Raw genomic sequence first — 57671 nt, 5'->3', positions numbered from 1 at the left:
GGGCCTGGAGGTCGAAGGCCAGCAGGTCGTCGGGATACGCACCGCCAACGCAGTGCTGCGCGCCGACTGCGTGGTGCTCGCCGCCGGTTGTGCCAGCCCGCTCCTGCTGGCGCCCCTGGGCATCAACCTGCCAGTGCAGGCCTCGCCCTCGATCCTGCTGCGCTTCGATGCACCGCCAGGGCTGGTCAAGACCCTGGTCTCCAACGATCAGCTGGAGGTCCGCGAGGACAGCGACGGTGGCTTGCTGGCAGCCGAAGACTACCTTGACGCGGACGGCCCCAGGGGCCCACAGGCCATTGCGCAGCAGGCCCTGCAAGTGCTCCGCTCAGCGCTGCGCGGAGCCGAGGCCATCAGCCTGCGCAGCGTGGAGGTCGGCCAGCGGCCGATGCCCGTGGACCGCCTGCCGATCATCGGCCACTGTCCCGGGCAGCAGGGCCTGTACCTGGCCGTGATGCACGCTGGGGTAACCCTGGCCGCCAGCGTCGGACGCCTGGTCAGCGAGGAAGTGGTCCATGGCCAGCGCTGTGTCGAACTCGATGCCTGCCGCCCCGAACGGTTCACCTGAAGCCTGGCAGCGCCCCATCCACCCGCGCCCCGGCACGCAACACCCTGGCTCAGGCCTTTGGCGCTCAGCCGCGCCGCGCCAGCCCGCGCCACGCCGCCGTTCACTGCCTGCGACAAGCGCGCCAGTGAACCGGCGGAATCATCTGCCCCCGCCTGTTGTCCTCTGTTGATCGCAACGATTTCTTACTCGAACGGTTGGAGAACTCCATGGCGAACATCACGATTGCCCAGCAATTGGCGACCACCCTTGAGCAAGCCGGGGTCAAGCGCATCTGGGGGCTGACCGGCGACAGCCTCAACGGCCTCACCGATGCCCTGCACAACATGCAAAGCATCCAGTGGATGCACGTGCGCCACGAAGAAGTGGCGGCCTTCGCCGCCGGCGCCGAAGCGGCGCTCACCGGGCAACTGGCGGTGTGCGCCGGCAGTTGCGGGCCGGGCAACCTGCACCTGATCAATGGCCTGTTCGACTGCCACCGCAACCATGTGCCGGTGCTGGCGATTGCCGCGCAGATCCCGTCGTCGGAAATCGGCCTCAACTATTTCCAGGAAACCCACCCCCAAGAGCTGTTCAAGGAGTGCAGCCACTTTGTCGAACTGGTGAGCAACCCGGCGCAGATGCCCGAAGTGCTGCACCGGGCCATGCGCAGCGCGATCCTCAATCGTGGCGTGGCAGTGGTGGTGATCCCCGGCGACGTGGCCTTGCAACAGCTGCCCGCCGCCAGCAAACCCTGGCCGGCGCTGCAGGCGCCGCGCACCCTGCCCGCCCCCCATGACCTCGACCGGCTGGTGGAGTTGCTGAGCCAGAGCAAGGCCGTGACCCTGCTGTGCGGCAGTGGTTGCGCCGGCGCCCACGACCAGGTGGTGGCCCTGGCCGAGGCCCTCGGTGCACCGGTGGTGCATGCTCTGCGGGGCAAGGAGCACGTGGAATGGGACAACCCGTTCGACGTCGGCATGACCGGGCTGATCGGCTTCAGCTCGGGTTACCACGCCATGCTCAACTGCGACACCCTGGTGATGCTCGGTACCGACTTTCCCTATCGCCAGTTCTACCCCGGCGACGCCACCGTGGTGCAGATCGACCATGATCCCCAGGCCCTCGGGCGGCGGGTCGGCCTGGACCTGGGCATCGTTGCCGACGTCAGCGAAACCCTTGCGGCGCTGCTGCCGCGCCTGCCCTACAAGGGTGATCGCAGCTTTCTAGAGCAGTCCCTCAAGCACTACGCCAAGGCGCGCCAGGGCCTGGACGACCTGGCCCAGCCCTCCGCTGCCGACCGGCCGATCCACCCGCAATACCTGACCCGCCTGCTCAGCGAACTGGCGGACGACGATGCGATCTTCTGCGCTGACGTCGGCACCCCCACGGTCTGGGCCGCGCGCTACCTGAAGATGAATGGCCGCCGGCGCTTGCTGGGTTCCTTCAACCACGGTTCCATGGCCAACGCCATGCCCCAGGCCATGGGCGCCCAGGCAACGTACCCGGATCGCCAGGTCATCTCACTGTCCGGCGACGGCGGCTTCAGCATGTTGATGGGCGATTTCATTTCCCTGGCCCAGCTCAAGCTGCCGGTCAAGATCATCGTCTACGACAACGCCTCCCTGGGGTTCGTCGCCATGGAGATGAAATCCGCCGGCTACCTGGACACCGGCACCGACCTGCACAACCCGGACTTCGCCGCCATGGCCAACGCCATGGGCATCCTCGGCCTGCGGGTGGAAAAATCCGAGGAACTGGAAGGCGCCCTGCGCACAGCCCTGGCCCATGACGGCCCGGTGCTGGTGGACGTGCTCACCGCCAAGCAGGAACTGGCCATGCCTCCGGCGATCAAGCTGGAACAGGCCAAGGGCTTCAGCCTGTACATGCTCAAGGCAGTGATGAGTGGACGGGGCGACGAGGTGATCGAACTGGCCAAGACCAACTGGCTCAAGGGCAAGCTGTTCAGCTAGGGCCAGGCGCGGCCCGCCAGCCAGGCTGCGAGCACCCGCTCGCAGCACTGCCTAGGGCAGAGGGTAACTGCCCGGCAACAGGATGCGGTGATCCAGGTGCTGCACATCGGTGTAACCGCACAGCGCCAGGGTCAGGTCCATTTCTCTGGCGATGATCTCCAGAGCCTTGGCCACCCCGGCCTCGCCCATTGCTCCCAGGCCATACAGATGCGCGCGCCCGAGCATGACCCCTTGGGCCCCCAACGCCAGGGACTTGATCACGTCCTGCCCGCTGCGGATACCGCTGTCGAGCCAGACTTCGAGCCGATCACCGACCGCTTCGACGATCGCCGGCAGCATGCTGATGCTGGAAGGAGCGCCGTCCAGCTGACGGCCGCCATGGTTGCTGACGATCAGCGCATCGGCGCCGCTGGCCAACGCCAGGCGCGCGTCCTCGACATCCAGGATGCCCTTGAGAATCAGCGTGCCGCCCCAGCGCTCCTTGATCCATTGAATGTCGTCCCAGCTCAGGCGCGGATCGAACTGTTGGTAAGTCCACTCAGCCAGTTGCTGCATGTCATCAACACCTTTGACATGCCCCATGATGTTGCCGAAATGGTGCCGGCGCGTGCCCAGCATCCCTTTGATCCAGCGTGGCTTGCAAAGGATGTTCAACAAGCTGGAGGGGGTCAGTCGCGGTGGAATGCTGAGGCCGTTTTTCAGGTCCTTGTGGCGCTGGCCGCTCAACTGCAGATCAAGGGTCAGGACCAGGGCATCACAACCGGCGGCCTTGGCCCGGTCGATCAGGCTGGCGACGAACCCACGGTCGCGCATGACATAGAGCTGGAACCAGAACGGCGCGGCAATGGCTTCGGCGATGTCCTCCAGGGAGCAGATGCTCACCGTCGACAAGGTGTAGCGAATGCCCGCGGCGGTAGCGGCGCGAGCGGCAAGAACTTCGCCGTCGGCGCAGATCATTCCGGCCAGGCCAGTGGGCGCGATGGCCAGCGGCATGGCCATGTCGATGCCCAGTCGCCGGGTGTTGAGCGAGCGATGCTCGATGTTGCGTGCGACCCGCTGGCGCAGCTTGATCGCGCTGAAGTCGGCCTGGTTGGCCTGGTAGGTGCTTTCGGTCCAGGAGCCGCCATCGACATAGTCATAGAACATTCGCGGCACCCGCCGCCGAGCCATTGCACGCAGGTCTTCGATACAGGTGATGATGGGCATTGGCCCGCTCCCGATTGAGGTTCAGCGCGAGATTAACGGCCCGCCCGAGGCGTTACCGGGAAAAGATTTCGCACTTATCGGGCGTAACTTTCCTACAGCGAATGCTGCAAGCGTGCCTCCGCCTCAAGCACAGTTTCATGGCAGACCCGGGTCAACCAGGCGCTGAAGGCTGCTGCCGCCGGCGATGGCTGCCGAACCCGCAGTTGATAGTGAAAGGAGGGCTCGCTGCGTACCTTGCCAATCGCCACCAGTTGCCCATCGGCCAGCCACGCCTGTGCCAGTGAGGGCCGCGCCAGGACCACGCCCTGAGCCTTGGCCGCGGCCTCAAGCATCATGCCCAAGTCCAGCAGGGCCGGCCCCTGCCTTGGTTCGAGGAGCTCCAGGCCAGCCTGCATGAACCAGGGCCGCCAGGGCTCCAGGGGAGAACGCAATAAGGGTAAGCGGGCGAAATCCCGCACCGGGTCCAGGTCCGGGAAACGCGCCAGCAAGGCCGGCGCAGCCATGGGCTGCAGTTGCTCGTCGAGCAGCCGCTGGCCTGGCGCGACCTCGGCGCTGTCGCCACTGATCAGCACATCGCAAGCACTGCCATCGACACTGCCCATGGGCGCACTGAGCTGGATCTGCAGGTCGACGTCGGGGCAGGCCAGGCTGTGCTCCTGCAGCCGCGGGATGAGGACCTGGCGGGCGAAGGTCGGCGGGCAGCTGACCATCAGGTGCTGCTTGCGCTGCACGGGCCGCTGATGCCCGGGGATCGCCAGCAACTGCGCGAGGATCGGGCTGATCTGCTCCAGGTAGACCTGCCCCTGCACCGTCAGCATCAAGGTGCCACCCTGGCGTTCGAACAACGACACGCCCAGCAGTTGTTCCAGGCCCGCAATGCGCTTGCGCAAGGCGCTGCCGGTGAGCGACAGGGCATCGGCCGCGCGTTCGAAACTCTGCAACTGCGCGCCCGCCTGGAAGGCCAGCAGTGCATCCAGGGAAGGCAGGCGATAGTCAGTGAAATTGTTCATGGCTGGGCTCCTGAGCGCACTCCGACAATGGTCCAGACACAGTTCCGGTACAGGGTTGCGCCAAGGTCCGGATCTTACCCAGGCTGCTGGTGCCAGGGCGACATCTATGCATCGCCGTGAGAAAAAACCTCCCGCGGAGCGCGCCTTTTATTCCTCATCGGCGCCAGCCGTGCTCGCTAGGATGATTCTCGCGATCTTTAAAACAACAACAAGAAGGAAGACCAGCCATGCTTAAAATCGCTCTCAGTACCCTGGCCCTGGCGCTGCTCTGCCACGCGGCCCAGGCCGACAGCCTGACCGTGGTCTCCGTCGGCGGGCTGAACAAGCAGGCCCAACAGCAGGCGTTCTACACCCCCTTCGAACAACAGCACTCGATAAGCGTCCGAGCCGGCGAGTACAACGGCGAGATCGGCATGATCAAGGCCATGGTCGAGACCGGGAGCGTCGGCTGGGACGTGGTCGAAGTGGACCATGCACAAATCCAGCGCGGCTGCGACGAGGGCTTGTTCGAACGGCTACCGGCCATGCCCGAGCTGGCTCAAAACGACTTTGTCGAGGGCGCCCTGAGCGAATGTGGGGTGGGCATCTTCATCTGGTCCACCGCCCTGGTCTACAACCCCAAGGCCGTGCCCAAGGCTCCGACCGGCTGGGCCGACCTTTGGGACCTGAAGACCTTTCCCGGCAAGCGGGCCCTGCACAAAGGCGCCAAGCTGACCCTGGAGATCGCCCTGATGGCCGACGGCGTACCTCGCCATCAGGTATACAGCGTGCTGCGTGAGGCCGGTGGCGTGGACCGGGCGTTTCGCAAGCTGGACCAGATCAAGCAACAGATCCAGTGGTGGGAATCGGGGGCCCAGCCCCTGCAGTGGCTGGCAGCCGGGGATGTCAGCCTGACCTCGGTCTACACCGCCCGCGCCGTCAGTGCCCAACAGGCCGGCTATGACTTCCCGCTGGTGTGGGACGGCAACCTCTCCGACATGGACAGTTGGGGCATCGTCAAGGGCAGCCCGAATGTGCCGGCGGCGTTGAAGTTCATCGCGTTCGCCAGTTTGCCGGCGCAGCAGAAACCGTTCGCCGAAATCATGCACAACGGCCCGACCCACAAGCAGACGCTGGCACTGATCGCAGCCGAAACCCAGCGCAACTTTCCCACCGCGCCACAGAACAGGGCCGTCGCGTTGAAAGTCGACAGCGAGTTCTGGATCGAACATGGGCATGAGCTGGAGGAACGCTTCACCGCCTGGGCCGCACGCTAGGCCGGCGAGCCAGGCGGCGGTGGTCGACGGTTGAAACCCGAGGCTGCAGCGAGCTTGAACCTGGACCCTCGGTTTGGATGACCGCCAGCGCGCCGACCATTGCTCGGCCAAGGGCACGCGCTGCCGGCAATAGTTTAGTCCTGGACGATCCAAGGATCAGGACTGCCAGGTATTCAGATCATGCCCCCCATGCCATGTTGGCAGGTGGAGCAACAACGCTGGCCCCCGATCCAGCCTGAGCTCTGGTTGTGCGGCTTCGCGACAGTCGCCCCGGTGTTCCGAGCAACGCAGTCGGAACGACCCCGGCGTGCCGGAATGTCTCGAAGACATCCTTGTAGCGTAGGAGATAATAATAATGATCAGCATCCTGAAGTTCAGCGCCCTGGTAACAGGCTTGATAATCACCCCCCTTGGGCTTGCAGCCGACCTCACCATTGTTTCCTTCGGTGGCGCCAACAAGGAAGCTCAAGTGAAGGCCTTCTACCAGCCCTGGCAACGCAGCAACGTCGGCAAAATCATCGCTGGCGAATACAACGGCGAAATGGCCAAGATCAAGGCGATGGTCGACACCGGCAGCGTCTCCTGGGACGTCGTCGAAGTGGAGTCCGCCGAGTTGGCCAGAGGCTGCGACGAGGGGATGTTCGAAACACTGGACCCTGTTCAACTCGGCCTCGACAGCAAGGAGTTCGTGCCCGGTGCACTCCAGCCCTGCGGCGTTGGTTTCCTGGTCTATTCAACAGTCCTGGCCTACAACGCCAACAAGCTGGCGCAAGCGCCCACCGGCTGGAAGGATTTCTGGGACGTGAAGAGATTCCCCGGCAAACGTGGCCTGCGCAAACTGGCCAAGTCGACCCTGGAGTTCGCGCTGATTGCCGATGGTGTCGAAGCTCGTGACCTCTATTCGGTGCTCGCCACCAAGGCAGGCCAGGACCGTGCGTTCGCCAAGCTGGATGAGATCAAGCCCCATGTTCAATGGTGGGAAGCCGGCGCCCAACCGCCGCAATACCTGGCAGCCGGTGACGTGGTGATGACCTCGGTGTACAACGGCCGCCTCTCGGCTGAGCAGCGCAAAAAATACGGCCTGGACATTGTCTGGTCCGGCGGTCTCTACGAATTCGATTCTTGGGCCATCCCGCGCGGAGCCTCACAGCAGGCCAAGGCATACCAATTCATCAGCTTCTCCGTCTCACCGGGGCAGCAGAAGCTGTTCTCCGAGCATATTGATTACGGCGCGGCCAACCTCGCCGCCATGGATCTGCTCGATAAGGCGCGTATAGCCGAACTGCCCACGGCGCCGCAGAACCTCGCGCAACAGGTTCCGGTTGATGCGCTGTTCTGGGCCGACCATGGCGAGCAACTGGAACAGCGCTTCAACGCCTGGGCGGCACGCTGACGTCGCCAGCCCGGGGTCGAACTGACGCCGGGCTGCAGGTGAGCCAAGGCTACCGGTAACGACCGTCATCGCCATGCTGATCGGTTCAGGGCTTGGCCAGCCTTGCGTTCTGCCAGGCGACGCGCGTCTAAAGAGTTCGTAAAGACTGCCTGCCCATTGCTGCCCCGGCTCGGCAAATGCGCTTCAATGGTCCTTCAGACGCACCTGAAAGCCTCCCGCCATTCCCGGAGCAGCCCATGAGCAAGCTTGCCCGTTACCTGCAGGTCGAAGACATCCTCCTGGACGTCAATCTGTCGAGCAAACAGCGCCTGTTCGAACAGGTCGGCCGGCACCTGCAAGAGACCCGGCAACTGCCGGCGGACGGGGTCACCGCCAGCCTGTGGCGCCGGGAACTGGCCGCCAGTACGGCGATCGGCGAAGGCGTGGCCCTGCCCCATGCGCGGCTGGCCGAGCTCGAGCGCATCCACGCGCTGTACCTGCGACCGCAAACCGCCATGGCCTTTGGCGCCCAGGACCAGCAGCCGGTCAGCGATATCCTGGTGCTGCTGGTGCCCGCCCCCGCCGACCAGCAACACCTGGACCTGCTGGCGGACGCCGCCCGGCTGTTCGCCAACCCGCGCTTTCGCCAGGCGCTGCTGCGCTGCAGCGAGGCGATCCAGGTCAAGCAGCTGTTCGATCACTGGTAGCCTGTGCCTGCCACCTGCGCCGGCCCCACTACAGGTTGGCCATCCCACGGCAGCGAGCAGGATAGCCCCAGACCACTGATCACCGCCCAGCACAAGATTTCGTCTATTGGCGGTTAGCTGACTCATCCATTAACGTTCATTGCACCTCGCGCTGCCCAGTGCTCGAGGGGGCGCCTGTCCAACCGTTGCGCCGGTCTGCATATTCCCGTTGAACCCACTCACGGATCGCTCGACCAGAGAGAATATGAACAAACCACAGCTGCCGCCTGTAGCCACTGGCGGCCGGCGCCCTCGTCAGGATGAGGACACCGGTCGAGACCCCGCTGGGCCCCCATCTGTTCTATTGCTCGCCCGCTCGCCCCTGAACCTGATCTGTATCGCAGTCCTCGCCGGTTGTGCGGTGGGGCCGGACTTCGTGCGCCCCGATCTCGCGGACACTGCCGGCTACAGCGCCAGCCCCTTGCCGGCGGTCACCGCGGCGGCGCCGATTGCCAGCGGCGGCGCCGCGCAGCGACTGGTGAGCGGCATGGATATTCCCGGGCAATGGTGGGCACTGTTTCGCTCCCCGGAGCTCGATGCCCTGGTGCAGGAGGCACTGCGGGCCAACCCGGACATCGAGGGCGCCCAGGCCGCATTGCGCCAGGCCAATGAGCTGCTGTATGCCGAACAGGCGTCGCTGTTCCCTGCCCTCAGCGCCTCGGCCTCGAAGACCCGCGAGAAAGTGTCCAGCGCCAGCGCCCTGGGCTCCAGCGGCGCAGCGGCCGGGGGCTCCGCGGCGCAGATCTTCACGGTCAACTCGGCCTCGCTGAGTGTGTCCTACGCCCCTGACGTGTTTGGCGCTACGCGCCGGCAAATCGAGGCCAGCGGCGCCCAGGCCGACTACCAGCGCTATCAGCTGGAAGCGACCTACCTGACCCTGAGCGCCAACCTGGTCAACACGGTCATCAGCCTGGCTTCGGTGCGCGACCAGATCGCCGCCAGCGAAACCGTGATCCGCCTGCAACGCGAGCAACTCGATCTGTTGCAGGCACAACATCAACTGGGCGCCATCGGCAACAGCGACGTGCTGACCCAGCAAGCGACCCTGGCCCAGACCCGCGCCAGCCTGCCGCCCTTGCAGAAACAGCTGGCCCAGACCCGCAACCAGTTGCAGGCCTACCTGGGCCGTTTCCCCAGCCAGGAGCCCGGCGAACACTTTCAGTTGGCGTCCCTGCACCTGCCCGAGGAACTGCCCCTGAGCCTGCCTTCGGCCATCGTCGAGCAGCGGCCCGATGTGCGCTCGGCCGAGGCGCAGTTGCACCAGGCCAGCGCCGATATCGGCGTGGCCCTGGCCAATCAGTTGCCGCAGTTCAGCATCACCGGCTCCCTGGGCTCCACGGCGCTGGCTGGCACCAAGCTGTTTTCCTCCGGCACCGGGGTCTGGAGCCTGGCCGGGTCCATCGCCCAGCCACTGTTCGATGCCGGCGCCCTGGAGCATCGCAAGCGCGCCGCGGTGGCCGCCTATGACCAGGCCGCCGCGCGCTATCGCGGCACGGTGCTCGCCGCCTTCCAGGATGTGGCCAATGCCCTGCGGGCGCTGCAGGCCGACGCCGAAGCCCTGCAACAGCAAGTGGCCGCGGAACAAGCTGCGCGCCAGAGCCTGGACCTGGCCCAGGCCCAGTACCGCCTGGGCGCGGTGGGCTACTTGAACCTGTTGACCGCGCAACAGACCTACCAGAACGCGATTGTCAGCCGGGTGCGGGCCCAGGCCGCCCGCTACAGCGACACCACGGCGCTGTTCCAGGCCCTGGGAGGTGGCTGGTGGCAGCGCCAGGATGTCGACCCGCGCAGCCTCGGCAGCCCTGACCGCTTCGGCTGGCCGTCACTGAAAGAGCTGTACCCGCCAGCAGCGAGTCAACGCGCGCGCCCCCAAGCCGCAGCGCCGCCCCTTCGACCTGCACCCTTGCCCTAAGTGAGATCCGCCATGGCCGACGTCCACTCCAGCCCTTCCACCGTGCCCCCGGCTACGGCCCCCCAGGCGCCGCGCAAGCGCCGGCTGCTGCGGCCGATGCTGATCATGCTCGGCGTGGTGCTGCTGATTGTCGCGGTGATCGGCGGGGTCAAGTTCGCGCAGATCTCCAAGCTCATCGCCCAGGCCAAGGTGCCCCTGCCACCGGCGGTGGTCACCGCCCTCAAGGCCCAGTACGAGGAGTGGCAGCCCAGCGTCTCCGCCGTCGGCTCGATGAAGACCGTGCGCGGGGTGGATGTCACCACCGAAGTCGGCGGCATTGTGCGCAGCATCGGTTTCAAGCCCGGCCAGGAAGTGGCCGCCGGCGACCTGCTGGTGCAATTGAATGCCGATTCCGACATCGCCCAACTGCATTCCCTGGAAGCCACCGCGGCCCTGGCCGGCACGGTGCTCAAGCGCGACCGGGCACAACTGAAAGTGAGCGCGGTGTCCCAGGCCCAGGTCGAGGCCGACGAAGCCGACCTCAAGGCCAAGCTCGCTGCCGCCGAACAGCAACGCGCGCTGGTGGCGAAAAAGAGCATCCGCGCGCCCTTTGCCGGGCGCATCGGCATCACCTCGGTGAACCCCGGGCAGTACCTCAACCCGGGGGACAAGATCGCCAACCTGCAGACCTTCGACCCGATCTACATCGATTTCAACGTGCCCCAGACCCAGCTGCAGCAGGTGGCCCTGGGCCAGAGCGTCACGGTCAGTGCCGACGGCCTGCCCAAGCAGACGTTCACCGGCCGGGTCAGCTCCATCGACACCCAGTTCGACCCCAACACCCGCAACGTCACGGTCGAAGCCACCATCGACAACCCCCAGCGCAGCCTGGTGCCCGGCATGTTCGCCCGGGCCGTGGTGGCCTCCGGCGGCACCCAGCGCTACCTGACCCTGCCCCAGACCGCAGTCACCTATAACCCCTACGGCACCACGGTGTTCATCGCCAGCCAGCAGAACAACGACCAGGGCGACACGCTGCTCACCGCGCAGCAGACCTTTATCGAAACCGGCCCCAAGCGTGGCGACCAGGTGGCGGTGCTGTCGGGGGTCAAGGAAGGCGACCTGGTGATCACCAGTGGCCAGATGAAGCTCAAGAACGGCTCGCCGATCAAGGTCGACAACAGCCACGCCCCCCTGAACGATCCTTCGCCGACGCCGCAAGAGCGCTAGGGCCCGCCATGAACTTCACCGATACCTTCATCAAGCGGCCCGTCTGGGCCGTGGTGGTCTCGCTGTTCATCCTGATCCTCGGCCTGCGCTCGATCTTCGAACTGCCGGTGAACCAGTGGCCGCGCACGGAAAACACCGTGGTCACCATCAGCACCTATTACTACGGTGCCGACGCTGCCACCGTGGCCGGCTTCATCACCCAGCCCCTGGAAGCGGCGATTGCCCAGGCCCAGGGCATCGACTACCTGTCGTCCACCAGCATCACCGGGCTCTCCACCATCACCGCGACCCTGCGCCTGAACTACGACTCGAGCAAGGCGCTGACCGAGATCAACACCCAGGTCAACTCGGTGAAGAACCAGTTGCCGGCCCAGTCCCAGGAACCGGTGCTGACGGTCGCGGTGGGCCAGACCACCGACGCCATGTACCTGGGGTTCTACAGCGACACCCTGGCCACCAACAACATCACCGACTACCTGGTGCGGGTGGTCAAGCCCAAGCTCGATTCCCTGGAAGGGGTGCAGACCGCGGAGATCCTCGGTGGCCGCCAGTTCGCCCTGCGCGCCTGGCTCGACCCGGACAAGCTGGCGGCGCACAACGTCACCGCCCAGGACGTGGCCAGTGCCCTGGGCAACAACAACTACCTGTCCGCCGTGGGCTCCACCAAGGGGCAGATGATCACCGTCGACCTCACCGCCGGCACCGACCTGCACACGGTGGACGAATTCAAGCGCCTGGTGGTCAAGCACAATGGCGATGCCCTGGTGTACCTCGAGGACCTGGGCAACGTCACCCTGGGCGCGGAAAACTACGACAGCAGCGTGGCCTTCTCCGGCAAGCGCTCGGTGTTCATCGGCATCAAGGCCGCGCCCACCGCGAACATCCTCAACGTCGCCGACAACGTGCGCAAAGTGTTCCCCGACCTGCAGTCGCAACTGCCCGCCGGGGTGCGCGGCGAGATCGTCTACGACTCCACGGCCTTCATCAACACCTCGATCTTCGAGGTGGTGAAGACCCTGGTGGAAGCCATGATCATCGTTTCGGTGGTGATCTACCTGTTCCTCGGCTCGTTCCGCGCAGTGATCGTGCCCCTGGTGGCGATCCCGCTGTCGCTGGTGGGCACCTTCTTCGTCATGTACCTGCTGGGGTATTCGATCAACCTCCTGACCTTGCTGGCCCTGGTGCTGGCCATCGGCCTGGTGGTGGACGACGCCATCATCGTGGTGGAAAACGTCGACCGGCACATCAAGGAAGAAGGCCGGGGCGTACTGACGGCGGCATTGCTGGGGGCCCGTGAACTGGGCGGGCCGATCATCGCCATGACCGTGGTGCTGATTGCCGCCTACGTGCCCATCGGCCTGCGCAGCGGCCTGACCGGGGCGCTGTTCAAGGAGTTCTGTTTTTCCCTGGCCGGGGCGGTGACGGTGTCGGCGGTGATCGCCCTGACCCTGTCGCCGATGATGACCTCGCGGCTGTTCAACAGCGGCCAGGAGGAAGGCCGCTTCGCCAAGCGCCTGGACCGCTACTTCGACTGGCTGCGGGGCCGCTACCACCGGGTGCTGGCCGCCGGGCTGGACAGCTGGCCGGTGCTGGTGACCTTCGGCTTCCTGCTGTTCCTGTTGGTGGCCGCCAGCGGCATGACCGCCAAGAGCGAGCTGTCGCCCACCGAGGACCAGGGCCTGGTGTTCATGCAGATCAAGGGCGCGCCCACCGCCTCGCCACAGCAGATGGAATGGATTGCCGACCAGGCGTTCCAGATCGCCAACAAGGAGCCCGAGTACCTGCAGATGTTCCAGCTCACCGGCCTGCCGTCGCTGAACCAGGGCCTGGGCGGGGTGCTGCTCAAGTCCTGGGAGGACCGTGACCGCTCCCAGGCGCAGTTGATTCTCGACCTGCAACAGAAGTGGAACCAGGTGCCCGGCGCCACCATCGCCGCCTTCCCCCTGCCCTCGCTACCCGGCGCCCAGGGCCTGCCTGTGCAGTTCGTGATCAGCACCACCGAGTCGGTGGCCAACCTCAACGAAGTGGCCCAGGCGGTGCTGGCCGAAGCCACCAAGCAGCAGCTGTTCTGGTTTTCCGACCTCGACCTCAAGCTCGACAAACCCCAGGCCAGGCTGGTGGTGGACCGGGAAAAGATCGCCGCCCTGGGCATGACCCAGGCCGACGTCGGCGCGGCGCTGTCGGCGGCCCTGGGGGGCAACTACGTGAACTACTTCTCCACGGCCGGGCGCTCCTACAAGGTGATTCCCCAGGTGCTGCAGGTGGACCGGCTGAACCCCGAGCAGATCCTCGACTACTACATTCGCACCCCATCGGGAACCATGATCCCGGCACGCACCGTGGCCCATATCGAGACCTCCACCGAGCCGGAGTCGGTCAACCACTTCCAGCAGCTCAACTCGGCCACCCTGTCCGGGGTTAGCGGCGTGTCCCAGGGCGAGCTACTGGCCAGGCTCAAGGGCATTCTCGAACAGGTGGCGCCGTCCGGTTACTCCACCGACTATGCCGGCGAGTCGCGGCAGTTCATCCAGGAATCCGGCGGTTTTGTCGGCCTGCTGCTGTTCTCGATCCTGATCGTCTACCTGGCCCTGGCGTTCCAGTTCGAGAGCTACCGCGACCCGGTGGTGATTCTGTTTTCGGTGCCGCCGGCGCTGTTCGGCGCCCTGGCCTTCATCACCATGGGTTTTGCCTCGATCAACGTCTACACCCAGGTCGGGCTGGTGACGCTGCTGGGGTTGATCACCAAGCACGGGATCCTGATCGTGCAGTTCGCCAACGAACTGCAGCGCGCCGGCCACAGCAAGCGCGAAGCCATCGAAGAAGCTGCCGCGGTGCGCCTGCGGCCGATCCTGATGACCACCGCAGCCATGGTCCTGGGGGTGGTGCCGCTGGTGTGGGCCTCCGGCGCCGGCGCGGCGGGCCGCCACGACATGGGGCTGGTGATCTTTGCCGGGCTGTCCATCGGCACCCTGCTGACCCTGTTCATGGTGCCGGCCATGTACCTGTTCATCGGCACCACCCACCACGCCGAGACCGCGCAGCAGCAAGACGGCGCGCAGGCGATCGAGCCATCCAGCAGTCACTGAGCGCGGGGCCAACGACTGCTGGATGAACGCTGAGGCGAGTACCGGCAAGCCTCAGGCAGACACGCCAAGAATGATGTGGGAAGCCTTGATCACCGCCGTGGCGCTAACGCCCGGGGCCAGGCCCAGCTCGGTCACCGCGTCGCGGGTGACGATGGAATACACCCGGCTGCCGCCGCTGAGCTCAAGCACCACTTCGGCATTCACCGCACCGTCGGTAACGCTGATCACCTTGCCCTGCAGGCAGTTGCGCGCGGACAGGCGAATGCCTTGGGCATCGGTCATCAGCATCACCCAGGGCGCCTTGACCAGGGCCAGGGCCTCGGTGCCCGGCGCGATCCCCAAGGTCCGCAGGCTCTGCAGGGTCACCACCGCCACCAGTTGCTCGCCACCGTCCAGGGACAGCACCACCTCGGCGTTGACCGAGCCCTCTTCGACCTGGCTGACCCGACCTTTGAACACGTTGCGTGCACTGACTTTCATGGAGCGTTCCTTTTATTGACTTCAGGGTTAGGATTGCCCGGCATGATCCGGGCGCACGTTGTGTAGAAACAACCATAGCGCCCGCCACCCAAGGCCGGAGTTCTGTCCCTGGCCCCGAGTCAATCCTGCTCTTGCAGGTGCTCGATAAACGTCGTGCCGCTATAGCGCTGGCGAAACAGCCCCGCCTCCACCAGCATCGGTATCACCTGCTCCAGGAAAATGTGCATCGAACGGATCGAGCCCCCCGGTGCGGCGATAAAGCCATCCATGGCGCCGGCCTCGGCCCAATCGAGGATCAGTTCAAAGGCGTCCTCGGCAGTGCCGATCACTTGCCAGTGGGCCGCAGAAATCACTTCCGGACGCAGCAGCAGTTCGTCCAGGCGCAGGGTCTCGCGCTCGATCAGGCGCCGCAGCAGGTTGGTGTGGGTGCGACTGTCGGGGTTGGCGGCCGGGGCCGGCAGGTCCGCGGCGCTCACCAGCCGGTCCAGGGGCCAGTCGCTGAGGTCGAGGCCGATCATCTGCTTGATCGAGGCAAACTTGCGCGCATTGTCCGGGCGCCCGTGGGTCTGCATGAACAGCTCGCGGGCCACCTCCCGGGTCGGCGCCAGGTACAGGCTCAGGCCCGGCAACAGGCGGATGTCCTGGGGCGCGCGGCCGTGACGTTGGGCCCGCCGGGACAGGTCGCGACGCAGCTCCAGGGCAGCGTCCTTGTCCGGGGTCGGGGCGAACACCAGGTCGGCCACCGAGGCGGCGAAGTCGCGCCCGGTGTCCGAGGCGCCGGCCTGGATCAGGGGGATGCGCGCGCCGCCGTAGGCCGGCAGGTTGAGCGGGCCACGGACCTTGAAGTGCGCCCCGTCATGATCCACCGGATGCACCTTGGAACGGTCGGCGTAGCGGCCGTTGTCGCGGTCGAGCAACAGCGCCTCGGCGGGATAGCTGGCCCAGAGGTCATGCACCAGGCGGGTGAACTCCGCCGCCCGGGCATAGCGCTCATCCGCGCTGGGCATGGCCTCCAGGCCGAAGTTCTCATGGCCCTGCAAGGCAGTGACGATGTTCCAGCCGACGCGCCCCTTGCTCACCCAGTTCAGCGATTGCAACTGGCGCGCCACCACGTAGGGCGGGAAGAAGGTGGTGGACACCGTGGACACCAGGCCGATGTGCGAAGTCTCCCGGGCAACGGCGGCCAGCAGCACCGTGGGGTCGAGGCTGGCAAACCCCGAGCCGCTTTCCAGCCCTTCCATGTTCAGGCAGCTGACATCCGGGCGGAACACGAAATCCAGGTGGGCGGCCTCCGAGCGTTTGGCGATGTCCACCGCGAAGTCCGCGCTGTAGATACCTTCGATATTGCTGTCCGGCTGGCGCCAGGCATCGCCGCTGAGCCAGGTGGGGGCCAGGGACATGCCGATATGCAGGCGTTTGCGAGTACTCATCTGTTGCCAATCTCCTGTGCTGCAAGGTCAGCCGGCCAGCCCTTGAAGGGGCGCCGGCCTTGAGTCGTGGTGCAATCAGAAACTGCCCTTGACGCCGATGCCGAGGGTGCGCGGCTGGGTCATGCTGGCCTCGATCCCGCCAATGCCACGGTTCTGTTGCATGTAGGTGGGCGAGCGGTCGTCGAAGACGTTCTTCACGTAGCCGTAGAGCTGCACCTGCTCGCTGAAGCGATAGCTCATGCGCGCATCGGTCAGGGTGTAGGGCTTGACCGAATAGCTGGAAGTGTTCGCCACATCCGAGTAGTAACCGTCCAGGTAGCGCACCTGGGCATTGAGGTTGAGGCGCTCGGTGATGTCCCAGCTGGGGCCGAAGCTCAGGGTGTAGCCCGGCGAGCGGGCGAACTCGTTGTGGGCATAGCCGGCGTTGCTGGAGATCTTGTCGATGCGCGTACGCAGGGTCCCGGCACTGGCCTTCAGGCGCAGGTTGTCCAGCAGGCGATAGTCGAAATCCAGCTCCAGGCCATAGGCGTGGGCCTTCTCGGCGTTGATGGTGTAGGACTGGGCAACCCCCGGGGAGATCACCACCGGAATGTTGTACTGGGCGTCCTTGAAGTCCATGTAGAACAGGTTGGTGTTGATCAGCAGGCGGTCGTCCAGGAGGCTCGCACGGCTGAACAGTTCATAGTTCCAGATCGACTCCTCCTTGAAGTAGGCCCACTGCCGGGTCGACAGGTTGAGCGACACGCCTCCCGGGTTGTAGCCGCGGCTGACCAGGCCACCGACGGTCCACTGCGGTGTTGCCGCATAGGCCAGGGACACCTTGGGCAGCAGGGCCGAGAAGGTCTTGTCGTAGTTCAGCGCCCGCGGTGCCAGCACCGAGTTGCCGGTGCGCTCGACCCGGTCTTCCTGGTAGCGCAGGCCGGTGCTCAGGGTCCAGAGATCACTGAGCCGATAGTTCAGTTCACCAAAGATGCCGAGGTTGGTCTTGGTGTCGTCGAACGCCGAGCGGCCCATCAGGTTCAGGGTCTCGTCAGTGCGGGTGCGGGCGACGTAGACGCCGCCCATGCCGCTCAGCACATCTTGCTGACTGCCGAAGGTCAGGCGCGATTCGTTGGAGCCGTTCTTCTGGTGGATGCGCGCGTCGCCCTCGCCCGCCGCGCCGGTGACCCGCTGCACCGACGACAGCGAGTACTGCGCCTGGTTGAACAGCTTGAGGCCGTTGCCCAGGTCGTAGGAGACATCGAGGATGCTGGTGTTGGTGTCCTGCTCCCAGGACGGCATGGTGGTGGTCCGGTGGTCGAGCTTGTGGTACGGGGCCGAGGCGGCCTCCTGGCTCGGCCGGTTGCTGTCGGTGTGGGAGAAGGTGAACTGGCTTTCCAGGCCCGGGATATCGGTCGGCAGCCACAGCAGCTTGGCCCGGGCGTTGAGGTTGCGAAAATCCTGGTCGGTCCCGCTGCCCTGGAAGCGCGGGTTGTCGTAGTCGATGAAGGTATCGCGGGAGGAATAGTCCACCGCCAGGCGTCCGGCGAAATCCTCGGCCAGGGGCCCGGACACCGCCACCGAGCTGCGCCGCGTCTGATAGCTGCCGATCTCCGCCTGGTAGGCCGCCTCGGGGGTGAAGGTCGGGTTCTTGGTGTTGACGATGATCGCCCCGGCAATCGCGTTGGCGCCCTGGGAGGTGGTCTGCGGGCCACGGAAGACTTCGATGCTGTCCACATCCCAGACCGAGGTCGCGCCGAAGAACATCTCGTTGTAGTTCAGGTAGTGCCCGTCGAGGTTGATGGTGGCCCGGGGCACGGTGCCGCCCCAGAACACGTTCTGCCCGTTGTTCGGCCCCTGGGTGTCCTGGCCGCGGATGATCGGCGCGCCCACCGAGTCGGTGTAGATCACGTTGGGAATGCCGTTGATGACCTCGGACACCGACGCATCGCCGGTCTTGTTCTGGTCGATGTCCTTGTCGCTGATGATGGAAACCGACGAGGCCGTGTTCTTCATCCCGCGCTCGAGCTTCTCGCCGGTCACCACCTGGGCATCCAGGGCCAGGCTGGCCTTTTGCCCGGCCGCGGATTCCTCGGCCATCAGCGGCGGGGCCGCCAACAGGGTGGACAGGGTGAAAACGCCAATACCGTGACTGAATGTGCGATGCGTATGGGCCATCAAGGCCTCCCTCCAAATGAGAATGATCCTCTTTCACGATTAGGCTATCACGCAGCCATCATATTCCTCAATGAGGAATTCATTCTGCAAAATGGAATCGTCTACACTCTTGGCCCTGACGCATTCGAGCGTCCCTGGCGGCGGGCAGAACCGGTATCATGGCCGCCGCGAGCGCCATCGCTGCGCGGGCCGCAGCCTGCGCCATGACCGCCGCCAGACTTTGGTGAGGAGACCAAGCCGTTGAACACTTCGCAGACCCTGCTGGACGAGACCCAGGATTCACCACCGGAAAAACGCTCCGGAGTGATCCAGTCGGTGTCGATCGCCGCGCGTTTTCTCAACACCCTGGCCAACGCCGAAGGCGAGCTGGCCCTGGGCGAAGTGGCCCGGCGCACCGGCACCGGCGGCTCCACCGCGCACCGCTATCTGCAGAGCCTGGTCAAGGAAGGGCTGGCCAAGCAGGATCCGGTCAGCGGCCTGTATGACCTGGGGCCGGCCGCCCTGAGCATCGGCATCGGCGCGTTGAAGCGCATCGACGCGGTGGACATCGCCGCCCAGCACATGAAAGCCCTGGCCCAGCGGCATGCTGCCAGTGGCGGCGTGGCGATCTGGACCGACCGCGGGCCGACCCTGGTGCGCTGGTATCGCAGCGCCTATTTCTCGATCAACCCCCTGGCCCTGGGGGACATCCTGCCCATCGACAACACCGCCTGCGGCCTGGTGTTCCAGGCATTCCTGCCCAAGGCCACCATCGACGCCGCGCGCAAGCAGCAGCCTGCGCACTTTCGCGGCACCCCGCCCGGCAGCGCGGTACTGGACGAGGTTCGCCGCACGCACTGGGCCGAGCTCACCAGCCACCTGCTGTCGAATGTCACCGGCCAGGCCGCTCCGGTATTCGACGCCCAGCAGGAAATCGTCTGCGTGATGACCACGGTCACCGACCTGGGACAACTGCAGGCACCGGAAGACCGTGATGCGCTGTTTCACCAGGCCACTCTGGTCAACCAGGCCACCGGCGGTCAGCGGATCCCTCAAGCTCCACTGCCGCCCCGCCGCTGAGCCCGGCCACATCCGGGCTTCAAGCGCTCGTGGTGACGCTTGCCTCGAGCCGTCCTTTGGGCACCATCAGCGGCGTGCCGCTGACCGGGTCGGCAATGATCACCGAGGCCAGGCCGAACACTTGCGCCACCAGGGCCTCGGTGAAAATGGCCGAAGGTGCACCCTGGGCCACAATCGCCCCGCCTCGCAGGGCGATCAGGTGGCTGGCATAGCGGCAGGCCTGGTTCAGGTCGTGCAGCACCGCAACGATGGTGCGTCCCTGGCGGTTGAGTTCGGCCAGCAGTTCCAGCAGCTCGATCTGATGGACGATGTCCAGGTAGGTGGTGGGTTCGTCCAGCAGCAGGATCGGCGTGTCCTGGGCCAGCACCATGGCAATCCACACCCGCTGGCGCTGCCCCCCGGACAGCTCGTCCAGCAGCCGTTCGGCCAGGTCCCCGACCCGGGTCGCGGCCATCGCCCCCAGCACCGCCTGCTCATCCTCTTTCGACCACTGGCGCAGCAGCGACTGATGGGGATAGCGCCCGCGCGCCACCAGCTCGGCCACGGTGATGCCGTCCGGGGCCAGGGCGCTTTGCGGCAGCAGGCCCAGGCGCCGGGCCACCTCCCGGGCCGGCAATTGGCGGATGTCCTTGCCGTCCAGCACCACCTGGCCCCTGGCCGGGGTCAACAGCCGTGACAAGGCCGCCAGCAGGGTGGATTTACCACAGGCATTGGGCCCGACGATAACCGTGAACGAGCCGTCGGGAATGGCCAGGGAAAGGTCCTGGGAGATGGTCCGTGCGTCGTAGCGCAAGGTCACGGCATCCACGTGCAAACGGTGAGTCATGGAGAGGTTTTCCTTGGGGGACAAGCGCTTGCAGTATTGCAATTGCGGAATGGATTCTACAATATGGAACGCATTGCATGAGAAGCATTAGCATATGCGTTTCGCCGCCCCGGCCCTTCGCTTGCTGTCGAACGGGCCCCACCTGCCCCCATCCACCGCCCAACGGATCGATGATGAACCCACGCCTTCCCGCCCGCCTGCTCTGCGCAGCGGTCCTGGCCCTGTCCGGCCACCTTGCCTGCGCCGCGCCTGCCACTCCTGCGCGGATCGTCTCCACCAGCCCCAGTGTCACCGGGATCCTGCTGGCCATGGACGCGCCGCTGCTGGCCAGCGCCGCCACTACTCCCAGCCGTCTCACCGATGAGCGCGGGTTCTTCTCGCAATGGGCGCAAGTGGCCGAGCAGCGAGGGGTCCAGGTGCTGTACCGCAACCTGCAGTTCGACATCGAGGCGGTGATCGCCAGCGACCCCGACCTGCTGGTGGTCTCTGCCACCGGTGCCGACAGCGTGATCGCCCATCGCAGGGAACTGCAGGCCCAGGGCATCAACACCCTGGTGGTCGACTACTCGAACCAGAGCTGGCAGGACATCGCCATGCAACTGGGCAAGCACACCGGCCTGGAACACCAGGCCCAGGCCGCGATCCAGCGCTTCGACCAGTACACCGCGCGCACCGCCGCCAGCATCACCCCGGCCACCGGCCCGGTCAGCGTGGTCGGCTACAACATCGCCGGCAGCTACTCCATCGGCCGCCTGAGCAGCCCCCAGGCGCGGCTGTTGAGCAGCCTGGGCTTCACCGTTGCCGAACTGCCCCAGGCGCTGGCGGCAAAGGTCACCCGAGCCTCGGACTTCCAGTTCATTTCCCGGGAGAACCTGCCGGCAGCGATCACCGGCGACAGCGTGTTCCTGCTGAGCGCCTCTGACAGCGACGTGCAGGCGTTTCTCGCCGACCCGGTGCTGGCCAACCTGCCGGCGGTGATCAACCAGCGGGTGTACGCCCTCGGGCCCAGTTCGTTTCGCATCGACTATTACTCGGGACGGCAGATGATCGACGCCGTCGCCGCGCACTTTCGCTGAAACATGAACCTGCTCGCCCCCCTCGCCCGCCCCGCTCTGTCGCTATCGGGCCGCCAGCGTGCACGCACCTGGGGCCTGCTGGCCGGGATCGCGCTGCTGGTCTTGCTGGCCCTGCTCAGCCTGGCCACGGGTTCACGTGCCATTGCCCTGGACGTGACCTGGCAGGCCCTGGCCGCCCCTGACCTGCACAACGACCAGCACCTGATCCTGCGGGAGCTGCGCCTGCCGCGCACCCTGGTGGCCCTGCTGGCGGGGCTGGCCCTGGGCGTGGCCGGTGCGGTGATGCAGGCGGTGACCCGCAACCCCCTGGCCGAACCGGGGCTGCTGGGCATCAATGCCGGCGCCGCGCTGGCGGTGATCAGCGGGGTGGCATTGCTGCAACTGACGAGCATGGCCCAGTACCTGTGGTGCGCGTTCTTCGGCGCCGGGCTGGCCGGGATCGTGGTGTTCGTCCTGGGCCAGGCCCATGAGACCGGGACCAACCCGGTGCGCCTGGTGCTGGCCGGAGCCGGGCTGTCGGTGATGCTCGGTTCGCTGACCGGGATCATCGTGCTCAACAGCCCACCCGAGGTCTTCGACCATTTCCGTCACTGGGCCTCCGGCTCGCTGGCCGGCAGCGGTTTTGGCCTGCTGCACATTCCGGCCCTGGCCATTGGCTGCGGCCTGGCTGCTGCCCTGGCCATCGCCGCGCGCCTCAACGCCCTGGCGCTGGGCCACGACCTGGGCCGGGCACTGGGGGTCAACCTGCGGCTGACCTGGCTGCTGGCCTGCCTGGCGGTGATGCTGCTGGCCGGCGCGGCCACCGCCGTGGCCGGGCCCATCGGTTTCATCGGCCTGGTGGCCCCGCACCTGGCGCGGATGCTGGTGGGCCCGGACTACCGCTGGATCCTGCCCTACTCGGCGCTGTTGGCCGCGGGCCTGCTGCTGGGGGCCGACGTGCTCGGCCGAGTGCTGGCGGCGCCGGAGGAAATCGCCGCCGGAATCATCACCCTGCTGCTGGGTGGCCCGTGCTTCATTGTCCTGGTCAGGCGCTTTCGCCTGAGCCGCCTGTGATGCGCCGCAACGCCCTGCGCCTGGGTGCCCTGTCGTTGCGCTGGCGTCCGCGCAGCATTGCGGTCTGTGGGGTTCTGGTGCTGCTGGTACTGTTGCTCTGGGCCCTGCTGCTGGGTACCGGCAGCCTGGCCCTGGGGCCGAGCGAAGTGCTGAGCAGCCTGCTGGGCCAGGGCCAGGACCCTACCGCCCAGCGCGTGATCCAGCGCGTGCGCCTGCCCCGGGCGCTCACCGCCACCCTGGTGGGTGCGGCCCTGGGCATGGCCGGAGCGATCTTCCAGTCGATCTCCCGCAATGCCCTAGGCTCGCCGGACGTCATCGGCTTTACCACCGGTGCCGCCAGTGGCGCCATCGTGCAGATCATGCTGTTCGATTCAGGCCCCCTGGCCACCTCCCTGGCGGCGGTCGCTGCCGGCCTGTGCACCGCCTTGATGGTGCTGCTGCTGGCGCGCAAGGGGCGCACCAGCGGCGGCTATCGCCTGGTGCTGGTGGGCATTGGCGTAGGCGCCAGCCTGTCGGGCCTGAACAACATCCTGCTGGTGACCGGCAACCTCGACCAGGCGATGTTCGCCCAGCTGTGGCTGGCCGGCTCGCTGAACACCCGCACCTGGTCCCATGTGCTGCCGGCAGCCCTGGGCTTGCTGGCCATCGCACCGATCGCCCTGTACCACGCCCGGCGCATCAACCTGCTGGAAATGGGTGACGCCACCGCCACCCAGCTCGGCGTGGCCGTGGAGCGCACAAGGTTGGTCATGGTCCTGGCCGCTGTCGGCTTGACGGCCATCGCCACCGCCGCAGCGGGGCCCATCGCCTTTGTCGCCCTGGCCGGCCCACAACTGGCCCGGCGCCTGACCCGCTGCGCCGAAGTGCCGCTGGTGTCGGGCGCGCTGATGGGGGCAGTGTTGCTCCTGGCCGCAGACCTGCTGAGCCAGCGCCTGGCCTTCCACGCCAACCTGCCCATCGGCCTGATGACCGGCTTGCTGGGGGGCTTTTACTTGCTGTGGCTGCTGGTGCGCAGTCGGCGGGTGTGAAGGAGGCAAACCCTCGCGACCGAGACCTTACTGCAGCGGCACCTTCCTGAACCGCAGATGGCGCGCCACGCTGCTGGTCAGCACCGCCCGCTCCTCGGCAAAGCTGATCACCCCCAGTTCTCCGGCGCTGAAACGCTCTGCGGTCAAAGGTTGCATCGGGTAGGTGTACTGGCCGATACGCATATAGAGCTTGCCGTGCCGGGCATAGACCTTGAGTTGCCCGGGACTGGTCTGCAGGGCATAGAGGCCGACGTAGGGGCGAATATCCTCGGGCTTCCAGGCCGGGGCCAGGGCATAGGTCGAGGCCGGGTTGTTGAGCGCGATCCGCCCTCCCGAGGTCGCCGCAAGGTAGATCGGGGTGCCGTCGTTGTCCGCCGCCAGTACCTCATCGCTCTGCCGGGTCAGCGGCAGGACGTCGGGAAAGGTTTCCAGGATCCACTCCTTGCCGCTGCGCCGCAGCTGCAACTGATGGCCGCCATCGCCCAGGTAGGTGCCGGCCACCAGGGTTTTCAGCGAGGCCTTGGGCAGTGCCCGGATGCTCGGGGGTGGCGCCGGAATGTCCGCTTCCCCAGACGGCGCCGGCGAGCCCAGCAGGGTATCGAGCAATTGGTGACCGCGCTCCGAGGCCCGGCCATCGTCCAGATTGCACAGGACCACAGTGGCCACGTCGAGCTTGGGGTACCAGGCCACATCGGTGCTGAAACCAGCCCAGCTGCCGCTGTGGGACAGCTCTTGCAGGCCGCGGTAGCTGCGGTTGGCGAGGCCCGCGCCGTAGTAGCCCGGGTCACCGTCGTTGAAGGGCTCGGTCTGGCGCATGTTCTCCACCAGAACCTTGCCCCCGACCCGCCCGGTGGAGAGGTTGCGCAGCCAGCGCATCAGGTCCGCCACGTTGCTGTGCACCTGGCCGTCGCCGGTCTGTTCCCAGCGCGCCTCAACCGCCACATAGGCCTTGCTCTGCGCGTCCGGTTCATAGCCCCGGGCCAGGTTCGGCAACTGCACCGGGTATTGGTCGACGATGCTTGAGTGATCCATGCCCAGGGGCAGGAAGATGTTCGCCCGGGAGTAGTGCTTCAGCGGCAAGCCGCTGGCTCGCTCGACGATGCTCGACAGCAGGAGGTAACCGCTGTTGCTGTAGCTGAATTCGCTACCGGGCGCGAACATCAGGCTGTCCTGGCGCACCAGCAGGTCCAGTGCCTGTTGCTGGGTAAAGCGCTGGGTCAGGGGAATCCCCGCCAGCTCGGCCAGCAGCATGTAGTCCTGCAGCCCGGAAGTGTGGTGCAGCAGGTGGCGGATCTTGATGCCCTGGGCATAGGCCGGCAGCTCAGGCAGAAAACGCCGCACCGGGTCTTCCAGGCTCAGGCGCCCCTGGGCTTGCAGTTGGAGGATGGCGAAACCGGTGAACTGCTTGGACACCGACGCCAGGTTGAACCGGGTGTCGGCCTGGATCGCCGCGCCGCTGGCCAGGTTGGCGGCGCCATAGCCCGCGCTCCAGATCAGCTGGCCGCCACGCATCACCCCCGCGGCGCACCCGGGCTGGTCGGCCGGGATGTCCGCGAACACCGCGGGGAATGCCGGGAGCGCGTCGGCACGAGCCATAGAGGCCGCCCCCAGGGTCGAGATCAGCACGGCGGTCAACAGTGTACGCATGGGGTTCTCCAGTCGCGTCGGTCCTTGGCGCTCCAGCGGAGCAGGCGCCAGTATCCCCAGCAGCGGTGTTGGAATCTGTCGTGCTCTGGTGATTTTCTGTGAACAAAGGTGCAGGGATGTAACGAACATCCAAGCCGAGAGGATTGCCCGGGAGAATCCCGTTATCATCGGCCACCGTGCCACTTCACCGGCGTCCATGGACCCGGGCAAACCCTCACTGGCAGGACTCGCCATGCACCTTCTGTACCCCAGCGACCCCTTCGATCCCAAGCGCCCGGACGAGCAATACCTCGACGAATACCAGGCGATTCTGGCCGCTGGCCTGAGCGCTTCGCTGTTCTGCTTCGAGGATTTCGAGAGCGGCCGTTTCCGGCCGCGGCCGGCCATCGAAGAAGGTGCCCAGGTGCTGTACCGCGGCTGGATGCTGACGCCCGAAGGCTACGGCGAACTGGTGGCGCAGCTGCAGCGCCTGGGCGCCGACGCCTTCACCCAGGTGGCCGACTACCGGGGCTGCCACCACTTGCCGCAGTGGTATCCGCGGCTGGCCCGCTTCACCTGCGAAACCCGGGTGCTGACGGCCGATGCCGACTTCACCCAGGCCCTGGCGGACCTCCACTGGCCGGGGTACTTCATCAAGGACTACGTCAAATCACTGAACACCGGCAGCGGCAGCCTGGTGGACTCCCCGGCGGACATCGCGCCATTGATCGAGCGCATGCGCCAGTATCGCGGCCAGATCGAGGGCGGTGTCTGCGTCAGGCGTCGCGAGGAGTATCTGGATGACACCGAGCGCCGCTATTTCGTGCTCCACGGCCAGGCCTACGGCGCCAGCGGTGAAGTGCCGGCACTGGTGCACGAATGCGCAGCCCTGATCGACAGTCGATTTTTCTCGGTGGATCTGGTGCTGCGGGCCGACGGCGTGCTGCGCCTAGTCGAGGTCGGCGACGGCCAGGTGTCGGACCGCAAGGAATGGCCGGCCCAGCGGTTCGCCGCGATGCTCGCCGGCGCGCTGCAAACAGCGGCTTAGCGCAGCAAGCGGCGCAGCCCCGCCTCGAAAGCCCCCTCCAGCGCCTGCGCGTCCTCCCCGGCCAGGGCCAGCGCCAGGGCGTGGCCGTGGCTGTAGTCCACCAGCAGGTCGAACAGCACCGGGTCTGCATCGAAGGCCCGCACTGCCTGGCGCAGGCGTTGGCTGAAGGCGGCCAGGGAACCGCCGAACAGCTGCGGGTCACCGAGGATGCACAGGGTCAGCGCCGGGTGACGGCGGACCCGGCTCATGTATGCCTCCAGCAGCGCCTGGATATGACCCGCGGGCGGCAACGGCGGGTCCGGTTCCGCCAGCGGCTCGGCGTGCACCCGTTCCACCAGCAGGCGCATCAGGTTGCGCTGGTCGCCCACGTGGTAGGCCACCGACATCGGAGTGATCCCCAGTTGCCGCGCCAGGGCCCGGCCACCGAAACCCTGGGGGCCCAGTTCTTCCAGCAGTTCCAGGCCGACGTCGAGAACCTGATCGAGGCTCAGTTCGCGCCCCGCTGCGGGACGGCCGCTGCGCTTGGGTCGGTCAGCCATGGGTGCCGTCCCGTTCCACTCGGTAGCGGGTGCTGACCAGCCCGTCTGCATACCGCCTGGAGTCGATGCAGTGCAGGCGCAGGTCCTGGGGCAGTGCGCCGAACAGCGGGCGGCCCGTGCCCAGCAGCACCGGCACCCGGGTCAGGGTCATTTCATCGATCAGGCCGGCCTGGAGAAAGGCTTGAATCAGCGTGCCGCCATCGATGTAGGCGGTTTTCCAGCCCTCGGCCTGCAACTGCGCCACCAGTTCCAGCGGCTGCACCGCGCTGATCCGCACCTTGCCTTCCAGGCGCTGGGGCAGGTCCTGCGCGCCGAGGGTGCGGCTGAGCACCACCACCGGCTTGTCGAACGGCCAGGGGGTGAAACCCAGTACGCTGTCGTAAGTCGCACGGCCCATGACAATCCCGTCCACCGATGCCATGAACGCGCCGTAGCCGTAGTCCTCGCCGGATTCGCCACTGGGCAGCCAGTCGATGGCTCCGTCGTTGCGGGCGATGAAACCATCCACCGAAGTGGCGATGAAAACCTTGCCGAATGCCATGGGCGTTGCCTCCTGAAAGCCTAAACATACAGCGTATGATAAACCCCTACAGGCAGCCGCTGACAAGCGGCTTCTGCCTCCCGGCCGTCAACCGCCCTCGGCGTAGGCCGCCAGCCCTTGCGCCAGTGCGGCGAAGGTCACCGCGCAGCGCGGGCTGTCGCGCAGGTCCTCATGCATCGCCACCCAGGTTTCCAGGCGCGGTGCAAACTGCTCCGCTAGGACCCGCACCAGGCGCGGATCGTTATCGGCCAGGCGCACCTGGCAGGCGCCAATGCCAAACCCCGCGCGCAATGCCGCCAACTGCGCCAGGTCACTGTCGCTGCGCCAGGCGAAAGCACCCCGGTTGAACTGCGGGTATTGCTGCTGCATGCGGCGGATAAACGCGGTCTCACGGTCGAAACCGATCAACCCATGCTCGGCCAACTGCTCCAGCTCCCGCGGCGTGCCCTGGCGTGCCAGGTAGTCCCGGTGGGCATGCAGGCCCAGTTCGATGTCGGCGACCCGGCGCACCAGCAGCGCTTCCTGGGTCGGGCGGAACATGCGCACGGCGATATCCGCCTGGCGTTGCAACAGGTCGTCGGCACGGTTGGACAGCACCAGCTCCACCACCAGTTGCGGATGCTGCTGGCGCAAGGTGGCGAGAATCGGCGGCAGTACCTCGACGCCAATGATTTCGCTGGCCGAGATCCGCACACTGCCCTGCACAGCGGCGCCATGGCTGCTGGCCACTCGGCGCAAGGCTGCCTCGCCCGCCGCCACTTGCAGCAGGTAGGGCTTGAGTTCCAGCGCCGCTTCAGTGGCGGCGAAACCGTCGAAGGAGCGGGTGAACAGCTTCAGGCCCAGGGCCGCTTCCAGCTGATCGATGTGCCGCCCCACCGTGGGCTGGGTCAGGCCCATGGCGCGGCCGGCGGCAGACAGGGAACCGCTGTCCAGGACCGCGAGAAAGGTCCGGTACCAGTCCCAGTTGGGGGGAGTGTCCGCAGGGGTATGCATTTTTTTATAGAAACCATCAAAGACTGGGCAATTTCCATTTAGCCGAGGAACTCGCACTCTGCAAGCCCTGTTCATCCACGAGGAACCCCGCCATGCCCCAAGTAGCCCTGTTCGGCGCCGTTGGCGCCATCGGCCAAAGCATTGCCAGCACCCTGCGCAGCCAGGGCCAGCCCTACCGCGTGGTGGGCCGCAGCCAGAGCAGCCTGCTGCAGGCCTATGGCGCCGACCCGCTGGCCGAGCCGGTCACCTGGGACCCGGACCAGCCCGCCTCGGTCGAGGCCGCCGCGGCCGGCATCGACACCCTGATCTACCTGGTGGGGGTGGACTACTGGCGCTTCGAACTGCACCCGCAACTGATGCGCAAGACCCTGGACGGCGCCATCGCCGCCGGGGTGCGCCGGATCCTGCTGATCGGCACCGTGTATCCCTATGGCATGGCCCAGGGCAATCCCGTGGCGGAGCACCATCCGCGCCAGCCCAACAGCTTCAAGGGCCGCATGCGCAAGGCCCAGGAAGACCTGCTGTGGAAGGCCCATGCCGAGGGGTGGATCCAGGCCACGGTGTTGCGCCTGCCGGATTTCTACGGGCCCGGGGTCGACAAGAGCCTGCTGCACGGTGCATTCCAAGCTGCGCTCCAGGGCGGCACGGCGAACCTGGTGGGGCCCCTGGACTGCCCCCACGAGTTTGTCTTCGTGCCGGACGTAGGGCCGGTGGTCTGCCGCTTGATCCGGCAGCCCGAAGCCTTCGGCAAGACCTGGCACCTGGGCGGCGCCGGGGTTACCAGCCAGCGCAAGCTGCTGGAGCTGATCCGGCAGCACGGCGGTGCGCCCTTCAAGCAGCGGGTGATCGGCAAGCCCCTGCTGCGCCTGCTGGGGCTGTTCGATCCGCTGCTGCGCGAGATGGTGGAAATGCACTACCTGATCAGCTCGCCGCTGATCCTCGACGATTCGGCCCTGCAAGGCCTGCTCGGGCCGATCGCCAAGACGTCCTATGCCGAAGGGGTGCGCCAGACATTGGCGGCGACCACCAGTGCCCCTCAGAACGTGAAGCGGTAACCGAGATTGGCAGCCCAGGGCCGGTCGATATTCGAGCCTTCGCTGGTCTCGACCTCGGCATACAGCTGATGCTTGCGGCTCAGCTCGCCGGTCACCCCAGCCCCGGCGTACCAGCCACCGCCGCTGCCATCGGGGCGGCTGGCGATGCCATTGGTGCGCACCTTGTTCTGCGCCGACAGGTCCTCGATCCAGCCGGCCTTGAGGTAGGGCTGCAAGCGCGTGCCGTTGTCCAGCTGCAGGTTGCGCCCGGCCCGGGCACCGCTGCGGATCTGGGTCGACAGGCCTTCGCCGGGCTGCACCTGCAGGCCGTTGTCCAGGCGGTAGTTGTCGGAACGGGCATAGAGCATGGAGACCTGAACCTGAGGCTCGACGAACCAGTGGTCGCCCAAGTCGATCTGCTTGCCGGCTTCCACCGACAGGCCCGCGCCCTTGCTGCGCGAATGCCCGGAGACCTTGGCGCCGTCGGTACCCCACACATCCAGGCGGGTGGACCAGCGGTTCAGGGTCAGCAAGGTGTCGGTGTACCAGCCCGAGTCATCCAGGTAGGTGGCATAGCCGCCCAGGTGGTAGCTGTCGAGCTTGCCGCTGCCCTCGCTCTTGAAGTTGCGCTCGGTCTGGCTGTAGCCGGCCAGCGCGCCCAGCACCAGGGTGCCGCCGGCGGTGTCGAGCCGGGTGTCCATGCCCAGTTGGGTGCCCTGCACTTGCTGGGAAAAGGTGCGGCCGACGCCGTTGTCCAGGGACTGCTGCTGGCCAAAACCGCGGATCCACAGGCCCTGGCGATCGCTGCCCTGGCGCAGCTCGCCCACCCGTTGCACCAGGGTCGCGCGCTCGGCATCCCAGGTGGCCCGCAAGGTGGCGATGGCGCTGCTGTTGACCGCCGCGCTGGCGCCAGTGGACAGGTTGTCCGGTCCCGGCTCCGGCAGGTTGCGGCCGACGTTGACCAGGTTCCAGTTGCCCTGGGTGTCGGCCGCAAGACCGTAGCGATAGGTCCCGGCGTCCACCACGCCACCGCGGTTGGCCAGGCTGAACGAGCCCGGGCCGCCGGCGCTTTGCACCAGGGTCAGGCTCTGGCCCTCGGCATCGGGCTCGGCACCGGAGTTGCGCACCAGGATATCGTTGTTGCCGGTGACCTGGCCGCCGACGATCAGGCGGTCGCCCAACTGCTGGCCCAGGTCGGTGTTCATGATGTAATGACCGTCGCCGGCAAGGTCGCCGCTGACCTGCAACTGTTTGAAGGCGCCCCCCAGCCCGGGGTCGGCAAACTCCACCACGCCGTTGTTGGTCAGGCGGGTGAGCTGTGAATCACCGCGCAGCATCCAGCGACTGCTGTCGTCCAGGCTCAGTTGGGTATCACGGCTGCCCCCCTTGATCGCCCCGTCCAGGCTGGAGTGGTCGGCCAGGGACAGTTGCAGGCTGCCGGCGTCCACCTGCACATCACCGAACAGGTTCGAGCGCACGGCGTCCAGTTGCACCGCATCGGCCAGCACCCCGCCCGCCCGGTCGGTGATCCACAGCGCGGTGCCTGGCTGGCTGCCGCTGCGGCCGATCAGGGTGCTGTCGGTGAAGCGCGTGCTCAGGCCACCGCCATTGACCAGGATGCCCGCACCGTCCTGGGTCTCGATCCAACTGCCATCGACCTCGACACTGTTCGTCACGCCGCTGCCCGTGGCGTAGCTGACGATACCGTTGGCGCCCGCACCCGTGGTCTTGAGGCTCGACCCCTTGAGCTGCGAGGTGGCATTGTTGCTGATGGCCAGGCCATGGGCCGTCTCGCCCTCGGTCAGCACCTGGCTGTCGGTCAGTTGCACGCTGGCGCCGCGACCGGAGGCAAACAGGCCGTAGGCGGAAGCGCCGTGGGTGACGATGCTGCTGTCACTGAGGCTGACCTTCGCCCCCGCCATCCGCGCCAGTGCCCCAACGGCGCCCCGGCCGCTGGTTTCGATCTGCACGCGGCTGACGTTGAACACCGCGCCTGGGCTGCCGGGGTTGTCCGGCGAGGCGTACAGGGCATGGGCGTTGTTGCCCAGGGTGCTGATGGAACCGCCGTCCATGGTGAACACGCCGCCACGGTTGTCGATGGCCACGGCCTGCTGGCCACGGGTCTGCAGAATGCTGTCCTTGATGTCGACCCGAGTGTTGCTGCCTGGCATCCAGATCGCCGAACCATAGTCGCCCAGGGTAGTGATCTGCACGCTGTCCAGGTCGGCAGCGGCCTGGTTGGCGTTGACGTTGATGCCGTAGCCGTTCTGCGAGGTGATGGTGCTGTGGCTCACCACCGCGGTCCCCCCCGGGGTCTGGTAGAGGCTGCTCAAGATGATGCCATCGCCCTTGGCGTCGATGCTGCCGTTGCGAAACGTCAGGGCGCCACTGTTGGCCTCGATGCCCCGGCCATTGCTGGCGGTGACGTGAACCCCATCGGCGCTGATGGAGGAGCCCAGCCCGCGAGCCGACATCGCGCCCATGAAACCCTCGGACTTGACGGTCACTCTTGCCAACTCGATGGCCGCACCGTTCGAAGCGCTGACTGCCAGGGCCATGCCCGTCGACTGGGTGGTCAGGGTCATGTCCGACGCCTTGAGCACAGACCCCTTGTCGCTGGCCGACAGCGCATCGGCCTGGCTGCCCGAGGTGGTGATCGAGCCGCCGGACAACTCGGCCTGGCCGCCGGCCGTAACGACCACCCCACGGCTTTGGCTGCCGCTGGCTTCTATCTGCACATCGGTCAGCGTCAAGCGGCTGCCGGTCCCCGTGGACAACGCGCCATCGGCGACATCGGAGCCACCGGTGGTGATCCGCACGTCGCTCAGATCGGCCTTGCCCCCGCTATCCACCCGCACCCCCACCACCGCATTGCGCGTGGTGGCCGCCGTGGCATGGATGTCGAAGCCCTTGCCCTGCAGCGAATTCTGAGCACCGCTGACGCGCACCGCGGCGCCTGATCCGGTGAAGTCCACGCGTGCATCGTCCAGGGTCAGGGATTGGCCCTGCGACGAGGACAGGTCGATTTGTTGATAGTCGGCCGCCTGCACGGACTGGATGGAAACAGTCAGCAAGGACAGCGCCGAACTGATCGCCACACTTAGCGTTTTCTTAACCAGGTTCATAACTTTCAAGCCTTTGTGTTACAGCACAAGAGGCCTGAATAGTTAACCCACAAGATCAACTAACAAATGAGAATCTTCTTAAAGACCCTCTATTAAGAATTTTCTGAAGAGAAGCCGAGAATCTTCTCTTTATCATGGGCCAATGCCAACCCAAGCCCATCTACCCCCTGTCACCAGTCACTTTTCCGGCCCCCGTATCCCGGTGGTTTTGCTGCGTCTGTTCATGGTCAGCCTGCTGTCCAGCATCCTCATCATCGCCGGCTTCGTGATTCATGGTTCACTCAATGAAACCCTCTCCGGCTATCGACGGCAGATGAACGCTGCAGCATTTAACGCACAGCAGTTCTTCAATCAGCGAGAGAGTCTGCTCAAGGCGATTATCTCTTCAGCCGTGCACACTACCGATAATCGCCTTACTTCAGGAAACAAGGAATTTCTTGCAAGTAATGACCAATTACGCGTATGGCCACTGAGTGATAATCCTGCGCTGCCGCACTGGACCCTGATTCTCACCGCATGGGATCTGGTGGAGATCGACAGCACCCGCAGCCAGTTGCTGTACCTGGTGCCGGAGCAAGGGATTGTCCGTGGCCTCCACGGGCTCTCGGGCGCGGGCGCGGGCGCCGCCGGCAGCCGAGAGCCGCGTGTCGATCCGCAATGGCTGAAAACCCTCGATCAGCAAGCCGCACGGAAGCTGCTGGAGCAGCATCCCGGCGCACGAACCCTGTGGTCCTGGACCACCGCCGAGGACGGCAGCACCAAACAGGTGTACCTGCTGCGCCCGCTGGACCTGCACCTGGCGACCGACGGCTGGCTCGGCCTGTCGTTCAACGAGATCGACCTGGCCCTCGATCCCCTGGGGCTGCATCAGGGTAAATACGTGCTCTATGACGCCGAGGGTGCAGTGGTGCTGCACAGCAACTCCTGGCAGGTCCCCGGCAGCCTGTCGCGCTTCCAGGCCAACGAGGACTCCTTCGGCCTGCACCGGCAACAGGGCCTGCCCGACTACATCGTGCTCAACAAGTCCGTGGGCAACGCCGGCTGGCGCCTGGTGTACTACGCGCCGATCAGCCAACTGCTGCAGGACAGCGCAGCGTCCCTGTCCACCACCGGCCTGGTGACCCTGCTGCTGTTTGCCGTGGTGTTTCTCGGCGCGCGCTACATCCGCTTGCGTCTGGTAGAGCCCTCGGTGCGTCACTACAGCGCCTTGACCGACAGCGTTTCCCTCAATCGCCGCTTCATCGAGGTGGCCCCGGTGGGCCTGTGCCTGATACGCCGCGACAATGGCCGGATGATCCTGTCCAACGAGTCGGGCCGGCGCTGGCTGGCCTCGGTCCCCGAACTGCGGGCACAGATCCTCGACGCCCCCCTGCCCCAGGCCCGCGCCATCGACCATGCCCTGGACGATGGCCGATTCATACAACTGAGCTGCGCCCCGACCGGCTACAACGGCGTGGCCGCGGTCTTGTGCTGCATCAACGACATCACCGACTTCAAGCTGGCCGAGCAGTCGCTGCTCCAGGCCAAGCAGCTGTCGGACCAGGCTAACCGCGAGAAGACCCTGTTCCTGAGCACCCTCAGCCATGAGATCCGCACCCCCATGTACGGCATCCTCGGCTCCCTGGAAATGCTCCGTACCACGGCCCTCACGCCCCAACAGGACGACTACCTGGAAGCCACGCAGCAAGCCTCCTCGGTGCTGATGCGGACCATCAACGACACCCTCGACATGTCGCTGATCGAGTCCGGCCGGCTGACCCTCGACACCGCGCCGTTTTCCCCGGTGCGACTGGTGGAAGAAGTCGCCTTCAGCTACTCGGCCCGGGCCCGCGGCAAAGGCCTGCGGCTCTATGTGGTCCTCGACCCGGACGTGCCGGAGCGGGTACTCGGCGACGGCGGGCGGATTCGCCAGATCCTCAACAACCTGGTCAGCAACGCCATCAAGTTCACCGAGTCCGGCCATGTGGTGCTGCGCCTGCACCTGGAACCGTTGCCCGAGCAAGCTGCGCAATTGCGCTTCCAGGTGGTAGACACCGGCCCCGGAATCGCCCCGGAATTCCAGGCCAGCCTGTTCGAGCCCTACTACCGCGTGCCCAACTGGCTGGGCCAGAAGACCTCGGGTACCGGGCTGGGCCTGGCCATCTGCGAACGGCTGGCGTTCATGATGCAAGGCACGCTGACGGCCATCAGCGAACCGGGCCTGGGCTCCAGTTTCAGCTTCAGGCTGCGCCTGCACAGCTGCACCGAGGCCATCGATTCCGAACAGCCGCACCTGGGCGTGACCCCGGTGTATGTGCAAGGGGATGTGCAGGAAGTGGTCCTCAACCTCTGTCACTGGTTGCGCCGCTGGGGCGCCCTGGCCATGCCCTACAGCACCGGCCGCAACTCCCCGGGACGCAAGGCGGTGCTGGTGGAAGCCTTCCTCGGACCGTCAAAGGCGACGTCGTGGACCGGCCCGCGGGTGATCATGCATGCCCCCGGCATGGGCCCGCCGCAACGGCAGGCCGGCGACCACTGGATCGCCCGGACCTTCAGCCTCGACAGCCTGCGCAACGCCGTGGCCCAGGCCCAGTCCGGGATCGTCAGTGAGCGCCGCTTCGCGCCGCCGGCAGCCCTGGCGCCGGGCCTGGACCTGAAGCTGCTGGCGGTGGACGACAGCCCCCTGGCCCTGCAGGTGATCGTTCAACAGGGCCGCTACCTGGGCAATCGGGTCGTGGCCTGTGCCAGTGCCATCGAAGCCTTGAAGTGCAGCGACCTGCTGTCCTTCGACGGGGTCCTGACCGACTTGCAGATGGAGCACATGGACGGCCTGTCGTTCGCCCGCACCCTGCGTGAGCGGGGCTTTGACGGGCCGATCATCGGTATTACCGGGGAACTCTCCCCGACACTGCGCAGCCATTGCGAGGCTGCCGGAATCCGCCATCTGCTGATCAAGCCGGTGCCGCTCGACGCCCTGAGCGAAGTGCTGCAATCCATCAAGAGGAAAGTCATGTGAGCATGCCCAAGCCCCTGCGTGTCCTGGTGCTGGACGACCACCCGATCCACTGCATGCGCGCCCGCCAACTGCTGCAGGACGCCGGCTTCGGTCCGGTGGACAGCGCCCTCGATGCGCGCCAGGCCCTGGCCATGCTGAACCAGCAGGTCTACGACCTGGTGCTGGTGGACCTGCACATGCCGGAAATGGACGGTGTGCAGTTCATCCATGCCCTGGCCGGCATCGAGCAGGTACCGATGCTGGCGATCGTCTCCTCTTGCCCGCGACGGTTGATGAACAGCGTCAGCCTGATGGCCAAGGAGCAGGGCCTGGCGGTGCTGGGCAGCTTTCCCAAGCCCCTGGAAGCGGCGCACATCGTCCAGCTCAGCGCCATCATTGGCACCGGTAGCTCCCAGCCGCCCCGGCTCGAGCACGCCTCGGTGTTTGATCACCAGGCCCTGGAACACGCCATCGAGCGCCATGAACTGCAGGCCCGTTTCCAGCCACGCCGCTCGCTGTGCAGTGGCCGGATCGTCGGGGCCGAGGCCCTGGTGCGCTGGCACAACCCGTCCTTCGGCTTGCTCATGCCCGATTCCTTCCTGGCGTCCATCAGCCGCTGCCAGCTGGATCGCGAGCTGTTGCTGCTGATGCTCGACGATGCCATCAAGGCGCAGCAGCACTGGCAGCACCTGGGCTACCGCATCACGGTATCGGTGAACCTGCCCACCGGGTTGCTGGACGACCCCGAGCTGCCGGACCTGCTGCAACAGATCACCCTCGCCTCGGGGCTGGCCACCAGCGATATCTGTTTTGAACTGCTGGAGACCGAGCGGCCCTTGTCCCCCGGCCAATACCACATGGGCGCCAGTCGCCTGCGCCTCAAAGGCTTCGGCCTGGCCCAGGACGACTTCGGCATGGGCTACAGTTCGATGTACAGCCTGATCTCCACGCCGTTTACCGAAATGAAGATCGATCGCCACTTCGTCCATGGCGCAGCAGCCGACGATTCCCGGGCCGCGGCCTTGATGGCCGCGGTGCAGCTCGGACGGCAGCTGGGCCTTGAAGTGGTGGCTGAAGGTGTAGAATCGGCCCGTGATCTGGAGTTCCTGCGGCACATCGGCTGCGACAGCGCCCAGGGCTACCTTATTTCTCCGGCACTGGAGCTGGACGCTTTTACACAACTGCTGGGATGCACTGCGGTACCACCTTTTTCCTCATCCATCCGGCCAGCGTCCCCTCCCCCATGCCAGATACCCCACTACGACGCATCGCGCAAAACTTCCGGCGACTGAACCTCGTGCTGTTCGTCATTCTGCCGCTACTGCTGTTCATGGGAAGCGCGCTGTTCCTCGGCGGTCGGCGGATCATCCAGCAGGAACAGGAACGGATCACCGTGGATTTCGAGCTGCTGACCCGCTACATGGCCGAACAGGAGGCCCTGCTCAAGCGCCTGCTCAGCGAGCCGGTGCTCGAGGACACCAGCGTCCCCACCAACTCGGTGCGCACTTTTCGGCCCATGGAGCCCGCCCATGCCTTGGGCATGGCCCTGTTCCAGGGCACACCGTCGGCGGTGGACACCCCCTTTACCCTGGTCTGCGAGGACCTCGAGCACTGCCCACTGAACAATGACCGGGCCGCGGGGCTCGGGCGCTACCTGGCGGACCTGTACTCCAGTTTCTGGGTGCGCTCCAGCTTTCCCGCCTCGGTGCTGCTGGTGGTAGACGCCGGCACCGGCACCACCTTCACCGTGCCCACCATCGGCAGCGGCCTGCCCCAGCTGCCTGCGTCCCTGGTCTTGGCCAGCATCAACGCGATACGCACCAGCGCCCCCCGCAGCGACGGCATCCGCTGGATCCGTCCGAAGGGCTTTGCAGAGCACATGATCGCCGTCGTCCCGCTGCACAACCTGGCCCTCGGCGACGGGGTCGAGAGCGGCAACGCCTTTGCCGCCGCCCTCACCCACCGCCAGCGCATCAATGTCTTTGCCCGGCCGCAGCAACGGTACTTCTACGATGCCTTCTGGCTGCAAAGCCGACGCGACGGCCTGCTGATGGGCGAATCCCCCCTGCCCACGACCATCAGCCGCGGGATCAACCTGCGCAGCGACGGCCTGCTGTTCCGGATCGACGATGCCGGCGCGAACTGGACCGGCTATTACCTGCTGAGCTACCGGACCCTGTTCCTTGGCCATCCCTGGCCCCTGCTCGGCGTCCTCCTCCTGCTGCTGCTCAGCCCCCTGGCCGGCCGCGTCTATGCCCGCTGGTACCAGCGACGAGTGATACTCCCGGCGCAGCGGGCCCACACCGAACTGGTGGAAAGCGATCAGTTCAGCCGCACCTTGCTGGAGACCACCCCCGTGGCCCTGTGCGTGCTCAGCCGCGAGCACAGCCACGTGGTCTTCGCCAACCATCTGGCCCTCACGTGGTTCTGCGCCCGGACGGGACGGGCACTCAGTGACAGCGGGCTGGAGCCTTCGTTGTTGGAGCGCATCAGCCAGGCCAGGGAGCCCGGCGAGGTCGAGAACTACCAGAGCCGCGACGGCCGTTCGTTCTACATTGCCTACGCGCCGACCCGCTACCGCAACCAGGAAGTGCTGATCTGTGCCTTTGCCGACCTCAGTGCACGGGCCCAGATGGAACACCAACTGACCCAGGCGAAACAGGCGGCCGACAAGGCCAACAGCGCCAAGTCGGTGTTTCTCGCCACCATGAGCCACGAGATCCGCACCCCACTGTACGGTGTCCTCGGCTCACTGGAACTGATGGGCCTGACCCACCTGGACGGCGAGCAGCAGCAGTTGCTCGAACGCATCCAGGTGTCTTCCGGGCTGCTGCTGCAGATCATCAGCGACATCCTCGACATCACCCGCATCGAATCCGGCCAGTTGTCCCTGAGCCGCCAATCGTTCGATCCACGGGCCCTGGTGCAGCGCTGTACCGCCAGCTTCATCGACAGCGCCCGGAACAAGGGGCTGCTGCTGTTTTCCCTGGTCGATCCGACGCTGCCACCGGCCCTGCTCGGCGATGCCGGGCGGATCAGCCAGATCCTCACCAACCTGATCAGCAACGCGGTCAAGTTCACCCACTCGGGGCAGGTGATAGTCCGTGCCCGCGCCGAGCAGGCCAGCCAGGGGCAGGTCCTGCTGTGCCTGCAGGTGGCGGACACCGGCATCGGCATTGGCAAGGAAGAACAGGAGCAGTTGTTCATCCCCTTCTATCAGATCGATGCTCACTCCCACACCGTGCATGGCGCCGGCCTGGGCCTGTCCATCTGCGCCAGGCTGGCGGCTTTGATGCACGGCCAGATCCGCGTGACCAGCGAGCTGGGGCTGGGCAGCAGCTTCTCCCTGCAGCTTGCACTGCCGGTGGTGGCCGAGCCTCTCACCGAGCCTGCGCCAGCACTCGATGGCGCCCGGGTCCATGTGCAAAGCCCCCATCACGAACTCACCCGCAACCTGTGCCAATGGCTGGAAAAGTGGGGAGCCCGGGCCACGCCCCTTGACGGCTCGACTCCCGGGCCCCATGACCCGGGGATCCTTCTGCGGCTGTTCGACGACAGCTGCGAACCCGCCGAGGACCTGGACACGGGCCTGATCCGAATCGACCTCGCCAGCCATGGCCAGGCCTCGGGGGCAGGCCTGGCCGAAGCCTGTGGCTTCGACGCCATTGGCCGCCTGATCGAACGCACCCTGGGGCGCGAACCGCGCAATGCCGCGGGCCCCGAGGAACAGGCCCTGGACCTCGCGACCCTGGCGCCGCTGCGCCTGAACGTGCTGGTGGCCGAAGACAATCCGATCAACCAGGCAACCCTGAGCCAGCAATTGCAGCAACTGGGCTGCCACAGCACCCTGGCTGCCGATGGCGCACAAGCCCTCGACCTGTGGCGGGTGGGCGACTATGACCTGCTGCTGACCGACGTCAACATGCCCCGCATGAACGGCTACGAACTGGCCAGCGCCCTGCGCGCCGCGGGAGATGACCGTCCCATCATCGGCATCACCGCCAACGCCATGTGCGAAGAGGAAACCCGCTGCCAGGCCGCCGGCATGGATGCCTGGCTGGTCAAGCCCGTCCCCCTGCAGACCCTGCGCGCCAGCCTGGCCCGGCTGTCCAGCCTCGATGGGGCGCTGGACGATCAACCCCCGCTGCCCTTGCCAGCATCGCCTCCCTCAGCGCCCCCCGGGGCCTTGCCGGGGAACCTGCGGGAGCTCTTCGTCAGCACCATGACGGTCGATCTCGAACAATTGCGCCAGGCGCTCGACAGGCAGGACTACGAACGCCTCTTCCAGCTGCTGCACCGGATCCGTGGATCCCTGGCCGTGGCCGGCTACCCGGCGCTGATCCAGCAGCTGGAAGCCCTGGAACAAGGCCTGCGCCAGAGTGGTTTGACGGCCACCAAACGCACGCATAGCCTGGCGCTGCTGCACGCCTTGCAGGACATCAGCCAGCCCGACTGACCGCTCGCACTTCCCGCACCTCTGCGTATTTCCTATAGAAAAATGGATCGTGTCCACCATGAAAAAAATCCGAGTTGCCTTGGCCGACGATCATCCCGTAGTGCTCGCTGCCGTCAGCGACCTGTTGAACAAGACCCGCGAATACCAGGTGGTGGCTGCCGTGACCACCCCCAGCGCCCTGATCCAGCAACTCTCGGACGACCCACGAATCGACGTGGTGATCACCGACTACTTCATGGAGGGCGACGAGATATTCGGCGACGGCATTCGCCTGGTGACCTACCTCATCCGCCACTTTCCACGGGTCCAGGTGCTGGTGCTGACCATGATGTCCAACCCGATGATCGTCGCCGCGCTGTACGACATCGGCGTGCGCTCGGTGCTGCTCAAGCGCCACGACATGAGCGAGTTGCTCTGCGCCCTGCAGAACGTCCGGCTCGGGCGCATCCACCATCCGCCGAGCCTGCAGCAGCACGAGCCGCACAATCCGCCGCTGCGCTCCATGGCCGACGGCCTGCGCAGCCTCACGCCCAAGGAGTACGAGGTGCTGCGGCATTTCGTGCGGGGCGAGTCGATGATGCAAATAGCCGCCAACCTCAAGCGCAGCGTCAAGACCGTCAGCGCGCAGAAGATCTCGGCGATCCGCAAGCTCAGCCTGGACAGCGACCAGGCCCTGGTAGCCTTCTGCCTGGAGTCCGGCGAGTTCCAGTAAGGGCCTGAAGCAGGCCGATGCCCCCCTTGTTCGCTGGCGATGCCTGCGCCCGGGCCGGCCAACAGCGGGTGAGCGCACTCACCTGGACGCTGGCAGCCCGATCGCCACGCGGCTGGTGGCCTTGACCTCGCGCAGGGCCAGGCTCGACTGGATCGAGGCAATGCCGGGCTGGCGCCTGAGCACCTGCTCGACAAAATCGCTGTAGCTGTCCAGGTCCTGGGCCAGCACCTGCAGCAGGTAGTCGGCGTCGCCGGTGATCTTGTGACAGGACTGGACCTCGGGCAGGCGCATGATCACCTCCTCGAAGGCGTCGGGGGTCTGGTCGGAGTGAGTGGCGAATCGCACATGCACGAACGCCAGGATGTCCAGCCCCAGCAGGCGTCGGTCGAGGTTGGCCTGGTAATCCCTGATCACCCCCTCCTCCTCCATGCGCTTGCGCCGGCGCCAGCAGGGCGTGAGGCTCAGGGACAGGCGCTCGCTGAGCTCGGCATTGGAAATGCTCGCGTCCTGCTGCAGCAGCGAGAGGATCGCCAGGTCGGTATCGTCCAGGTTTACCTGCCGAGTTGTTTTTTTCATATCAGGCCACCCACGGGGAAAATATTACCCAAATCTCTCATTTCCCAAGAACAAAAAGCAAAGAAATCGCAGCCATGCCGGAACAAACTATTTGCACCGGACAATAACAATGGATGCGTTCAGCATGCTTACCGTCTTCAGCGAGTCCCATCGCCTGCACCATGGCACCGAGTTGAAGGATGGCGTTCTCAAGCCGTCGTTCGAGCAACCCAGCCGGGCCGATACGGTCCGCGACCGAGTCAGGCACGTGGGGCTCGGCGAGATCATCGCGCCGCGGCGCTTCGAGCGTTCCTGCTACGTCGCCGCCCACAGCGAACGCTACGTGGCCTTCCTGGAACATGCCTGGAGCGAATGGAGCGCCAGCGGCCGCCGCCATGACGCCCTGCCCCTGGTGTGGCCGGTGCGCGACCTGGCCAACCAGCAGGTGCCCGAAGTCATCGACGGCAAGCTCGGCTTTTTCGCCATGGATGCCGGCTCGCCGATCACCGCCACCACCTGGGAGGCCGTGCGCACCAGTGCCGACATCGCCCTCACCGGCCTGGCCCTGATCGGCGAAGGCCAGGACAGCGCCTTTGCCCTGTGCCGCCCGCCGGGCCATCACGCCGCCCGGGAATACATGGGCGGCTACTGCTACCTGAACAACGCCGCCATCGCCGCGCAGCACGCCATCACCCAGGGCGCCCGGCGAGTCGCGGTGCTGGACGTGGACTTCCACCACGGCAACGGCACCCAGAACATCTTCTACGATCGCAGCGACGTGCTGTTCGTCTCGCTGCACGGCGATCCGGCCGTGTCCTACCCCTACTACTCGGGGTTTGCCGACGAGCGCGGCGCAGGGGCCGGCGAAGGCTGCAACCTGAACCTTCCCCTGGCAAAAAACACCACCTGGCCGCGCTACCGCGAGGCACTGACGCAGGCCTGCAAGCAACTGCGGGCGTTCGCCCCGGAGCTGCTGGTGGTGTCCCTGGGCGTGGACACCTTCAAGGACGACCCCATCAGCCACTTCCTTCTCGAAAGCCAGGATTTCCTCGCCATGGGCCAGGTCATCGCCAGCGTGGGCGTGCCGACGCTGTTCGTCATGGAGGGCGGCTACATGGTGGACGAGATCGGCATCAACGCGGTCAACGTGCTGCACGGCCATGCCGACCGCTAGCCCATCACAACCAGGCTTCCAGCCATTTTCAACGTTCTGACGAGAGGGAAATCAACATGACCTTGTTCATCGATGTCGATCACGCCGCGACCTTGTATTCACGCCTGGGCATTGGCCGGGCGATCCGCGAAATGGCCGAGTACATCCAGGCCGACTACCAGCGCTGGGACGCCTTCGAAAAATCCCCGCGCACCGCCAACCACTCGGCCACCGGGGTCATCGAGCTGATGCCCGCCGACGACGGCCGCCAGTACGCCTTCAAGTACGTCAACGGCCATCCGGGCAACCCCGCCCGACAGTTGCTGACGGTGATGGCCTTCGGCGTGCTGGCGGATGTCGACAGCGGCTACCCGCTGCTGCTCAGTGAACTGACCCTGACCACGGCAGTGCGCACGGCCGCCACCTCGGCCCTGGTGGCCCAGTCCCTGGCGCGCCCGGAGTCACGCTGCATGGCCTTGATCGGCAACGGCGCCCAGAGCGAATTCCAGGCCATCGCCTTCCATGAAATGCTCGGCATCAAGCAGCTGCGGATTTTCGACATCGATGCTGCCGCGTCCCGCAAGCTCAAGCACAACCTGCAGGCCTGGCCGGACCTTGAGGTCATCGTCGCCCACTCGGTGCGCGAGGCGGTGAAGGGCGCGGACATTGTCACCACGGTGACCGCGGACAAGGCTTACGCCACCATCCTCACCCCCGACCTGATCGAGCCCGGGATGCACCTCAATGCCGTGGGCGGCGACTGCCCGGGCAAGACCGAGTTGCACGCCGAGATCCTGCGCAGGGCCCGGGTGATCGTCGAGTTCGAACCCCAGACCCGTATCGAAGGCGACATCCAGCAACTGCCCAAGGACTTCCCGGTGACCGAATACTTCCGCATCGCCCAGGGCCTGGAGCCGGGCCGGCAAGGGGCCGAGCAGATCACGGTGTTCGACTCGGTGGGCTTTGCCCTGGAAGACTTCTCGTCCCTGCGCTACCTGCATGACCTGGCCCGGGAACACGCCATTGGCGAGCCGATCCACCTGGTGCCCACGCCGAGCGACATCAAGGACCTGTACCAACTGATTGCGCCGAGCCCTGAAGCATCGGTGGCGCCGGCAGCAAGCGTGCCGCGCCAGATCGCCGCCGGCTGACGGGCAGTTGAACCGGGCGCCCGGCACGGCGCCCGACTCACCGCAGCCCCCGACCTTGATGCACCGAAACAACAACCCCTGCCCCCTCGTACCTGCTCCTGCCAAAACTCGACAACTATAAGACCAAGAGGTTTTGAGATGACTCCAGATCCGCTCCCGGCCCCGGCACGCCCGGCGCTGCAACGCACCCTGCACAATCGTCACATCCAGCTCATGGCCATGGGCGGCGCCATCGGCACCGGGCTGTTCATGGGCTCGGGCAAGATCATCGCCATGTCCGGCACCTCGATCATCCTGATCTACATGATCATCGGCCTGTTCGTGTACCTGGTGATGCGCGCCATGGGCGAGCTGCTGCTGTCGAACCTGTCGTTCAAGAGTTTCGCCGACTTCGCCGGCGCCTACCTGGGACCGCGCGCGGCGTTCTTTCTCGGCTGGTCCTACTGGCTGAGCTGGAGCGTGGCGGTGGTAGGCGATGCGGTGGTGGTGGGCGGCTTCTTCCAGTACTGGTTTCCCCAGGTGCCGGCCTGGATGCCGGCAGTGGCCATGATGCTGACCCTGTTCGCCCTCAATGTGCTCACGGTGAAGCTGTTCGGTGAAGTGGAGTTCTGGTTCGCCATCATCAAGATCATTGCCGTAGTCACCCTGATCGGCGTCAGCCTGGTGCTGATCGCCACGGCCTTCGTCTCACCCTCCGGCGTGACCGCCTCCCTGGGGCACTTGCTGGATCGCCAGGCAGCCTTTCCCAATGGCCTGCTGGGGTTCTTCGCCGGCTTCCAGATGGCGATCTTCTCCTTCGCCGGCACCGAGCTGATCGGCACAGCCGCGGCGGAAACCCGCGACCCTCACCGCACCCTGCCCAAGGCCATCAACGCGATCCCGCTGCGGATCATCCTGTTCTACGTGCTGGCCCTGGCCTGCATCATTGCCGTGACCTCCTGGCAGCAGGTGTCGCCGAACAAGAGCCCGTTCGTCGAGCTGTTCCTGATTGCCGGCTTCCCGGCGGCGGCGGGCATGGTCAATTTCGTGGTGCTGACCTCCGCCGCGTCCTCGGCCAACAGCGGGGTGTTTTCCGCCAGCCGCATGCTCTTCGGCCTGGCCGACCAGGGCAACGCCCCCCGCCTGTTCAAGCGCCTGTCGCGCCATAGCGTGCCAGTCGCCAGCCTGGCCTTCAGTGCCTTGCTGATGCTGCTGGGAGTCCTGCTGCTGTACATCGTCCCCGAGGTGATGACGGCCTTCACCCTGGTGTCCACGGTGTCGGCGATCCTGGTGATCTTCACCTGGTCGACCATCCTTGCGTCCTACATTGCCTACCGCAAAAAGCACCCGGAACTGCACGCCCGCTCGCGCTACAAAATGCCCGGCGGCGTGCCCATGGCCGGCTTCGCCCTGGCCTTCCTGCTGTTCGTCCTGGGGCTGCTGGCCCTGCGCCCGGACACCCGCCTGGCGCTGTGCGTGATGCCGGCGTGGTTCATCTGGCTGGGGATTGCCTACCGCCTCACGGCCGGGCGCAAGGGGCGGGTTCATGGTCAGGCGGCCTACCCGCGCTGACACAAGGCGGCGCCAGGGATGGCGCCGTTGCCTGCATACACATCCTCAGGCTCAGCACATCGTCACATAATGAACCCGGTACTCAGTGTTACCGTCGCGGCTCAGGACCGATTCACTGCCATGGCGCTCGAAACGAGCACCGGCCCGCACCAGCACTTCCAGCTCATGCTTGAGAGGGTCCAGTTCATCGAGCACTGTGCGGCTGGGGCGCCCCTCATAGACAAACACCGGAGTCACGCAAGCAGGGCTGACAGTGATCAGCCACACCTCCTTTTCCAGGTCGTGGCGGGTTTCACACACAGCAACCGCCGCGCTCAAGGACAGGGACAAGGCCCGGTCAGTGGTCAAGCTGTCATTGCCAGAGCACCACATCCCGCCATGAAACAGTACCTGCCCGCCCGACAGCGCAGGGCAGTCCTGCAGTGCACCGTGCGTAGCTTCAACCGCAGCCCGGCACGTGTCGTTCTTGTATCGGCAAAACGGAGAGTCGGCGCTTATCACCGGCATTCTATTGATCCACTGGTCGTACTCCAAAGTATCTTCCAGCACCCATTCCAACTGATTGGGCAGGCCTCCACAGGCTCCGTTGCCAGCAATGGCGTGCATCAAAAAGTCTTCTGCACAGCCGGCAACCAGAGGGGCTCGTGGTGCGGTTCGCCCACTCATCACTTCAGGAAACAAACCTAATCTCTGCTCAAACTCATCCCGACGGTCCTCCTCCTGAAAGGGATAGGGGTCGAAAAAGGGCAACTTGTTCAATGGTCAATCTCCAGAATCGCAATGTGACATGTAGAGCGCGAGCCAGAAGCCCCCGGATCGCCCCCCAGATCGTTAAACCCTGACGGCCTGCAACACCGAGGCATAGTTTGCCACCGCCATGCCACCCATGTTGAACAGCAGCCCGAACTCCGGCGAGCGCGCGGCGAGGCCGATGGGCTCGCCGATCAACTGGCGAAAGCCCAGGGCGTGCATCGACACCCCGGTGGCGCCCACCGGGTGCCCCTTGGCCTTGAGGCCGCCGGAAAGGTTCACCGGCAGGCGTCCGTCGGCATTCACCCAACCCTCGTCCAGGGCCCGATGGCCCTCGCCCTTGGGCGCCAGGCCCATGGCTTCGTAGATCAACAACTCGGCGATGGTGAAGCAGTCATGGACCTCGGCAAAACCCAGTTCGTCCAGGCCCACTCCAGCACCGTGCAAGGCACTCTGGATCGCCAGTTGCGGACCTTCGAAGGCCAGCACGTCGCGCTGCGACATGGGCAGGAAATCATTCACCTGGCTCAGTGCGCGAATCGCCACCTGACGGCGAAACGTTGCGGCGCGCCGGGGCGAGGCCAGGATGATCGCTGCCGCGCCGTCGCTGATCAGCGAACAATCGGTCAGGCGCAGCGGGTCGGCGATCAGCGGGTTGCTCGCCGACACGCTGTTGCAATGGGCAAAGTCCATGGCCCGGTGCATCTGCGCCAGGGGGTTGGCCATGGCATTGGCGTGGTTCTTCACCGCGATCGCCGCCATCGCCGCCAGCGGGCTCTGGTAGCGCTCGGTGTAGCGCTGGGCCACCTGACCGAAGAGTTGCGCAAAGCTCAGGCCGGCCTCCTGCGGATCGTTCTGGTAACCGGCACCGGCCAGGGCCCGGGTGACCTCGGCAGTGCTGTTGCTGGTCATCTTTTCCGCGCCCACCACCAGCACCAGTTCGGCGGCGCCGCTGCGGATCGCGTTGATCCCGGCCTGGATCGCCGCCGAGCCGGAGGCGCAGGCGTTCTCGCAGCGGGTGGCAGGTTTGAAGCGCAACTGTGGATCGGCCTGGAGCATCAGGGAAGCGGGAAAGCCGTCGGGCACCAGGCCGGAGTTGAACTGCCCGAGATACAACGCGTCGATCTGCCCGGCATCGATGGCGGCGTCCACCAGGACGTCGCGGGTGACCTCGACGATCAAGTCTTCCAGGCTGCCATCGAGGCGCCCGAAGCGGGTGTGGGCAGCAGCGACGATGCAAACGGATTCGTGGTTCATGCGCAGGCTCTCCTGTAGGTGTAGCGAGCAGTCCCTGAAATCAACCCGCGCCTGAATCGCACGGGGGAGTGGTCACTATGTATAGCAGCAAGTCCTGCCCGAGCCACGCCAGGGCACGATGATCATCCCGGTCTCTGCTCGACGGCCTGAGCGGCAAGTTGGGCAGGTATTGCACCCCCGCCACCGGAGAACGGATGGGCAAGCCATAAAAGGAGTTGGCGCAGGACAGGCTGACCTGCTCGTAAGGCCCGATTTCCAGCAGATTGTCTTTGGCGTAAGTCAGCCGGAAGACAAAATGCGTGGGTTTCTCCTCACGCGTCATCTGGATGCCGGGCCGGATCATGCCCTGGTTCCAGGAGCAGAAGAACTCTTCATACAGCTGGCTGACCGTCATGCCGACTTGGTTTTATCGTCGGTGGAAGGCTCGAAGTCCGCGGCCTGGTGCATCCAGCCGCGGGATTCAGTGGTCAGGTTGCGTCCCGGCGCACGTCCGATGAACACATTGGTTTCAATCCTCACCTCCTGCAACGTGATCGTGGTATTGCCAGCGTTGTAGAGATAGTAGGTATCTACGCCCTTGCTCTTCTCGAATAGAAACTGCAATCCATTGCTCGACTGTGCTTGCAGCTAGCAGCTCCTGACCGGGGTATTGGTCGCCACGCGAGTGCGCGCGACACTGGCTACCGGAACTAGAACGCTGCAATTGAGCCGTTGTGATGCTGCTTTGCCGGGCGAAGCAGACGAAGTACCGCGCCGGCCTCTACTCCAGCATCGCCCGGGCATCCAGGCGCAGCACGCGCAAGGGCTCGAGCGCGGTGCCCTGCAGGGATTCGCCGCGATAGAGGGCCTGATTGGCCGCAGCCATTTCGGCGCTGCGGTCGGCAACCATTTCGTAGGTCTTGCGCGGCAGGATCTTGCTCCAGCCGTTTTCAAAGGTGTTGTAGGCCAGGGTCAGCGCGGCGGTGAAATAGTGCTGGCCGGACACCGGAACCCGTACCTCCTGGCCCGCCTCATCCAGGGCGATGAAGTGATTGGGCAGGTGTTTCACCCCCAGGCGCTTGAGCACTATCCAGGAGAACGCCGAAGGCACGAAGACCGTGAGCTTTTGCGCAGCAATGGGCGAGTAGCCACGTTCCAGCAGCAACTGGACGATCTCGTCTTCGCTGGCCTCGGGGTGGCCCGCCATCAATTCCAGGGCGTCGAGCACGCCCTGGTGGGCGCTGTCGTGGTCCAGGCAGCAACTGCAGTCTGGCGAGTGTGAATCGTCATGCATGATCGGTCGATGATCCCTATCGGTAATTGAGCGGGCGCAGGATAAACCTTTCAGCCGCTCTACGACCAGCGTGACAGCACCCTGCACAGCCGTTGAATCCGACGCGGAATAAAAATCATTATTGCCTTGCTCGAGGCACTGTACGCATGTACAGTTTGCATAAATGCATATCAATGCATTTGTGCATAGCGATACCCCAAAGCCCATGCCTCTCCACCCTGGATCGGCGCCTTTGGGTATCCACATAAGCTCTCAGCAAAGGTTGATAAACAATGGAAATAGCCCCTACCTTCATCTATGCAAACCCGTCCTACGACTACGGCAGTACTCGAATTGGTTTTATCAGGGTCAACCTGGGCCGGATCAGTCCCGGCAATGAAATCATCGATAGAACCATGGCCGAAGCGCAAAGCTGGCCCAGCCATGACTCCTATGTGGACATCGGGGTCGACTGGGTCACCTATCTGCCCCTGCAATACCTGGAAGCCAGGGGGGAAATTGAAGCCAACGCCAAGTGGGAACTGGAACATCTGGACCAGAACCTGCAAACCGATATCAACGCCCTCAGAAGCGCGGCAGGCCTGGCGGCCAACCCGTCCCCAATCGATCAGATCAAGGTCTCGATTCCCATCCTGCAGCAATTGCTCAAGGAACAGTCGGAGCGACTGGAACAGGCCAAGCAGCAATTGGCCAGCCTGCCGCAGCAGAACTACCTGGCACGAACCAAGGAGAACGTCGTCAAGGACATTCTCAAGGGCGACGGGGAAAACCTGTCCGAGGTCATGGACAACGAAATGGCCGGCCTTACCTTGACCCACAACGTTGCCTCCCTGAACGCTTCGATCCAGAACCTGAACGCCCGCCTGGGCAACTTCGAGGCAGCCAAGACCCTGACGTTCGACAGCACCCTCGAAGACGTGATGAGAGCCAACCAGATCAATACCAAGGAGCGGGTTGCCGCATTTGTCGCACAGGCCGGGCATGAATCGTTGAACCTGACCCGGGTCACGGAGAACCTCAACTACAGCGCGGCAGCGATCATGAACTCCTGGCCCAATCGTTTCACCCCTGCTCAAGCGCAACAGGTGGCCTACCAGCCCCAGCAGATTGCTGAAATTGCCTACGGTGGGCGAATGGGCAATGACCAGCCTGGAGATGGTTTCAAATACCGGGGACGGGGTTATTTTCAGATCTCCGGAAAAGCGATGTACCAGTCGGTAGGACAAGCCCTGGGGCTGGACCTGATCAACCACCCGGAGCTGCTGGAACAACAACCTCACGCCGGTAACTCTGCTGGCCTCTATTGGAGCAACAACAACTTCAATGCAAAAGCCGATGCCGGCAACTTTGTGGGCATCACCCAGGTCATCAATGGCGGCCAAAACGGCGCTGCGGATCGCACCAGCCGCTACAACGCGGTGCTCAACGCACTGAATGCTGTTAAATAGCCGGGCTCGATCGCCCCACACCAGCGCTGAGGGCCGCGGGTTGATCTAGACCCAGGCCATCACCTGCGGGCTCCCGCCGTTCAGTACTCGGGAGCCCGTCTGGCGTTCTAGTGCCGCAAACGCGCCAGGGCTTTCCTGCCCGGTTCCGCCAGCAAAGGTTGCACTTGCGCCCAGGTGAACGACCGATCCAGTTCACAACCATCACCATAGGCCGGCGTCGTCAGCCGGATGCCCTGACGATCGAACGTCAGGTTGTAGCTGTCATTCTCGGCAAGGGCGCTACAGCCCTCTGCGACTTCGACCTGGGAAGCCAGCCACAGCCGCAGTTTGTCTGGCAGTTGCACACTGCCCGAATAAGCATCGTGCCACTGGAACTTCGCGCCGAACCAACTCCAGGGATCGACCTCCTCTGCACTGGACAGATCCCAGGTATGAAAACCCCAACTGATGCCATTGCGCCCGGTACCGGCGGCCCACTGATAGAACCTGAATGTCACCCAGTTCTCCGAGCGGTAGTAAGGCGAGACGACACGTTCATCGACCTCGACCTTGGCGTAGTTCAACAGCGATTGCCGGAGTTGCTCGTAAAAGGCTTGCGCCTGCCCGGGATAGCTGGCCAGCCTCGACAAGTCCGCATTGTGTTTAGGACTGAGATAAATACAGGGGAGTGTGCGTGATAATCATGGGACACTCCTGGATACGCTTGGACGGGATGGGATGGGAGCTGTAAATGTGTTGCAGCAGGTGCAATTAGGTTTAGCCCCGGCCAGAGTCTGGTGATCAGGGCTATAGGCAGAAAGGTAGCGCTCTTTCTTGCTGGTGCCTACTCTTCGTCATCCTCTTCATAGGAGGCGAATAAATCACCCTGGTCGCGGGCAATGATTGCCAGCCGCATTCTTTTAACGACCTTGTACACAAATGCTAGAGACAGATTGTGCTTCATTGCCAGCTCTCGCTGGTTACGTCCCGTCCATTCATCAAAGATTTGCTGATGCAACTTCGAGGCCTGCAGATGGACGCCTTTGGGCATGTAGAGAACCTGCCCTCCCCAGACATTTGCCATCAGCATCGCTACCTCACTGCCATGTGCCTCAGCGAGTTCAGGGCTGATCTCTAGGGTTTCCCTGGCAGACTGAGCCACATGGTCGGCCAAGGTCTGAAGGAGTTCTCCCGGTGCGCTACAAGGCGCTTTCATACGACCTCCTTATTGGTCACACGGCGCTGCCACTGCTTTAGGTTCTCAATCACCCGGCTCGCCTGGGCGACGTTGAGCCACTGCAGTGCAGACACCTTGGTCATGCTTTTTACGAAGTTGGCCAGAGCCTCCTCTGACGGATCGCGAACCGCGCCCAAGTCGTGCAGCTTCAGCCATAACGACCGGATCTTCCGGGACTGCTCATCGTTGGCCCGTGGCCGCGTTCCGACCTTGTTTGGACGGGGCTTAAAGCCCCGCTGCTTGAGCTGCTCCAAAACCCTTTGCAGGTTTGGAACACTCAAGTCAGCGCTCGATGTCGCGCCGTCCAATCCGGACATTCCAGACAACATCAGTCGATAGGTCTCGTCATCCATGCGCATCTCACGCCGCGCAACATGGATCAGCTTGATATACCGCAACCTGGTCGGATTAGTGGGCGCGGTGTTCATGCCCAACCTCCGCGTTCCATCAGGTCAATAGCGGCCTGCTGGGGATCTTCGATATCGCCATAGGACAGGTCACGAATGAAGTCTTCCAGCTCACTCCTGTCGTCAATGGCGTTCCCCGCCGCCCAAGCAGCAACGCGAAGCCCGCCAATCTCTCGCGGAATATCGTTGCCCATGCCCTCCACAACGAGGGTGTCATAGCTCTCTTTCTTGCTCATATCACGCGCCCTCCGGTGTGATTCGCCACTTGCTATGCAGGCGACCCGTTGGCACACACTCAAGACGCTCGATGTTACTGGGTCGTTCAGGAAACAGCTTTTCAGCCAACCGCTTTACTGGGTACTCGTAGTCATAGGTGCACGACACTCGTTTGCCGTGCACGGTGCTGGTGACATAGCCGTTCCAGTCCTGGCGCACCGAAATTTCAATCGGGATGAGTTGCAGCACTGAGCGCACGGGATGCCTCACACAACCGGCACGCCCATTCCGCGAGTACTCGACTAAATCACCACTCTTGAGGCTGGTCAGGTTGGTGACCTTGCACCCTCCCCAGACATCGGTCTGGTATGGACGGCTTTCGGTGACGAAACCTTCTTCGTCGACGGTCCACACCAGGAAGTCCTGATGATGATCTTGGAATTCAATAAGAGTCTTGCTCATGTCAATCCCCCTGGAACTCAAGATCGAGATCCACCTCGACATCCGCGCTTACCAAACGAATGCCACACCACCCGAAAGCTGAACCCTTCACTGTTCCACCCCAGCCTTCTTCGTTTTGCAGGTTGTCACGCGTCCAGTATCCAGCGCTCTCATCATCGACACAGACACCGCCGCCAATCTCCAGAAAGGCGTAGGTCAGGTGTTTGGCCGCCATCTTTATGACGGCCATGACAACATCATCATCCTCATCGCTGATGCGATATTCAGCGTCGCTCCAAAATCCGTTGATCTCTGTGGCACGTTCTTTAGTCAGAATGTCGTGGTCGACTTCCAGAGTGATGCTCCATTCCTTCCAGCTGTCCACCAGCGTGTATTTCTTGAGGTTGGCCATTTCACACCCCCGCCAAAGTCAGGTTGATAGGCAAGTACTGGTCGGTATTGCCCTGGCGCTTATAGACCCGGATGTACACGGCAGTGCCGTTGACCTGGATGGAGTCTTTCAGCGCTTGCATAGCTCTTTTCCAGTCGGGGTCGTCGATCTCTACACGCAACAAACTGAGCACATCCTTGACCATCAGTTGCCCCTGGCGGTTGGCTCTGAATGCGCGATCAACCAGCACCCGCAGGTGGCTGTTGGCGCCCTCGGACCAGGCACTGATGCATTGGTTGATCAGCTCTTTGGCAGCGAGGATTTCCTCGGTAAAGACAACCTTGTCAGCATAGGCCCGCTCGATCTTGAACTCGCCGTCGTAGGTGGTGATGGAGACGTTGCCCTTCTGACCGCCAAGCGTTACGCCGTAGCGCTCTGATGAAACGGCCACCAGATCGGCAACATCGGCCAATGCTTTTTTCTTAAAGCGAGCCAAAGCTGCGCTGAGCTGCTCAGCCTCAGTGCCGAGATCACGGGCGACACAATCACGGAGCTTGTCGTGTTCGCGCACCTGGTCAACCGGAACCAGGTGGCCAATGGCATTGCGAACGAAGCCCGCAGGAATGGTGATATCAGTCATGGCGTTGTTCCTTCTGGAGACTCGCTGCAGCGCGGTCGAGCCGGTCAATTTCAGCGAGGATCAAGGCACCAGCCTTGACCAGGTTTCGGCGTTGGTCGCGAGGCCTCCAGGACGCGGCCATCCAAGGCCAAGCCTCTGGAACAATGCGCATGACGCCCTCGATTTCAGTGGCCTGGACGAATGCTTCGGCGGCGTAACAAGCAGCTGCGATTGCGAGATCACCATTGATGTACTCGTCATCCTGCTCGGGATAGAAGCATTCCACCTGGATCTGGCGGATACGCTCGGCCAGTACGCTCTGCAGGGACGCGGGCGCCTTTTGCGCGTATTCCGTTTCGCTGAAGGCCGCGTGGTCCGCTGCAATCAACTGATAGATGTCACGGATCACGCTGACATCCTCAATCGCACCGTCAAATGCTTGATCCACGATCCAGGCAAGTAGGTGTTCATTGATCTCAGCAGGCATGCTGCCGACAGACAGGCCATAACGATCAATGTGTTTGAGTAACAAGGAAACGTGTTCCATCGTCTCTACCCAAAACATGGTTGGGCTTTCATTCTCGACCGCATGGCGCAAGGCCTTAATGGCCACGGTTAGGGACTGGCTCATCAATGCACCTGCCTTACGGATTGGGCCGCTTTCTGTTGTTGCTCGTAATACGCTGCGAGGCGCTGCAACTCGTGGTGGGTGTCGCAAAAATTTCCGGCAATCTGCAGCTTGGCCAGCCTCACCAAAACACTGTCCAATTTATGGACGTACGCTTTCAGCTGAATGATCTGCTGGTCTTTGCTGAACAGCTCGTCGTTCATGCGCTTAAGTTCGGCGCGAACCTGCTGGTCATCAAGGAGATCCGGGTTGCAGAGGGTTGAACATGCGTGGACGATGGTGTCACTCATGATCCTGCTCCTTCACCTGGGTGTACCAGGCGACATCAACCCCGCGTACTGTCACTGTATTACGAGTGAACCGACCAGCAGGCGAGTAGCTAATCCGACGCAGCTCATGCCCAAAACGCCGTAGAAACAGCTCAACGCTGGACTGGTCGATAAAGATCTTGTTGTCCACAAACACCAGGTGCTTGATCGTGATACCGGCCTCGCGGATTTCACGGGTCAACTCGTTGAAGGCCGACAGCTTCACCGGGAACTCCTCCGCCAAGATGCTGGGCGGTTGTGGCGGTTGAGTACCTACCAGATACAAAGCGGCCATCTCACACCCCCTTCACAACATCAGCGGTGATCAATGGCACGCCCAACTGGGCGGCCAGATTCATCGCAGCGATGACCAAGTTGCCAATGGCCAGTGGATACAGTCGTGAGACTGTTTCATCACTGCCGCCACGCTTGCTTGGCTGAGACAGACGCTCAGCAATGGCCTGGATACCGCTGGCGTCAATGACCTCGCTGAGCACCTTGCCCGCACGGTCAAATCGAAACTTCAGGAACTCTCCCAGCCGCTCGCCGTCAATCGGTTGCATGGTGACCCGCTCACACCGTTGTACAACCTCACGCACATCGGCGTTGCGCTCGCTGAGTTTCACGTTCAGCTCGGGCTGGCCGATCATGATGATGCTGACCAACTTAGTGAAACCGACTTCCAGCTCAAGAATGCGCTTGAGGTGCTTGAGCGTCGGGATCGGCAGGCTGTGAGCCTCCTCGATCACCAGGCAGTGGCGATACCCGGCCGCATGGGACTCTTTCAAAGCCTTGTGCAGTTGGGCGAAACGCGCCTCGGGGCTGCTCTTGGGTTTCGCCAGCGGCGCGACCGCCGCCATCATCGACTCGGCGATATGAGTACTTTTTAAGGTCTTGCCCTTTGTATCGTTGTCCTCGGACGCCAGGACATAGGGAGCGATGATGATCACGGACTCACCGGTTTCGGCGATTCGGTTCTCAAGATCACGGCGCAGCGTGCTTTTACCTGCGCCCGACTCTCCCACAACAGCGAGGAAACCGCCGTGACGTGCCGTCTGATACATGAACTCACGGACGTAGCGGATTTCAGGGCTGAGCCACATGTCCTGAGCGCACTGCAGCTCATCGAACGGATCGCTGAACAAGCCGAAGGCTTTACGGGTATTTGGCTGTAGCGTCTGCTTTGGCAGTAACATAGGTTCGTCCTCCCCGGACGGCTCTTCATTAAGGGCCGGATCTGCCGTGTTGGCGCACGGCAGATCCACTTCTTCAAAGGCGTTAGCGATATCGGCATCGTTGGCACCAGATTCGGTCAGGAACACACGAATGCGCCCCTGCAGTTCGGCGCTGTCCAAACTGCGTGGCCATTGGCCGTGGTTCAGCAGCTGGGCAATCGTGGCTTCACTGAGACTCAGCGACTCAGCCAAGGCTGCCTGCGGACGGCCGACCCCTTGTAAAATTTGCTTCAGCTTCAGCATCATTGACCTCCAACGGCGCGTACCAGACTGAGTGCTGTGCGCGGGGCTTCAGCTGGACGCTTAAGCTCAGCCTCCACGACGTCTAGCTTCTCCAGGGGAACGCCCTCGGGGTATTCCTGCTGCAGCCAGCGAAAGGATTCGGCAGACCAGAGGTTTGCCAAGCGAGGTTGAAGCAACTTCGCCGCCTCGACGTGGGTCAGCAGTGCATGTTCCACGGTCGGTGCGTTGACGTTCAGCGATGTGCCACGGCGCGGCATGTAGGCCGGTAACACTGTGTCGCTGACGTGTTTGTGAGGATCGATCAAACCGCCGAACGGAACGGTTTTGGCCTTGCGTGCGGCTTCAGCGTCAGCCTGATTGGTGGTGCCTGTGGCGATTTGTTCCAGGACCTTGCGCGATACCTGAGCCGGAGTTTCAGCGTGGCTTTTGTACTGTTCACCGATAGTGGCCGAGGTCTGTGCAAACCCGAACTGATCGAGGCCGATCCGTTCGATGACGTGGTATTGCTCGCGCCCATCCTCACCAACCAGAACGGCAATGGCGGCATCTTTGTCACGCCAGCAGTTGCGGGTAATCAGCAGCTTTTCACCGACCATGACACCCGGCACCGTGCTGACATCGAACTGATCGCCACGAAACGAGATCCGCAACAGGTTGCTGACAGTGCGGTATTCCGGCGTACTGACCGCCAGCTCGCGGCAAACCTCGACGCTCGGTGCCAAGCGCAGCTCTTCCTCTCTGATCAACTGCCACACGCCATAGCGAGTGCGCCGGGTGCGGGTATGAATCGCAGTCGCGTTGTAATAGCGCATCCACTGACCGGCCCAGGTGTTGATTTGCTCCAGGCTATGCGCGGGCTGAAACTTCAGAGCGCTTTCAAACTCGCGTTCAACGATATTGTGCGCTTGTTCTACCTGCCCCTTGGCCCGTGCGTTGCCAACCTGGTTGATGATCAGGTCGATGGACATGGCCCGGCACAGGTTGCGGAAAATGCCACTGGTCATGGCTGCACCGGGGTCGGTCATCAACATCCAGGGCACGCCGTGGAACGGGTCCGATTCGTGGCGCTTCTGCATAGCGTTGATCAACACTGCGCACAGATTCTCGGCCGACTCGGCACCCAGCACATACTCCAAGTACAAGGTGCCGCTGGTGTGGTCGGTGATCACATAGCGCCACAGGCGCTGGCGTTCGATCTTCTTCAAGTTGCCGGGTTTGCCGTCATAGAACTCGGCCTTGTTCATAGCCTGCGCGCCATTGTTCGCGAGGTAGAACTGCGTCGAAATCGAGGCGTCAACTTGCCAAACATGGTTGGGGTGATTACTGGCCAGCGATACCGCTGGTGCGTCCTGGAGAAGCTGTTCAGGGTGCAGTTTGTAACTTTTCAGGGCACGACTGATGGCACCGTTTGTCAGCGGTTGAAACAGCCCCGTGGCTTCATCAACTCGACCCGCCAGGATCAGCCCATTGCTACGCAGACGCTCAACGGCGCGCTCAATGGTAGAAAGTTGTTTGTTGTTGGCGCGGATCGACTCCAACAACACAGCCGATATCTTCTGCGCTTCTTCCAGCGGCAATGCGCTCGAACCGGCATCACTACGGCGTTTGCGTGGCTTGGTCACTGAGACCTCCTTCAGCTTGCGCTGCAGGGTTTGGATTGATATGCCCAGCTCGGTCGCGCCTGCCTTATAGATAGCGGTACGTTGACCATGTGGGGCGTTAGCTGCCCGTTGGGCAATTTGGGCCAGAAGCTGGGTCTGAACCGGATTCATGTTCAGGCCTCTTCCGCAGCCATCCAAACTGGGGCGGTATCGGCCTGGCGTGCAGGCAGATGAAATTCACTGCGAATGCTGGCGAGGACGACTTCCAACTGATGGATCAGACCAGCTTGAAAGGTTCGATGGTCCTGGCCTGCCTCGATGGCGTGTTCCGCCATTTTCATGAAGCCTTCGCGCAACTTACCCAATGAAGTCGATTCGACCTCAAAAGCCAGCTCTGAAACTTCAGTACGCAACTCCTTGATAACCACATCTAGAGGCTGGCCTTGGATTCGCTTACGGACCACGGCAAGTTCATCCTTGGCCTGCTGCAGATCATTGGAGCGCTTCGCCAGCACTTCACCTTGCGCCTTGGAATTTTCGCGAGAGTCGCGGAGCGCGGCGCGCAGCTCGCGGCTGGTCATCCGGTCGATCTCATCCAATGTGAGCCCTGCAAGCGTTCCTCCTTCAGTTAGTGCTGCAAGCTCATCATCATCTTCGAGCATCAAATCGTAGAGCTTGGTTTTCCCCAAATGCGAAATCGATTTCGCATTTTCGATCAGTGTCGGTGACAGGAATTTCATCGGTAAGCGAGTGGTGAATACGC

51 protein-coding genes and 1 pseudogene (1 of these 52 running past the window's edge) are annotated in these 57671 nt (G+C 64.3%); 22 read left to right on the top strand and 30 right to left on the bottom strand.

Annotation, left to right across the window (positions count from 1 at the left end; genetic code table 11):
* Both U873_RS0119010 and poxB read left to right on the top strand, forming a co-directional pair.
* Window positions 1–565: the 3' portion of an FAD-binding oxidoreductase gene (locus U873_RS0119010; RefSeq protein WP_025129746.1), read on the top strand. It extends 503 nt beyond the left edge of the window; 565 of the gene's 1068 nt are visible here — the last part of the coding sequence; its start codon lies beyond the left edge, outside the window; it ends in the stop codon at window positions 563–565.
* A 206-nt stretch (window positions 566–771) separates the two neighbouring features.
* Window positions 772–2511, top strand: coding sequence for a ubiquinone-dependent pyruvate dehydrogenase (gene poxB / locus U873_RS0119005; protein ID WP_043274597.1), 1740 nt, complete (start codon window positions 772–774; stop codon window positions 2509–2511).
* 51 nt (window positions 2512–2562) lie between these two features.
* Here the strand turns inward: poxB and U873_RS0119000 are convergent, their stop codons facing one another.
* On the bottom strand, window positions 2563–3717 hold the full coding sequence (locus tag U873_RS0119000; RefSeq protein WP_025129744.1) for an alpha-hydroxy acid oxidase: 1155 nt from the start codon (window positions 3715–3717) through the stop codon (window positions 2563–2565).
* 92 nt (window positions 3718–3809) lie between these two features.
* Entirely contained in the window at window positions 3810–4727 is a 918-nt protein-coding gene (locus U873_RS0118995; protein WP_025129743.1) for a LysR substrate-binding domain-containing protein, read from the bottom strand.
* A 227-nt stretch (window positions 4728–4954) separates the two neighbouring features.
* Here U873_RS0118995 and U873_RS0118990 point away from each other — a divergent pair, with 227 nt between their 5' ends.
* The 6 genes from U873_RS0118990 to U873_RS0118965 all read left to right on the top strand — a co-directional run bounded on the left by U873_RS0118990 (window position 4955) and on the right by U873_RS0118965 (window position 14308).
* Complete coding sequence (locus U873_RS0118990; RefSeq protein WP_025129742.1) at window positions 4955–5983, top strand: ABC transporter substrate-binding protein; 1029 nt, start codon at window positions 4955–4957, stop codon at window positions 5981–5983.
* A gap of 355 nt (window positions 5984–6338) precedes the next feature.
* Window positions 6339–7376: an ABC transporter substrate-binding protein gene (locus tag U873_RS0118985; protein WP_025129741.1), complete on the top strand. Its 1038-nt coding sequence runs from the start codon at window positions 6339–6341 to the stop codon at window positions 7374–7376.
* Window positions 7377–7612: 236 nt separating this feature from the next.
* Complete coding sequence (locus U873_RS0118980) at window positions 7613–8062, top strand: PTS sugar transporter subunit IIA (protein ID WP_025129740.1); 450 nt, start codon at window positions 7613–7615, stop codon at window positions 8060–8062.
* A 244-nt stretch (window positions 8063–8306) separates the two neighbouring features.
* Window positions 8307–10013: an efflux transporter outer membrane subunit gene (locus tag U873_RS0118975; protein WP_081818681.1), complete on the top strand. Its 1707-nt coding sequence runs from the start codon at window positions 8307–8309 to the stop codon at window positions 10011–10013.
* Window positions 10014–10109: 96 nt separating this feature from the next.
* A complete protein-coding gene (locus U873_RS0118970; RefSeq protein ID WP_177330298.1) occupies window positions 10110–11222 on the top strand; it encodes an efflux RND transporter periplasmic adaptor subunit in 1113 nt (370 codons plus the stop codon).
* An 8-nt stretch (window positions 11223–11230) separates the two neighbouring features.
* A complete protein-coding gene (locus tag U873_RS0118965; RefSeq protein ID WP_025129737.1) occupies window positions 11231–14308 on the top strand; it encodes an efflux RND transporter permease subunit in 3078 nt (1025 codons plus the stop codon).
* Window positions 14309–14359: 51 nt separating this feature from the next.
* Here the strand turns inward: U873_RS0118965 and U873_RS0118960 are convergent, their stop codons facing one another.
* The 3 genes from U873_RS0118960 to U873_RS0118950 all read right to left on the bottom strand — a co-directional run bounded on the left by U873_RS0118960 (window position 14360) and on the right by U873_RS0118950 (window position 18378).
* On the bottom strand, window positions 14360–14788 hold the full coding sequence (locus U873_RS0118960; RefSeq protein ID WP_025129736.1) for a molybdopterin-binding protein: 429 nt from the start codon (window positions 14786–14788) through the stop codon (window positions 14360–14362).
* A gap of 119 nt (window positions 14789–14907) precedes the next feature.
* Window positions 14908–16218 (bottom strand): NtaA/DmoA family FMN-dependent monooxygenase, encoded by a 1311-nt coding sequence (locus U873_RS0118955; RefSeq protein ID WP_025129735.1) that lies wholly within the window; start codon window positions 16216–16218, stop codon window positions 14908–14910.
* 75 nt (window positions 16219–16293) lie between these two features.
* Window positions 16294–18378, bottom strand: coding sequence for a TonB-dependent receptor (locus U873_RS0118950; RefSeq protein WP_025129734.1), 2085 nt, complete (start codon window positions 18376–18378; stop codon window positions 16294–16296).
* A 258-nt stretch (window positions 18379–18636) separates the two neighbouring features.
* On the opposite strand from U873_RS0118950, the gene U873_RS0118945 reads away from it, so the two are divergent.
* The gene (locus U873_RS0118945; RefSeq protein ID WP_177330297.1) at window positions 18637–19434 is read left to right on the top strand and encodes an IclR family transcriptional regulator; all 798 of its coding nucleotides are present in this window, start codon (window positions 18637–18639) and stop codon (window positions 19432–19434) included.
* Window positions 19435–19453: 19 nt separating this feature from the next.
* On the opposite strand, the gene U873_RS0118940 is transcribed toward U873_RS0118945, so the two are convergent.
* Entirely contained in the window at window positions 19454–20260 is an 807-nt protein-coding gene (locus U873_RS0118940) for an ABC transporter ATP-binding protein (protein ID WP_025129732.1), read from the bottom strand.
* A 170-nt stretch (window positions 20261–20430) separates the two neighbouring features.
* Here U873_RS0118940 and fepB point away from each other — a divergent pair, with 170 nt between their 5' ends.
* Genes fepB through U873_RS0118925 form a run of 3 tightly spaced genes read left to right on the top strand, consistent with a single transcriptional unit; the run spans window position 20431 to window position 23417 of the window.
* Window positions 20431–21336, top strand: a complete 906-nt coding sequence (gene fepB / locus U873_RS0118935) for a Fe2+-enterobactin ABC transporter substrate-binding protein (RefSeq protein WP_025129731.1) — start codon at window positions 20431–20433, stop codon at window positions 21334–21336.
* Window positions 21337–21339: 3 nt separating this feature from the next.
* Entirely contained in the window at window positions 21340–22389 is a 1050-nt protein-coding gene (locus U873_RS0118930) for an iron ABC transporter permease (protein ID WP_025129730.1), read from the top strand.
* Window positions 22389–23417, top strand: a complete 1029-nt coding sequence (locus U873_RS0118925) for an iron chelate uptake ABC transporter family permease subunit (RefSeq protein WP_025129729.1) — start codon at window positions 22389–22391, stop codon at window positions 23415–23417. Before U873_RS0118930 ends, U873_RS0118925 begins: the two co-directional genes overlap by 1 nt.
* A 27-nt stretch (window positions 23418–23444) precedes the next feature.
* Here the strand turns inward: U873_RS0118925 and U873_RS0118920 are convergent, their stop codons facing one another.
* Window positions 23445–25064 carry a serine hydrolase gene (locus U873_RS0118920; protein WP_025129728.1) on the bottom strand — a complete coding sequence of 540 codons (1620 nt, stop codon included), beginning with the start codon at window positions 25062–25064 and terminating at the stop codon, window positions 23445–23447.
* A 232-nt stretch (window positions 25065–25296) separates the two neighbouring features.
* Here U873_RS0118920 and U873_RS0118915 point away from each other — a divergent pair, with 232 nt between their 5' ends.
* Window positions 25297–26091 carry an ATP-grasp domain-containing protein gene (locus U873_RS0118915; protein ID WP_025129727.1) on the top strand — a complete coding sequence of 265 codons (795 nt, stop codon included), beginning with the start codon at window positions 25297–25299 and terminating at the stop codon, window positions 26089–26091.
* On the opposite strand, the gene U873_RS0118910 is transcribed toward U873_RS0118915, so the two are convergent.
* From U873_RS0118910 to U873_RS0118900, 3 genes are all read right to left on the bottom strand, one after another.
* Complete coding sequence (locus tag U873_RS0118910; RefSeq protein WP_025129726.1) at window positions 26088–26630, bottom strand: TetR/AcrR family transcriptional regulator; 543 nt, start codon at window positions 26628–26630, stop codon at window positions 26088–26090. The genes U873_RS0118915 and U873_RS0118910 overlap by 4 nt on opposite strands.
* The gene (locus tag U873_RS0118905; protein WP_025129725.1) at window positions 26623–27171 is read right to left on the bottom strand and encodes a dihydrofolate reductase family protein; all 549 of its coding nucleotides are present in this window, start codon (window positions 27169–27171) and stop codon (window positions 26623–26625) included. Before U873_RS0118905 ends, U873_RS0118910 begins: the two co-directional genes overlap by 8 nt.
* Window positions 27172–27258: 87 nt before the next feature.
* Entirely contained in the window at window positions 27259–28164 is a 906-nt protein-coding gene (locus U873_RS0118900) for a LysR family transcriptional regulator (protein ID WP_025129724.1), read from the bottom strand.
* Window positions 28165–28256: 92 nt separating this feature from the next.
* Here U873_RS0118900 and U873_RS0118895 point away from each other — a divergent pair, with 92 nt between their 5' ends.
* Complete coding sequence (locus U873_RS0118895) at window positions 28257–29219, top strand: SDR family oxidoreductase (protein WP_025129723.1); 963 nt, start codon at window positions 28257–28259, stop codon at window positions 29217–29219.
* Here the strand turns inward: U873_RS0118895 and U873_RS0118890 are convergent.
* The gene (locus U873_RS0118890) at window positions 29201–32323 is read right to left on the bottom strand and encodes an autotransporter outer membrane beta-barrel domain-containing protein (protein ID WP_177330291.1); all 3123 of its coding nucleotides are present in this window, start codon (window positions 32321–32323) and stop codon (window positions 29201–29203) included. The genes U873_RS0118895 and U873_RS0118890 overlap by 19 nt on opposite strands.
* A gap of 202 nt (window positions 32324–32525) precedes the next feature.
* Here U873_RS0118890 and U873_RS0118885 point away from each other — a divergent pair, with 202 nt between their 5' ends.
* Genes U873_RS0118885 through U873_RS0118870 form a run of 4 tightly spaced genes read left to right on the top strand, consistent with a single transcriptional unit; the run spans window position 32526 to window position 40465 of the window.
* On the top strand, window positions 32526–35318 hold the full coding sequence (locus tag U873_RS0118885; protein WP_256244515.1) for an ATP-binding protein: 2793 nt from the start codon (window positions 32526–32528) through the stop codon (window positions 35316–35318).
* A 2-nt stretch (window positions 35319–35320) separates the two neighbouring features.
* Window positions 35321–36589 carry an EAL domain-containing protein gene (locus U873_RS0118880; RefSeq protein WP_025129720.1) on the top strand — a complete coding sequence of 423 codons (1269 nt, stop codon included), beginning with the start codon at window positions 35321–35323 and terminating at the stop codon, window positions 36587–36589.
* Window positions 36590–36594: 5 nt separating this feature from the next.
* A complete protein-coding gene (locus U873_RS0118875) occupies window positions 36595–39753 on the top strand; it encodes a hybrid sensor histidine kinase/response regulator (protein ID WP_256244513.1) in 3159 nt (1052 codons plus the stop codon).
* A 58-nt stretch (window positions 39754–39811) separates the two neighbouring features.
* Complete coding sequence (locus U873_RS0118870) at window positions 39812–40465, top strand: response regulator (protein ID WP_025129718.1); 654 nt, start codon at window positions 39812–39814, stop codon at window positions 40463–40465.
* Window positions 40466–40543: 78 nt separating this feature from the next.
* Here U873_RS0118870 and U873_RS0118865 read toward each other — a convergent pair whose 3' ends face one another.
* Entirely contained in the window at window positions 40544–41041 is a 498-nt protein-coding gene (locus U873_RS0118865) for an Lrp/AsnC family transcriptional regulator (RefSeq protein WP_025129717.1), read from the bottom strand.
* A gap of 124 nt (window positions 41042–41165) precedes the next feature.
* Between U873_RS0118865 and U873_RS0118860 the strand changes: the two genes are divergently transcribed.
* The 3 genes from U873_RS0118860 (at window position 41166) to U873_RS0118850 (ending at window position 44875) form a co-directional block, all read left to right on the top strand.
* The gene (locus U873_RS0118860) at window positions 41166–42194 is read left to right on the top strand and encodes a histone deacetylase family protein (RefSeq protein WP_025129716.1); all 1029 of its coding nucleotides are present in this window, start codon (window positions 41166–41168) and stop codon (window positions 42192–42194) included.
* Window positions 42195–42250: 56 nt separating this feature from the next.
* Window positions 42251–43324 (top strand): ornithine cyclodeaminase, encoded by a 1074-nt coding sequence (locus U873_RS0118855; RefSeq protein WP_025129715.1) that lies wholly within the window; start codon window positions 42251–42253, stop codon window positions 43322–43324.
* 138 nt (window positions 43325–43462) lie between these two features.
* Window positions 43463–44875, top strand: a complete 1413-nt coding sequence (locus U873_RS0118850; RefSeq protein ID WP_025129714.1) for an amino acid permease — start codon at window positions 43463–43465, stop codon at window positions 44873–44875.
* A gap of 51 nt (window positions 44876–44926) precedes the next feature.
* On the opposite strand, the gene U873_RS0118845 is transcribed toward U873_RS0118850, so the two are convergent.
* The 5 genes from U873_RS0118845 to U873_RS0118825 form a co-directional block, all read right to left on the bottom strand.
* On the bottom strand, window positions 44927–45634 hold the full coding sequence (locus U873_RS0118845; RefSeq protein ID WP_025129713.1) for a hypothetical protein: 708 nt from the start codon (window positions 45632–45634) through the stop codon (window positions 44927–44929).
* 72 nt (window positions 45635–45706) lie between these two features.
* The gene (locus U873_RS0118840) at window positions 45707–46882 is read right to left on the bottom strand and encodes an acetyl-CoA acetyltransferase (protein ID WP_025129712.1); all 1176 of its coding nucleotides are present in this window, start codon (window positions 46880–46882) and stop codon (window positions 45707–45709) included.
* A gap of 40 nt (window positions 46883–46922) precedes the next feature.
* Window positions 46923–47276: a hypothetical protein gene (locus tag U873_RS0118835; RefSeq protein ID WP_025129711.1), complete on the bottom strand. Its 354-nt coding sequence runs from the start codon at window positions 47274–47276 to the stop codon at window positions 46923–46925.
* Window positions 47273–47485 (bottom strand): hypothetical protein, encoded by a 213-nt coding sequence (locus tag U873_RS0118830; protein WP_025129710.1) that lies wholly within the window; start codon window positions 47483–47485, stop codon window positions 47273–47275. Before U873_RS0118830 ends, U873_RS0118835 begins: the two co-directional genes overlap by 4 nt.
* A gap of 157 nt (window positions 47486–47642) precedes the next feature.
* Window positions 47643–48155 carry a hypothetical protein gene (locus tag U873_RS0118825; RefSeq protein ID WP_025129709.1) on the bottom strand — a complete coding sequence of 171 codons (513 nt, stop codon included), beginning with the start codon at window positions 48153–48155 and terminating at the stop codon, window positions 47643–47645.
* A gap of 272 nt (window positions 48156–48427) precedes the next feature.
* Between U873_RS0118825 and U873_RS37085 the strand changes: the two genes are divergently transcribed.
* A complete protein-coding gene (locus U873_RS37085) occupies window positions 48428–49603 on the top strand; it encodes a glycoside hydrolase family 19 protein (RefSeq protein ID WP_025129708.1) in 1176 nt (391 codons plus the stop codon).
* Window positions 49604–49710: 107 nt separating this feature from the next.
* On the opposite strand, the gene U873_RS34430 is transcribed toward U873_RS37085, so the two are convergent.
* The 13 genes and pseudogenes from U873_RS34430 to U873_RS0118755 form a co-directional block, all read right to left on the bottom strand.
* Window positions 49711–50166, bottom strand: a complete 456-nt coding sequence (locus U873_RS34430) for a hypothetical protein (protein WP_157838104.1) — start codon at window positions 50164–50166, stop codon at window positions 49711–49713.
* Between the two features lie 260 nt (window positions 50167–50426).
* On the bottom strand, window positions 50427–50798 hold the full coding sequence (locus U873_RS0118810) for a Mor transcription activator family protein (protein WP_025129706.1): 372 nt from the start codon (window positions 50796–50798) through the stop codon (window positions 50427–50429).
* On the bottom strand, window positions 50795–51247 hold the full coding sequence (locus U873_RS0118805; protein ID WP_025129705.1) for a gp16 family protein: 453 nt from the start codon (window positions 51245–51247) through the stop codon (window positions 50795–50797). Before U873_RS0118805 ends, U873_RS0118810 begins: the two co-directional genes overlap by 4 nt.
* Window positions 51244–51462 (bottom strand): hypothetical protein, encoded by a 219-nt coding sequence (locus tag U873_RS0118800; RefSeq protein WP_025129704.1) that lies wholly within the window; start codon window positions 51460–51462, stop codon window positions 51244–51246. The genes U873_RS0118805 and U873_RS0118800 overlap by 4 nt, the downstream gene beginning before the upstream one ends.
* A 1-nt stretch (window position 51463) precedes the next feature.
* Window positions 51464–51904: a hypothetical protein gene (locus U873_RS0118795; protein ID WP_025129703.1), complete on the bottom strand. Its 441-nt coding sequence runs from the start codon at window positions 51902–51904 to the stop codon at window positions 51464–51466.
* A 1-nt stretch (window position 51905) separates the two neighbouring features.
* Entirely contained in the window at window positions 51906–52295 is a 390-nt protein-coding gene (locus tag U873_RS34425; RefSeq protein ID WP_025129702.1) for a DUF2528 family protein, read from the bottom strand.
* A 1-nt stretch (window position 52296) separates the two neighbouring features.
* Window positions 52297–52914 (bottom strand): DUF3164 family protein, encoded by a 618-nt coding sequence (locus tag U873_RS0118785; protein WP_025129701.1) that lies wholly within the window; start codon window positions 52912–52914, stop codon window positions 52297–52299.
* Window positions 52907–53524: a hypothetical protein gene (locus U873_RS37260; RefSeq protein WP_025129700.1), complete on the bottom strand. Its 618-nt coding sequence runs from the start codon at window positions 53522–53524 to the stop codon at window positions 52907–52909. Before U873_RS37260 ends, U873_RS0118785 begins: the two co-directional genes overlap by 8 nt.
* The gene (locus U873_RS0118775) at window positions 53524–53811 is read right to left on the bottom strand and encodes a hypothetical protein (RefSeq protein WP_025129699.1); all 288 of its coding nucleotides are present in this window, start codon (window positions 53809–53811) and stop codon (window positions 53524–53526) included. The genes U873_RS37260 and U873_RS0118775 overlap by 1 nt, the downstream gene beginning before the upstream one ends.
* A complete protein-coding gene (locus tag U873_RS0118770) occupies window positions 53804–54124 on the bottom strand; it encodes a hypothetical protein (RefSeq protein ID WP_025129698.1) in 321 nt (106 codons plus the stop codon). Before U873_RS0118770 ends, U873_RS0118775 begins: the two co-directional genes overlap by 8 nt.
* A gap of 1 nt (window position 54125) precedes the next feature.
* Window positions 54126–55307: an ExeA family protein gene (locus U873_RS0118765; protein ID WP_025129697.1), complete on the bottom strand. Its 1182-nt coding sequence runs from the start codon at window positions 55305–55307 to the stop codon at window positions 54126–54128.
* A complete protein-coding gene (locus U873_RS0118760; protein WP_025129696.1) occupies window positions 55307–57079 on the bottom strand; it encodes a DDE-type integrase/transposase/recombinase in 1773 nt (590 codons plus the stop codon). The genes U873_RS0118765 and U873_RS0118760 overlap by 1 nt, the downstream gene beginning before the upstream one ends.
* A gap of 2 nt (window positions 57080–57081) precedes the next feature.
* Window positions 57082–57671: pseudogene (locus tag U873_RS0118755) on the bottom strand (DUF3102 domain-containing protein); the annotation flags it as partial.

The organism is Pseudomonas sp. PH1b (genome assembly GCF_000633395.1).
GTDB lineage: Bacteria > Pseudomonadota > Gammaproteobacteria > Pseudomonadales > Pseudomonadaceae > Aquipseudomonas.
This window is presented reverse-complemented; position numbering and strand designations above follow the sequence as displayed.

Coding starts and splice junctions, on each gene's coding strand:
- poxB (WP_043274597.1), top strand. CDS start 772: ATGGCGAACATCACGATTGCCCAGCAATTGGCGACCACCCTTGAGCAA.
- U873_RS0119000 (WP_025129744.1), bottom strand. CDS start 3,717: ATGCCCATCATCACCTGTATCGAAGACCTGCGTGCAATGGCTCGGCGG.
- U873_RS0118995 (WP_025129743.1), bottom strand. CDS start 4,727: ATGAACAATTTCACTGACTATCGCCTGCCTTCCCTGGATGCACTGCTG.
- U873_RS0118990 (WP_025129742.1), top strand. CDS start 4,955: ATGCTTAAAATCGCTCTCAGTACCCTGGCCCTGGCGCTGCTCTGCCAC.
- U873_RS0118985 (WP_025129741.1), top strand. CDS start 6,339: ATGATCAGCATCCTGAAGTTCAGCGCCCTGGTAACAGGCTTGATAATC.
- U873_RS0118980 (WP_025129740.1), top strand. CDS start 7,613: ATGAGCAAGCTTGCCCGTTACCTGCAGGTCGAAGACATCCTCCTGGAC.
- U873_RS0118975 (WP_081818681.1), top strand. CDS start 8,307: ATGAACAAACCACAGCTGCCGCCTGTAGCCACTGGCGGCCGGCGCCCT.
- U873_RS0118970 (WP_177330298.1), top strand. CDS start 10,110: ATGCTGATCATGCTCGGCGTGGTGCTGCTGATTGTCGCGGTGATCGGC.
- U873_RS0118965 (WP_025129737.1), top strand. CDS start 11,231: ATGAACTTCACCGATACCTTCATCAAGCGGCCCGTCTGGGCCGTGGTG.
- U873_RS0118960 (WP_025129736.1), bottom strand. CDS start 14,788: ATGAAAGTCAGTGCACGCAACGTGTTCAAAGGTCGGGTCAGCCAGGTC.
- U873_RS0118955 (WP_025129735.1), bottom strand. CDS start 16,218: ATGAGTACTCGCAAACGCCTGCATATCGGCATGTCCCTGGCCCCCACC.
- U873_RS0118940 (WP_025129732.1), bottom strand. CDS start 20,260: ATGACTCACCGTTTGCACGTGGATGCCGTGACCTTGCGCTACGACGCA.
- fepB (WP_025129731.1), top strand. CDS start 20,431: ATGATGAACCCACGCCTTCCCGCCCGCCTGCTCTGCGCAGCGGTCCTG.
- U873_RS0118930 (WP_025129730.1), top strand. CDS start 21,340: ATGAACCTGCTCGCCCCCCTCGCCCGCCCCGCTCTGTCGCTATCGGGC.
- U873_RS0118925 (WP_025129729.1), top strand. CDS start 22,389: ATGCGCCGCAACGCCCTGCGCCTGGGTGCCCTGTCGTTGCGCTGGCGT.
- U873_RS0118920 (WP_025129728.1), bottom strand. CDS start 25,064: ATGCGTACACTGTTGACCGCCGTGCTGATCTCGACCCTGGGGGCGGCC.
- U873_RS0118915 (WP_025129727.1), top strand. CDS start 25,297: ATGCACCTTCTGTACCCCAGCGACCCCTTCGATCCCAAGCGCCCGGAC.
- U873_RS0118910 (WP_025129726.1), bottom strand. CDS start 26,630: ATGGCTGACCGACCCAAGCGCAGCGGCCGTCCCGCAGCGGGGCGCGAA.
- U873_RS0118905 (WP_025129725.1), bottom strand. CDS start 27,171: ATGGCATTCGGCAAGGTTTTCATCGCCACTTCGGTGGATGGTTTCATC.
- U873_RS0118900 (WP_025129724.1), bottom strand. CDS start 28,164: ATGCATACCCCTGCGGACACTCCCCCCAACTGGGACTGGTACCGGACC.
- U873_RS0118895 (WP_025129723.1), top strand. CDS start 28,257: ATGCCCCAAGTAGCCCTGTTCGGCGCCGTTGGCGCCATCGGCCAAAGC.
- U873_RS0118890 (WP_177330291.1), bottom strand. CDS start 32,323: ATGAACCTGGTTAAGAAAACGCTAAGTGTGGCGATCAGTTCGGCGCTG.
- U873_RS0118880 (WP_025129720.1), top strand. CDS start 35,321: ATGCCCAAGCCCCTGCGTGTCCTGGTGCTGGACGACCACCCGATCCAC.
- U873_RS0118870 (WP_025129718.1), top strand. CDS start 39,812: ATGAAAAAAATCCGAGTTGCCTTGGCCGACGATCATCCCGTAGTGCTC.
- U873_RS0118865 (WP_025129717.1), bottom strand. CDS start 41,041: ATGAAAAAAACAACTCGGCAGGTAAACCTGGACGATACCGACCTGGCG.
- U873_RS0118860 (WP_025129716.1), top strand. CDS start 41,166: ATGCTTACCGTCTTCAGCGAGTCCCATCGCCTGCACCATGGCACCGAG.
- U873_RS0118855 (WP_025129715.1), top strand. CDS start 42,251: ATGACCTTGTTCATCGATGTCGATCACGCCGCGACCTTGTATTCACGC.
- U873_RS0118850 (WP_025129714.1), top strand. CDS start 43,463: ATGACTCCAGATCCGCTCCCGGCCCCGGCACGCCCGGCGCTGCAACGC.
- U873_RS0118840 (WP_025129712.1), bottom strand. CDS start 46,882: ATGAACCACGAATCCGTTTGCATCGTCGCTGCTGCCCACACCCGCTTC.
- U873_RS0118835 (WP_025129711.1), bottom strand. CDS start 47,276: ATGACGGTCAGCCAGCTGTATGAAGAGTTCTTCTGCTCCTGGAACCAG.
- U873_RS0118825 (WP_025129709.1), bottom strand. CDS start 48,155: ATGCATGACGATTCACACTCGCCAGACTGCAGTTGCTGCCTGGACCAC.
- U873_RS37085 (WP_025129708.1), top strand. CDS start 48,428: ATGGAAATAGCCCCTACCTTCATCTATGCAAACCCGTCCTACGACTAC.
- U873_RS0118810 (WP_025129706.1), bottom strand. CDS start 50,798: ATGAAAGCGCCTTGTAGCGCACCGGGAGAACTCCTTCAGACCTTGGCC.
- U873_RS0118805 (WP_025129705.1), bottom strand. CDS start 51,247: ATGAACACCGCGCCCACTAATCCGACCAGGTTGCGGTATATCAAGCTG.
- U873_RS0118800 (WP_025129704.1), bottom strand. CDS start 51,462: ATGAGCAAGAAAGAGAGCTATGACACCCTCGTTGTGGAGGGCATGGGC.
- U873_RS0118795 (WP_025129703.1), bottom strand. CDS start 51,904: ATGAGCAAGACTCTTATTGAATTCCAAGATCATCATCAGGACTTCCTG.
- U873_RS34425 (WP_025129702.1), bottom strand. CDS start 52,295: ATGGCCAACCTCAAGAAATACACGCTGGTGGACAGCTGGAAGGAATGG.
- U873_RS0118785 (WP_025129701.1), bottom strand. CDS start 52,914: ATGACTGATATCACCATTCCTGCGGGCTTCGTTCGCAATGCCATTGGC.
- U873_RS37260 (WP_025129700.1), bottom strand. CDS start 53,524: ATGAGCCAGTCCCTAACCGTGGCCATTAAGGCCTTGCGCCATGCGGTC.
- U873_RS0118775 (WP_025129699.1), bottom strand. CDS start 53,811: ATGAGTGACACCATCGTCCACGCATGTTCAACCCTCTGCAACCCGGAT.
- U873_RS0118770 (WP_025129698.1), bottom strand. CDS start 54,124: ATGGCCGCTTTGTATCTGGTAGGTACTCAACCGCCACAACCGCCCAGC.
- U873_RS0118765 (WP_025129697.1), bottom strand. CDS start 55,307: ATGCTGAAGCTGAAGCAAATTTTACAAGGGGTCGGCCGTCCGCAGGCA.
- U873_RS0118760 (WP_025129696.1), bottom strand. CDS start 57,079: ATGAATCCGGTTCAGACCCAGCTTCTGGCCCAAATTGCCCAACGGGCA.